The organism is Saccharothrix australiensis, from assembly GCF_003634935.1.
Lineage (GTDB): Bacteria > Actinomycetota > Actinomycetes > Mycobacteriales > Pseudonocardiaceae > Actinosynnema > Actinosynnema australiense.
Genome location: NZ_RBXO01000001.1, coordinates 1613727 through 1670676 on the forward strand (window position 1 = coordinate 1613727; position 56950 = coordinate 1670676).

Genomic DNA, 56950 nt, shown 5'->3' on the forward strand with positions numbered 1-56950 from the left:
CCCGTCCCGGTGGGAGGCGGACCTCCTCGCGGGTGTCCGCGTCGACCGGGAGCTTCAGGTGCCAGCCCGCGTCGTCGCCGCCGGTGCGCCTGCGCAGCGTCAGCCCGGCGCGGGCGAGGCGCAGGTCGGCGGTGTCGTAGTAGACGGCTTCCAGCCGCAGCTCCTCCGGGCCCGCCGCGGCGGCGACGCCGGGGAGGTCGGCCAGGTCCGGCAGCGCCGCACCGGTGGGCGCCTCGTACTTGCGTTCCGTCTCGTGCACCGATGTCGACATGTATCAGGCATACACCGTTGGGTCGATGTTTATCCTTGGTCACTTTCGGTGATGCTCCGTTGACCTGCACGGGGGTTTGTGCCGGACCGTCCGCGTGGTTTTCCCGGCACGCGGCCGACCGCGGCCGGCACCCGGGGTTGGCTGGGCCCCGTGCCCACCGAGAAGGAGCGGCTCGACGCGGTCGAGCCCACGGTCGCCGAACTCGTCACGCAGGTCCAGCTGCTGACCGCCGAGCTGGGGCGGGTCGGCGCGCGGCTGCACGTGCTCGAACGGCGGCTGGCCGGCGCCGGTTCCGGGCCGGACGAGGACTTCGACGCCGTGACCGACGAGATCGCCGACGTCGTGGCGGCGCTGCGCGCGGCGTGGGAGGCCGAGCAGGAGGTGCTCGCCGACTCGGTGCGCGCCGAGCTGCGGCAGGAGGTCGCCGAGTACGACGAGCTGAAGCAGCGGCGCGACGCCGGGCGCGCCCGGTTGGCCGCCGGGCGGATGCCGCGGTTCGAGCGGGACGCGCTGGAGCACGAGGTGCACCAGCTGGACTGGCAGATCGACGCGCGGGAGGGCGGCGCGCAGGAGGCCGCCGCCCGGTTGGACGCGGACACCGCCGCCGCCGAGGACCCCCGGCGGCAGGACGCGGTGCTCGCCGGGGAGAAGGCCCGCGAGGAGGTCTGGGACATCGCCGCCCGGCGGCTGGAGCGCGCGCTGGCCGCCGACACCCGGCTGCCGGTCTGGTTCCGGGTCGGGCTGGGCGAGATCACCGCGCCGGACCCCGCGCCGTGGGTCCGGGCGGCCACCGGCCTGATCGCCTACCGGCTGGAGTACGGGGTGACGACGGCGGTCGACCCGCTGGGCGAGCCGCCGTCGGCCGGGTCCGGCTCGGCGGCCTGGGTGCGCCGGACCGAGGCGCACACCGACCTGGTCGACCAGCTCCAGTCGTTGCGGCCCTGAGCGCTCACGCCGGGCAGCGCGCGATCATCGCGGCCAGCGCGTCGTGCTCCGCCTGGTCGACGGTCAGCCCGTAGGCGGTCTTCACCGAGATCCAGTTGTCCGCGTAGGTGCACCAGTACGACTCCAGCGGCGGCTTCCACTTGGCGGGGTCCTGGTCGCCCTTCGCCCGGTTGCTGGTGGCCGAGACGGCGACCAGCTGCGCGCCGCCGAGGTCGTTGGCGAACTTCTGGCGCTGCTCGTCGGTCCACTTGTCCGCGCCGGAGCGCCACGCCTCCGCCAGCGCGACGGTGTGGTCGATGTCGAGCTTGCCCGCCTCGGTGATCGTCACGCCGTCGTACGCGCTGACCCACGTGCCCGAGGTGGCTTTGCACGCCGCGTCCCGGCGCACGTCGGTCCCCTGGCGTTGCAGCACGACCTCCCGCGTGTCGCAGGAGTCGCCCTGGGCGCTCCAGTGCGGGAAGCGGTCCCGGCTGTAACCGGTCATGCGGCCCTCGGGCGCGATGGTGAGCGCCGCCAGCCGCGCCGCCGCGTCCCGTCCCGGCGGCAGCCCCGTCGCCGACGGCGCCTGGCCCGGAGGGGTCGACTCCTGGTGCCGGGTCAGGTAGTAGCCGATCGCCACCAGCAGGATCAGCACCGCCACGCTTGCCCAGGTCGTCGACCGCTTCCGGCTCATGGCACCCATGATCAGCGATCGCGGTCACGGCGGGACCACCGCCCCGGTGACGGTCAGGGTCGGCTGGTGAGGTACCCGCCCATGTGCGTGAAGTACTCCGCGGCGGGCAGCTCCCGGCCGTCCTCGGTGCGGACGCGCTTCACCAGCAGCGCGTGGTTGCGGCCCCGGCGGGCCTCCGCGCCGGCGACGATCGCCACGCCGTCGCCCTCCCGGTAGAAGATGCGGCCCGGCGTGCCGCCGTAGCGGGCCTGCGACACCTCGGCCTCGACGATCTCCAGGCGCTTGCCCTTGTGGAACGCGAACGCGCTGGGGTACGGGGCGCACTGGGCGCGGACCAGGCGGTCCAGCTCCTCGGCTTCCCACGTCCAGTCGATGCGCAGGTCCTCCTCGGCGCGCTTGTGGAAGAAGCTGGCCTTCGAGCGGTCCTGCTTGGTGAAGTCCGTGCGCCCCTTGGCGATCTCGGCCAGGCCGTCGACGGTGATCGGGCCGAACAGCTCCAGCGTCTTGTGGAACAGGTCGGCGGTGGTGTCGCGCGGCCCGACCGGCACGGCGCGCTGGAGCACGATGTCGCCCGCGTCGAGGGTCTCGTCCATCATGTGCGCGGTGACGCCGACCTCCTTCTCGTCGTTGATCAACGCCCAGATCAGCGGCGAGAAGCCCGCGTAGGCGGGCAGCAGCGAGTCGTGCACGTTCAGCGTGCCGCGCGGTGGCAGGGAGAAGATGTGCGGCGGGATCCAGGTGCGCCAGTTGGTGGCCACGATGACGTCCGGCGCGACCTCCTTGAGCTTGTGGAACAGCTCGTCGTCGTCCGGGCGGTTGCGGATGACGACCTCGACGCCGTGCTCGGTGGCGAGGTCGGCGACCGAGTCGCTCCAGATCCGCTCGTAGGCGTGGTCGCTCTTGGGGTGGGTGACGACCAGCGCCACCTCGTGCTCGGAGTCCAGGAGCGCCTGGAGAGTGCGGTGCCCCCAGGTCTGGTAGCCGAACATGACGACCCGCATGGGGAGTCCTCCTCGTTTAGGCGCGCCTAAGTTACCCGAACCTAACCTAACCGGTGCTGGGTAGCCTGCACGAGTGATCCTCGACGTGAAGTTGGTCGGCGGTCGGTTCCTGACCCTGGACGCCACGCGTCCCGCCGCGTCGACCGCGGGCGTGTGGGGTGGTCGGGTCGTCGGCCTGGACGACGTGGCGGACCTGCCCGCGCGGCAGGTCGTCGACCTGGGCGGCGCGGTGGTGCTGCCCGGTTTCGTCGACGCGCACAACCACCTGGCGTGGGCCGGGCGCGCCTCGCGGACGACGGACGTCACCGGGTGCGCGACCGTCGCGCAGGTGCTGGACCGGCTTCGGGAAGCCGAGCGCGCGAAGTGGCTGGAGGTCGCCGGCTACGACCACCGCGTCCTGGACCGGCCGCTGACGGCCCGCGACCTGGACGCGGTGGGACCGCGCGTGTACGTGCAGGACCTGTCCGGGCACGCGTGCGTGGTGAGCAGCGACGTGGTCGGGCTGCTGCCGGACGCCGTGCTGCGCGACGTCGAGCGGGACGACGAGGGCGTGCCGACCGGCTTCCTGGCGGAGGGCGCGCAGTCGGCGGTGCGGGCGCTGATGCTGCCGTACTCGTTGGCCGACATCGCCTCGGACGTCCGGCTGGGCGCGGAGCAGTGCCTGCGCGAGGGCGTCGTGTTCGCCGCCGAGGCCGGGGTCGGGACGGGGCTGATCGGCAGCAGCCCGCTGGAAGTCGCGGCGTACCAACGGGAACCGCTGCCGATCCGGGTGCAGCTGATGGTGTCGGCCGGCGAGCTGCGCGAGGTGCGGGCGCACGAGACCGACGGGGTGCGCCGTGCCCTGCCGCTGGGCCTGCGCACCGGCCTGGGCGACGACTGGCTGTCCATCGGCGCGCTGAAGCTGTGGACCGACGGCGGCATGATCGCCCGGACGGCGGCGCTGACCGAGCCGTACCTGGGCGTCGGCGGCGTCGGGCAGTGGCAGGACGACCCGGAGGTGATGCGGGCGGCCATCCTCGACGGCCACGCGGCGGGCTGGCAGTTGGCGGTGCACGCCATCGGCGACCGGGCCGTGGACTTCGCCCTGGACGCGCTGGCGGAGGCGCGGAGGGCCGTGCCGCGACCCGACGCGCGGCACCGCGTGGAGCACTGCGGGCTGGTGCGGCCGGACCAGCTCGACCGGATCGCGGCGCTGGGCGTGACGCCGGTCGTGCAGCCGACGTTCCTGTGGGCCTACGGCGACGACTACTCGGCGATCATGGGGCCGGACCGCGCGCCGTGGCTGTACCGGGGTCGGGCGTTCCTCGACCGGGGCGTGGTGGTGGCGGGCAGCTCGGACCGGCCGGTGGCGGACGGGAACCCCTTGCGCGCCATCCAGTTCATGGTGGAGCGGCGCTCCCGGAGCGGCCTGCCGGTCGGCCCGGACGAGGCGGTGGGCGTGCTGGAGGCCATCACGGCCTACACGCTCGGGGCGGCCTACGCGTGCCGGCGCGAGGGTTCGCTCGGCTCGATCACGCCCGGCAAGCTGGCCGACTTCGTGGTGCTGGACGACGACCCGCGCACCTGCGAGGTGTCGGCGATCGGCGACATCGGCGTGCTGGCGACCGTGGTGGGCGGTGAGTTCCGGCACGACCCCGCGGGTTTCACCGGCTGAACCCCGCCGGACGGGCGCCGCACTTCGCGGCACACCCGCCGGCGCTCGGCCGCGCGCCTGCCGCGGGCAGTCGCCGGCCCTCCGGAGCGGTACCGCGCGGTGCGGCCGGCCTCCGGGGCGGTACCGCGCGGTGCGGCCGGTCGGCCGGGCGGTGCCGGACGGCGGCGCGCCCACCCGCGTGCCGCCGCCGTCGGGCGCGGAACCTCTCCGCCCGGCGCGGAACCCCTCCGCCCGGCGCGGAACCCCTCCGCCCGGCGCGGTGCCCGACCGCGCTACGCGCTCATGCGCCAGTGCACGACGTACCCGGCGGCCTCGGCGGCGATCAGCGCGTCCAGCTTCGCCAGGTTCGTCCGCTTGGCCATCCGGAACGCCCGCCCCCGCCGCGCGTCCAGCACCAGCGGTGTCGCGCCGGGCAGGGTGTCCGCCACCGTGCGCTGGAGGATGCGCAGGCCCACGTTCGCCGACTCCTGCGTCATCTCCCGCTCCTTGAGGTACACCAGCACGGCCGCCGTCGAGCCGTCCGGCATCCGCAGGCCCAGGTGCGGGCGCACCCGCAGCGACAGCTCGCCCGCCGACCACCGCGTGGCCGACACCGGCACGCCGGTCGCCCGCGTCGCCTTCAGCCAGGGCAGGAAACCCGCCCGGACCTCCTCGAACGCCCGCAGCTGCCCGTTGCGCGACGCCGAACGCACCGCGCGGTCCAGCTCGGCGTCCGGGTCGGGCGAGTTCGCCGCGCGGCGCATCGCGTCCCGCACGGGGTTGTAGAACCCGCACACCCACGGGTCCGACCCCAGGTACACGTCCCGTTGCTCGGAGACGATGCTGATCCGGCCGCGCTGGCCGCTCATGACGTACTCGGTGAACGACAACGCGGTGACGCTGACCGGTTCCACGACCACGACGGGCTCCCCTCGCAGATCGAACTTACGTTCGAATTCTACCCGTCGGGTACGACAATCCGGGGTGGCGAACGGGTGCTAGGCGAGGACCTTCGACAGCAGCGGCCCGAGGTCGGGATCGGCCGAGACCTCCTCGAAGACCGCCTCCAGCGTCTCCTCGAAGAAGGGCCCCGCGCTGCGGTAGACCGCCCGCCCCTCGCCGGTGATGCGGCTGTAGACACCGCGCCGGTCGGTCTCGCAGACGTACCGCGTGGTCAGGCCGGACCGCTCCAGCCGGGCGACCAGCCGGCTCACCGAACTCTGGTTCAACCCCACGACCCCGGTCAGCTCCTGCATCCGCAGCTCGCCGCCGGGCGCCTCGTGCAGCGCGCCCAGCGCCGTGAACTCCGACATCCCGAAGTGGAACCGGCGCTGCAACGCGCGCTCCAGGCTCGCGTCGACCCGGTTGTGCAACGCGCGGAGGTCGGACCACGTGGCGCGGACGGACACCTCGACCCCTCCCCGGAGTTGCGGGTACGGGTCCGCATACTACGTCGAACAGCCGACGACCAGGGCGGACCGCCCCGGCGGGCCCCCGCACCGCGGGCCCCGGCCCGGACCCCGGCCGCGGCCACCTGGCACGCCGGTCGACGCCCGCGCCGCACGCCCGCCTCGACGGCCGCCCGGCGCACTGACGTACCGTCGCGTCCGACCCACCCGGCCCGGCCCCCCGCACGGCCGGCCGGGTGCGCCCGAACGATCGCGCGGGCGTGGGGGTACCCGCCACCCACGACCGGCCGGCACGAAAGGTGTGCTCATGGGGGAGCGCCCGGACATCGACCTGACCAGGCCGAGCGCGGCTCGGGTCTACGACTACTACCTCGGCGGCGCGCACAACTTCGCGGTCGACCGCGAGATGGCGCGCAAGGCCGTCGAGCTGTGGCCGGACCTGCCGCTGATCATGCAGGCCAACCGGGCCTTCCTGCGCCGGGCCGTGGAGTACTGCGTCGCGCGCGGGGTGCGGCAGTTCCTCGACCTCGGCTCGGGCATCCCGACCGTCGGCAACGTCCACGAGGTGGCCCGCAGGGTGGCGCCGGACGCGCGCGTGGTCTACGTCGACCACGACCCGATCGCCGTCACCTACAGCCGGAACATCCTCGGCGACGACCGGCGGACCGCCGTGGTGCAGGAGGACCTGCGCCGCGCGTGCGACGTCCTCGCCGCGCCGGAGGTGCGCGGCCTGCTCGACTTCGACGAGCCGATCGCCGTGATGATGGTGGCGGTGCTGCACTTCGTGCCGGACGAGGACCGGCCGGCCGACGTCGTCGCCGCCTACCGCGACGCCGTGCCGCCGGGCAGCCACCTCGTGGTCTCGCACGCCACCCACGAGGGCCAGGACGCCGAGGCGGCCGACAGCCACCAGGACCTCTACCGCAAGCGCACGGCGACCCCGATGACGATGCGCTCGACGGAGGAGGTCCGCGCGCTGCTCGCCGGCTGGGAACCGGTCGAGCCGGGCGTCGTGCACCTGCCGCTGTGGCGGCCGGCGTCCCACGAGGACGTGACCGACCGCCCCGAGCGGTTCGCCGGGCTGGCCGTGGTGGGCCGCAAGGGCTGAGCGGACCCGCTCAGCCCGCCCAGATCCCCGCGACGAAGAACAGGAACACCGCCGCCTGCACCAGCGTCGTCGTGTACAGCCAGCCGTACAGCACCGGCCGCAGCGCGCGACGGCGCTGCGCGGCCAGCACCATCGCCACGTAGATCACCAGGCACGGCAACAGGTACCGGTGCACCGAGACCACGTTGCTGTTCAGCGTGAACATGACGAACGACGCCAGCCCGAACGCGGCCAGCGGGATGCCGTCCTTGCGCAGCGCCACGAACACGTACACCGACGACGCGAGCAGCACCACGAGCCCGACCAGCGGCAGCAGGTGGCTGAGCACCTGCCAGTTGTTCGGCCGCCCGCTCGCCAGCGCCTCCCACGAGGCCGACACCTCGGTCGCCAGCGTGCCGGGGATGTTGAAGTTCGTGACGTGGTAGCCCCACGTCGACACGGTGTCGTAGGCGTGGAACATCGCCAGCGGGTCACCGGTGACGACTTGGAGCACCACCGCGTACGCCACGACGCCCAGGCCCGCCGCCGGGAACCACAGCAGGTGCCACGACAGCAGGCCGCGGAGCTTCCAGTCCCTGGACCGGAAGAACTCCAGGAAGCACAGCCCCACGAACAGCACGGCGGTGATGCGCGTGGCGGTCAGCGGGATCAGGCACAGCCCCATCCACACCCACTGCCTGCGCAGCGCGAACAGGAACGCCCAGAACCCGAGCGCGCAGAACACCGCCTCGCTGTAGAAGCCGTGCAGGAAGAACGCCGTCGGCGCGGTCAGGAACGCCGCCACGGTCAGCCAGGCAGCCCGCTCGCCGGTCACGAAGTGCCGGGCGATCTTGAGCAGCGCGGTCGCCGCGCACCACGACGCGATCCCGTTGACGATCATGCCGACGGCCAGGAAGCCCAGCTTGCCGAAGGTGATCGTCTCCAGCAGCCACACGCAGAACGGGAAGAACGGGTAGAACGCGTGCACCCACGGCGTGGCCTCGTTGGCGTAGCCGCCGTTGGCGATCTGGTGGAAGTTCTCGGAGTCCCACCGGTAGGTGTGCGACAGCAGGGTCGCGTCCGGCCCGAGCACCTTCACCGGGTAGCCCTCGCCGATCGGCAGGGTGCCCTGGAACAGCACGGCCACCGCCGTCAGCACCGCGTGCCAGGCGAACACCAGGGCGAACGCGCGGGCCCAGTCCGAGGTCAGCGGCGAGCGCCGCCGGGCCGGCCCCGCGCTCGGCGCGGTGGTGGCGGTCGGCGTGATCAAGTCCGTCATCAGGCGGTTTCCTTCTGTCTGAACACCAGCCTGTTGTAGAGGGTGTAGTTCCACACCAGGTTGAAGACGAGCGCGGCCAGCTTCGGCCCGACCAGGGCGACGAGCTCGTGCGTGCCCGCGAACGCGCCGCTGGTCAGGCTGATCAGGATCGGCTGCACCACCCACAGGCCGAACGCCGTGACCAGCACGAACAGCACCACCTGGGTGCGCACGTCACCGGTCCGGGCGCGGAACGTGAAGGAGCGGTTCAGCGTGAAGCTGCACGCCATGCCCGCGGTGGTGGACAGCAGGTTCGCCACGAACATCGGCAGGCCCGCGAGCGACAGCAGCGTGTACGACACCACGTCGACCAGCGTGTTCGCGACGCCCACCAGTCCGAACCGGACCTTGGTGGCCAGGGCGGGCCTCACCGCGCCGCGCCCGTCGTCGCGGGCAGCGGTTTCGCGGCGGTCCGCACCGCCGCCACGGTGTACAGCGGGCGGCCCTGCGCCTGCGCGTAGGTGCGGCCGATGTAGCTGCCCAGCACGCCCAGCATGGTGATCTGGATGCCGCCCAGGAAGAACATGCCGATGGTGATGAACGCCCAGCCGGGCACGGCCGTCTCCGGGGCGAGCAGCTTCACGCCCGCCACGTAGAGGATGCCGAGGAAGCTCAGGAACGAGATGAAGTAGCCGAGCCTGCTGATCAGCCGCAGCGGCGCGACGGAGAAGCCCAGGACGCCGTCCGCCGCGAACCGGAGCATCTTGCTCAGCGGGTAGCCGGTGACGCCCGCGTGCCGCTCGTCCCGGTCGAACAGCACGCCGGTCTGCCGGAAGCCGATGTAGCTGACCAGGCCGCGCAGGAAGCGGTCGCGCTCGCGGAACTTGCGCAGCTCGTCGACCACCTTGCGGTCGATCAGCCGGAAGTCGCCGGTGTTGCGCGGGATGTCGATCGAGGCGACCTTGCGCAGGAACCAGTAGAACGCGCTCGCGGTGAGCTTCTTGAACGCCGTGTCCCGCCGGGACCGCCGCTGCGCGTACACGACCTCGTAGCCCTGCTCCCACTTCTCGACCAGCTCCAGGCTGACGCGGGGCGGGTCCTGCATGTCGCTGTCCATGATGATCACGGCGTCCGCGTCGGCCAGGTCCAGGCCGGCGGTGACCGCCATCTGGTGGCCGAAGTTGCGGGCCAGCTCGATCACGGTGACCCGGTCGTCGGCGTCGGCCAGCGCCTGGAGGTGGACCAGCGAGTCGTCCTTGCTGCCGTCGTCGACGTAGATGAAGCCGACGTCGTAGCGGTCGGCCAGCTCCTCGGCGACCTTGGACACGGTCTCGTGCAGCAGCGCGATGTTCCCGGCCTCGTTGTAGATCGGGAAGACGTACGTGATCGTCTGCCGCGCCTGACCGGCGCGCGGTGCCTCGGCGGTCACAGGCCAACCGTCCTTCGTGTTCGTGGCAGGGGACACCCGGCCACCAGAGGCGAGCGGAATCGGCCCGAACTATACTTCCCCGGCCCAACCGGAGGCTTCCTCGGGTACGGTGTGCCGGCTTATGCCGCGTCACGTCGAAAGGGCTGTCCGGGTGCTCACCCACGCCGAGTTCATGGCCATGCGCCGGTTCCCCGCCCTCGACGGCCTGCGCGCGATCGCCGCGGTGATCGTCGTGGTGTCCCACTTCGCCGGCCCGGAGTGGACGTGGGTGTCCGGCTGGGTGGGCGTCTACGTGTTCTTCGTGCTCTCCGGCTTCCTCATCACGACCCTGCTGCTGCGCGAGCAGTCGACCAATGGCCGGATTTCGCTGAAAGCGTTCTACCTGCGCCGGGTGTTCCGCATCCTGCCGCCGTACCTGGTGATCCTCGGGTTCATCGTGCTGTTCTGCTGGTTGCGCGGGGAGTTCCACAGCCGGGCGTTCCCCACGGCGTTGCCGTACTACCTGACGTTCTTCAACGAGTTCCTGCCCGCGGTGAACTCGGGCGGTCCCGACAACTTCTTCAGCGGGTCGTGGACGCTGGGCGTCGAGGAGAAGTTCTACCTGTTCTGGCCTGCGCTGATGGTGGTCGTCGGGGTGGCGGCGGTGAAGCGGCGGATCGCCGTCGCGGTGGCCGCGCTGGCGGCGATGGTGCTGTTCATCCCGTTCACCGGCGGCTGGATCATGGACTACTCGCAGACGTTGCTCTACGAGTCGACCGTGCACTACGCGATCCTGCTGATCGGCGCGTTGCTGGCGATCCTCATGCACAACGAGCGCTCGTTCGCGTTCATCGCGCCGCTGACGCACCCGCTCGCCGCGATTCCGGTCGCGATCGGGTTCGTCGCCCTGCACGTGAACATGACGGATTTGTGGGCGAGCACGCGGAACAACCTGTGGCTGCTGCTCGGGTACGCCCTGCTGGTGGCGATGCTGCTGGTCGTGCTGGTGTCGCGCGGTCCGCTGCGGTGGCTGCTGTCGACCGCGCCGATGCGGTTCGTGGGCGACCGGTCGTACTCGCTGTACCTGATCCAGGGCGTCGCGCACTTCATCGTCGTGCTGACGATCCCGAGGTTCGCGATCAACGGCACCGCGACGGGCGTCGTGGTGATCCTGGTCTCACTGCTGATGGCCGACCTGGTCTACCGGTGGTGCGAGAAGCCCGCGATCGCGTGGGGCCGCGCCATCATCAACCGCCGCGGGCAGCGCCGCGCCGCGCGGCCGGAACCGCTGCCACCGGCCGCCGAGCCCGTTCCGGTGGCCGCGGGCTGACCGGGGGCCGGTACCGCACCGGGAGCGCGGTACCGGCCCGTCCGGGCCCGCTCGGCCTACGGGTTGGCCGGCCGGTTGTCGATCAGGCTCGCGATCTCCCGGTTCACCAGGCTGATCCGGGTACCCCAGTTCGGGCACCCGCCGAGGTGGTGCAGGGCGATCACCTTGTGCGACGAGGCGGCCAGCACCGGTGACCCGGAGTTGCCGCCGGAGGAGTCGCACCGGTAGCCGGTGTTCACGCCGGACGACACCACGTCGATCTTGCAGTACGCGCCGCCGTCGCGCTCCTCGTACAGGGACAGGCGCTTGGGCCTGGTGTCGCCGTGGCCGGGGATGTAGATGCGCTCGCCCGCCGTGGGTTCCCGCACGTCCAGGTACAGCGTGCCGTACTGCTGGATGGACGCGAAGTTGTTCACCGAGAACAGCGCGTAGTCCAACGCGCTCAGCGGACTGGACTTGATCAGCTCCAGGCCGCTGACCTTGGTGCCCGGCTTCGGGTTGGAACCGCCGCAGGTGGCGCACTGGTAGTCGAACTGGAACTCGCTGGCGCGCAGGTCGGCCGCGCTCTCCATGCAGTGGTAATTGGTGAGCATCCGGTTGGTGTTGCCGACCCGCCACGCCGTGCAGTGGCCGAGGCCGTTGAGCAGCTGCCGCGCGACCGCGCCGGACCGGGCGAACTCGGTGGGGTGGTTGTTCTGGTAGCAGACCACGTCGCGGCGGGCGTCCGTGCCGCAGACGCTGAGCGGCGCCGGGTTGGCGGCGGCGCGCTCGGGCTCGGTGAAGCCCCGGTAGTAGGAGTCGACGCGGGCGCCGAGCCCGCGCCTGCCGAGGGCGGCGGCGTCCGGCCGCTCCACCGCGGCGTGCAGGGTGACCACGGCGGTGTCGCCGTCGATCGACATCGCGGCGAACCCGCGCTTGCCGTGCACGGTGTGCGGTGAGTCGCCGGGGAACGCGCGCCGGGTCGGGTCGCCGTGGTAGGTGTGCACCTCGCGGCCCGTCGGGTCGGCCACGGTCACCCGGTCGCCGGGCGCCAGTTCGAGTGACGAGAAGTGCACCTTGAGGTAGGACGAGCCGGGCTCGGTGAGCACCACCTGCCAGGAGCGGCCGGTGGGCGCGTAGCGCAGGGACACGTCGGTGGTCTTCAGCTCACCCGCCGCGGCCACTGCGGCGGCGCGGGTGGGCGAGGGCGGTTCGGCCTGCGCCGGCGGGACGGTCGTCACGGGTAATGCCAGTGCCAGAGCGGCCACCACAGGCAGGGTTCGTGACCGGAACGACATGGCGCACCTCCTTGGAAAGGTCGTTTCCGTGCAGGGCGGCGGTGCCCGGCCCGATCCGGTGGGGGATCAGGCCGGACACGTACCGTCGCACGGCCGGAGGTCGCGGTTCCATCCGTCGAAGGGCCTGTTGTGCGGTGGGCCCGTCGGGCGGCGGCCGATCTCCGGGTGGTCGGGTCAGGGCACGAACCGGAACGGCGCGCGGGCGGGCACGTCGAACAGCGGCGTCGGGCGGTGGCGCAGGTGCGCGTCCAGGAACGCCGTGAGGTAGGTGCGCTGCACGCGCAGCGACCGCGCCGGGTCGACGGTGCCGATCGCCTCCACGCGCAGGTCATCGGGCAGCGCGGCCCCGAGCTGCGGCAGCACCGACTGGAGGTCGGAGTAGCCCAGGTGGCCGCCGTCGACCAGGGCGAGGTCGCGCTTCCAGCCGCGCTGGGCGGCCCAGAACTCCTGCCAGCTCCGGTCCACCGAGTCCGGCCCGTGCGTGTGGTCCTCCTTCGCCGAGGTCGTGCCCATGAGCAGGAACGGGCGGTCGACGCTGCGGGTCGTGCTCTCACCGGGTCGATACGGGTCGTCGAAGGTGGCGAACGAACCGTCCATGTTCACGCCCGCCTTGACGCGCGGGTCGAGCAGCATCACCTCGGCCGCCGTGAAGCCGCCGATCGAGTGCCCGACCATGCCCACGCGCCGCGGGTCGGGTGCGCGGAGGAGGCCGGCGGGCAGGCGGCGGCCCCCGGCGTCGGGGTTGCGGCCCGCCGCGAGGTCGGTGATCCGGTCCAGCACGAACCGCGTGTCGGCGATCCGGGCGTCGAGCACGGTGCGGGCGGTCTCCGGCACCCACGGCTGGTCGTCGGGCACGGCCACGCGGCCGTCGGGGAACCGGACCGCGCCGGACTCGTGGGTGTGCGACACGGAGACCACCAGGTAGCCGCGGCCGGCCAGGTCGTCGGTCAGCGTCGCGAAGACCTCGCGGGGCAGCCCGCCGCCGGGCGAGAACAGCACCACGGGCAGCGGGCCGCGCCGGCGGTCGACGGGCGCGTCGACGCGGGCCTGCCTGCGCACGCCCGCCACGTCGAGGGTCAGGCCCGGCAGCGACCGCAGGTCCCGGAACAGCGGCGTGTGGTCGGCGACCTCGGCGCTCACCCAGGGTGCGCGGGCGGCGTCGGAGGGCAGCGCCGGGTAGCTGACGGTCACCATCAGCTCGCGCCCGCGTTCGGGGTGCCAGGGGTCCGGGCGGCCGGCGTCGACCAGGTGCAGGTCGGTGGTGCCGACCGACGCCGCGCCGGACGGCGGCGGCAGTCGCGGTCGCACGGGCGCGGCGTGCGCCGTCCCGGTGAGCGTCCCCGCGAGAGCGGCGCACACACCCAGCGCCGCGAGGCGGACGAGCGTTCTGGACAAGGTGGTCCTCCCGGTCACGCGGACCGGCCGTGCGCCGGTCCGCGGTCATGATCACCAGCGGACCGGTGCGCGGTCGTCATCCCGTGGCCGCCTCGTCGTCGCCCTGCGGCACGACGGCGACCGCGACCAAAGGATGATCACGGCGTCGTCGTCGGCGACGCGGGCCCGCTCGGCGTCACCTCGGGCGTCGGCCCGGTGCGTCGGATCACCCCTGCGATCGCCCCGGCGCGGCGAGCCGCTTAGGCTCGCCGGTAAACCGAACACCGGTCACGTTCCTGGAAGGCCCAACACCGTGTCCTCCCCGTCTTACGAGCCGCGCAGCGACGTCGACCTCAGCGTGCCGTCGGCCGCCCGCGCCTACGACTACTTCCTCGACGGCGCGCACAACTTCGCCGTCGACCGCGCGTTCGCCGACCAGGTGCTCGACATCGCGCCCTCGGTGCCCGCCGTCGCCAAGCTCAACCGGTCGTTCCTGCGCCGGGTCGTGAAGTTCTGCCTCGACCAGGGCATCCGCCAGTTCCTCGACCTCGGCTCGGGCATCCCGACCGTCGGCAACGTGCACGAGATCGCCCAGCAGGTCGACCCGGCGTCCCGCGTGGTGTACGTGGACTACGAGCCGGTGGCCTACGCCCACGCCCGGCAGCTGCTGTCGGGCAACCCGTTCGCGACCATCGTCCAGGCGGACATCCGCGACCCCGGCACGATCCTCGACCACCCCGAGACGCGGCGGTTGATCGACTTCTCCGAGCCGGTCGCGCTGCTGATGGTGGGCGTGCTGCTGTTCATCTCCGACGAGGACCGGCCGGGCGAGCTGGTCGGGCGGTACCGGGAGCTGCTGGCGCCCGGCAGCTTCCTCGCGATCTCGCACATCGCGAGCGAGGAGGCGGGTCCCGAGCTCCAGGCGGAGGTGGCCCGGCTGGTGGGCGCCTACGCCGCCGCCGACGAGCACGTGTACGTGCGCACCCGGGAGGAGATCCTCGGCTGGTTCGACGAGCGGACCAGCCTGGTGGAACCCGGCCTGGTGTGCCTGCCGGACTGGCGTCCGGACAACCCGTCGGAGGCGTCGAGCCCGGCCCGGCTGCTCGGGTACGGCGGCGTGGCGCGGGTCGACTGAGACCGCGGCGACGGGCCGGGCGCGGCGGGGTTGCCGTCGGTGCTCGCCGCGCCCGAGGCGTCCGCGAGCGGCGCGGGACGGCCTCGGGCGCGGTGTCGTCAGCCGCCGAAGGCCGCGGCGTTCTCCCGCACCCACTGCTCGAAGGTGCGCGCCGGTGCGCCGGTCACCTCCTCCACGGTGGGCAGCACGGTGTAGCCGGCCTCCGGCGGGTCGGTCCGCATGGCGAGGAAGAACTCGATGTCCGCGGCGGAGTGGCCGGCCCGCCGCCACCGGGCGACGACCTCGTCCACGCCCAGCTCGACGTACCGCACCTCCCGGCCGAGGACCGCGCCGATCGTGCGCACCATCTCCGGCGGCGTCAGCACCTCCGGCCCGGTCAGCCAGTACTCCTGTCCCGCGTGGCCGTCGGCGGTCAGCGCGGTGGCCGCGACCGCCGCGATGTCCGCCTCGTGGACCAGGGCGCTGCGGGCGTCGGCGAACCCCTCGCGGACCACGCCCTCGGTGCGCACGGACTCCGCCCACTCCAACGCGTTGGCCATGAACTCCACCGGCGCCAGGTGCGTCCACTCCAGACCGCTCGCCTCGACGGCCTCCTCCAGCGGGCCCTTCGTCACGTCACCCCTGAGCACGGTGACCCGGCGCACGCCGGCGCCCTTCGCCACGTCCGCGATCTCCGCGCCGTTGGTGAGCGGTGCGAAGTCGGCCCCGTCGAAGCCGATCAGGTGCACGGCGTCGACACCGGAGAACGCCGCGGCCAGGCTCGCGGTGTCGGCGAGGTTGCCGGCCACCGCCTCCGCGCCCGCCGGGAGGTTCGCCTTCGCCGGGTCGCGGGTGAGGGCGCGGACCCGGTGCCCGGCCGCCAGCAGTTGCGCCACCAGCGGGCGGCCGACGGTGCCGGTCGCGCCGGTCACGAGCACGGTCATGGGGTTGGCTTTCGTCATGGGCCCGACGCTAGGGGCATTCGCGGTCACCCCCTGCCCTCGATCGGTGCGAGGACAGGGGATGGCGGTGCGCGGGGGCGGGCCGCTACGGCCGTTCCGCGCCACGGGACGGTGGCGGTGTGCGGCCGACGAAGAAGGTGAAGTCCGCGCGGACCTTGGCGTCGACGCCCGTGGGCAGGTGGAAGAGGCCGGCGTCGACCATGCCCCGCACGGCGGACCGGCTCAGGCCAAACCCGGCCGTGAGCAGCTTCCCGACCCGGATGGGCGCGGGCAGCTCGAACCTGACGACGACCGCGAGGGGCGTCGGGTCCGCGCGGTCGAGCTCGTGGAACGGCAGGTCGGTCTCCAGCTCCCACGTGCCGCTCCAGTCGAGCCGGTACGCGGCCCGGCCGGCGAGCGCCGCGTCCGTGGCGAGGCTCCGCACCAGCGCCGGGTCGTTGGCCTCGAACCGCACCAGCCGCTCGTCGTCGAGCGCCTGCACGTGGATCCGTTCGTGGACGGGGATCTTCGCCGTCCGGCCGCACCGCTCGCAGCCGATGAGCATCCAGACGTCGAGCAGCTTTCCGTTCGCGTTGACCCGGAACTTCCCGGTGGGGTGGTGGCGCGTGGACCTGCACGACGCGCAAGTGCGGACGATGGCGGGCAGTCCCAGCTCCCGGACCACCCAGAGAGCTTTTCGGTCGACGTCGAGTCCGTGGTCGTCTGCGGGCACACGGGTACCGCGGGGATCACTCATGGCTTCGGCCATCCCAAGCATGTGGAGAGGCGTCAGGCAGCGTTTTTCCGCGCCGTGGACTGCCTCTCGGAACCAGTGGCGTAAGGCCGGGTGAACGCAGCACTCCGGCCGGCACGACGTGCACAGCACGTCGTGTGAAGGAAACCCACACCGATCACGGGGTGCGGGATTCGGGTGAAACGCCGGACCAGGACGGGGAGCAACTCGACCCGTCTTCATCCCGCGTGTGCGCCACTGATCAGATTTCCATGTCCGCCATGGTGGTCAGCCGGTGGATCGCGCGGCAACCCGTTTTTCGGGGCGGAGCCGACGGTGTCCCCGCCGCCCCTGACCGACGCGTGCGGGGTCAGGGGCGGCAGGGACACCGGTGTTCGGGGTACGGCTATGCGAAGTGAAGGCTCACAGCATGCCCGCCGCGCGGAACAGGCGGTCGTAGATGTCGCGGATCACGCCCTCCTTGCGCCGGTTGTAGTCCATCACGGTGCCGCCACCGGGCACGGCCGATCGCTTCGCGTTCTCGTAGAGCGCGCGGTCCTCGGGGTGGGTCCGCAGCCAGTCGCGGAACATGCGGTGGCGGATGACCTCCGGGCAGTCCGGGCCGAACACGTGCAGGTTGACCCTGGGGTCGGAGAGGCGCAGGGCGCGGTGCTCGTGGAACGACGGTTCGCGGATCACCAGGACGTAGCCGAGGGGTTCGAGCAGCGGCACGTAGGCGTCCTCGTCGCGGGGATCGGCCACGACGAGGTCGATGTCGATGACGTCCTTGGCCGTCAGCCCCTCGACGGACGTCGAGCCGACGTGGTCGACCTCCAGCGCCGCGTCGCCGAGCGCCGACCGGATGTCCGCCGCCAAGGCTTGGTAGCGGGCGGGCCACTCCGGGTCGTACGGGACGAGGACGACCGTTTCGGGTGCGGGAGGGCCCTGCACCCACGGGTCCTCGTCCGGGTCGATGTCGTGGTGGCGGGTGATCTCCTCGAAAGCAGGCACCCGACGAAATTAGTGACGCGCGCCGAAGCCGTCGACTCCATTTGCCCCCGGCGCGGCCCGGACGCGGAAGTACCTAAGCGTGACTGATTCCCGGTCGTCCGCGGTTCTCTAACTTCGTTCGTGACAGGAGAGCACGACCACTGAGGAGAGAGCCATGAGCGACGTGAACGAGCTGGTCCAGCGCTACCTCGCCGCCTGGAACGAGACGGACGCCGCCGCGCGGCAGGCGGTCCTGGCGGAGGTCTTCGGCGAGGACGCGGTCTACACCGACCCGCTGATCTCGGTCCGGGGCAGGGACGGGCTCGACGCCGCCATCGCGGGGGTCCAGGCGCAGTTCGGGGGGTTGGTCTTCAGCCTCGGTGGCGCCGTGGACGCCCACCACGACGTCGCGCGGTTCACCTGGCACCTGGGGCCTGCCGGCGGGGAGCCGATCGTCATCGGGTTCGACGTCGTCGTGATCGGCGACGACGGTCGGATCAGCCAGGTGCTCGGTTTCCTCGACCGGGTGCCGGCCGGGGTCTGAGCGTGTTCCGGGCGGACCGCTCGGCCGGTCCGCCCCGGCTGTCCGTCGACATGGAGGAGGAACCATGACCGCTTATGTGATCGCGCACCTTCGCGACCCGGAGGAATTCCACCCGGAGGTGCTGGAGTACATGGAACGCATCCAGGCGACGATGGACCCGTTCGCCGGGCGCTTCGTCGTCCACGGTGGAGCGGTGGACGTCCGCGAGGGCGAGTGGCCCGGAAGCGTCGTCATGCTCCGGTTCCCGTCGGTGGAGGACGCGCGGAACTGGTACGAGTCGGCCGCGTACCAGGCGATCCTGCCGCTGCGGGCGGACCACCTGGAGGGTGAGGTGATCATCGTCGAAGGCGTCGGGCCCGACCACGACGCGGCGGCGAAGGCCGCCGGGATCAGGGCTTCGCTGCCCGTCCGGGGGTGACGCGGCGGGGAGCCGAGGGCACGCGTCCGGGCAGCGCCTGTTCCGGGGCGGTGTCTCACCGCCCCAGTCGATCGGCGAGGTCCTTCAGCTCGCTCCGGGAGGCGACACCGAGCTTGGGGTACGCCTTGTAGAGGTGGTAGCCGACGGTCCGGTGGCTGAGGAAGAGCTGCGCGGCGATGTCGCGGTTGGACAGTCCCCGCGCGGCGAGCCGGGCGATCTGGAGTTCCTGCGGGGTGAGGCCGGCGGCCACCCCCTCGGCGGGCCGAGGTCCCCGCTCCGGCGCGCCGGTCGCGGTGAGTTCGCCGCGGGCGCGCTCGGCCCACGGCCGCATCCCGAGCCGCTCGAAGACCTCCAGGGCGTCCTGCAGCGAGCCGCGCGCCTCGGCCTTCCGCCGGGCCCTCCGCAGCCACTCGCCGTAGAGCAGCGCGGTCCTGGCGTGCTCCAGCACGCGGCCGTCCCGGTCGTGCAGCTCCAGGGCGGCGGCGTACAGCTCCTCGGTCCGGTCGTCGTCGGCGAGCAGCGCGCGGCAGCGCAGCACGAGCGCGTCGGCCCACGGCTGCCGCACCGACCCGGCCCACCGCTCGAAGCGCGCCAGGGGCTCGGCGGCGCGTTCCGGGGCCCCGACCCGCACGGCCGACTCCACCAGGTCGGGTGTCGAGCGGGTGGCGCAGATGTGGTGGCGCATCGGCTCGCGGGTCAGGCGCTCGAAGCGGGCGAGCGCCGACTCGACGCGGCCGAGGCCGAGGTCGAGCAGCCCGAGCGACCAGTGCGCCCACGGCGCGCCGGGGGCGGCGGCACCGGCGGTGGTGCCCGCCAGGCCCGCCTCGGCGTTGCGCCGGCAGGCCGCCTCGTCGCCCTTGGCGGCGTCGAGGTGGGCGAGCACGCTGCTGAACTGGCTGACCCACTGCTGCTGGCCGGTGTCGCGGGCGAGCCCGAGGGCCTCGGTCGCCGTGGCGAGCGCGTCCAGGTGCCGCCCGGTGAACACCTCGCCCTCGGCCATGAAGAACAAGGCCGTCGGCAGCCGCCCGGCGCCGCCCCTGGCGCGGTGCTCGGCGGCGAGCGCGGTCGCCAGCTCGTGGGCGTCGGCGTCCTGGCCCAGCGCGAGCGCCGCGCCGCAGAGGATCAGCAGCGCCTGGTCGGGCGCGCGGCCCCGCCGCCGCACCGCCGCGAGGGTGTCGGCCAGCGGCGGCGGTGGCCCGGCCCGGCCCTGGTCGAGGTGGGTGAGGTGGGCGCCGACCGGCGCGAGCGGGTCCGCGTCGTCCAGCGGCAGCGCGGCCAGCCGGTCCAGCGTCGCCGCGAGCTGCCGCTCACCCAGGTACCACGCGGTGTGGACGGCCTGGAGCACCAACGCGGCGGCCTGGCCGGGATCGGTGTCGCGGACGAGCGCGGCCCCGTCGAGCAGCGACCGGTGGGCGGAGGAGTAGGAGCCCTGCCAGAAGTCGGCGAGCGCGCGCACCTGGGTGATCCGCGCGTGCATCGCCGGGTCCTCGCCCAGCCGCCGTCCCGCGCGATCACCCAGGGCCCTGGCGCGCGCCAGGTCGCCCGCCTCCAGCGCGGCCTCCGCCGCCAGGGCCTCGCGGCGGGCGCGGTCGGCGGGCTCGGCGCTCAGGTGGGCGGCCCGCTCGTACGCCGCCGCGGCCGCCTCGTGGCCGCGGCGCTCGCGGGCGCGGGCGGCGGTCCGCTCCAGCGCGGCGGCGACCTCCTCGTCGACCCCGGTGGCGGCGGTCGCCAGGTGCCAGGCCCGGCGGTCGGCGTGCTCGGGCGAGTCCAGGGCGGCGGCGAGCGCGCGGTGGACGGCGAGCCGCCGCGCGAGCGGCGCGCGCTGGTGGACGGCGGCGCGGAGCAGGGGGTGGCGGAAGCGGATCGCGGCGCCGTCGGTGTCGTCGCGGCGCACCAGGCCCGCCCGTTCGGCGGGGGCCAGGTCCTCGACGGTCGCGCCCAGCGCGGCGGCGGCGCGCAGGACCACGGCCAGCTCGCCGGTCTCCTCGGCCGCCGCCGTCAGGAGCAGGCTCTGGCAGGTCTCCGGCAACCGGCTGACCTGGCCGTGGAAGGCCAGCAGGAGGCGGCTGGTGAGGGGGAGCGCGCCCGGCGAGAACGCGCTGCCGCGCTCGGCGGCCAGGGCGACCGGCAGCTCCAGCAGGGCCAGCGGGTTGCCGCCCGCCTCGGCGAGCAGGCGGTAGCGCAGGGCGGGCGCGAGCGGGTGCCGGTCGAGCAGGGCGGCGGCGGCCTCGGGGGCCAGCCCGGACAGGTGCAGCTCCGGCAGGCCGGCGGCGGGGAAGGCCCCCTCGCCGTCGCGGGCGGCGAAGATCAGGACCACGCCCTCGGCGTGCAGGCGTCGGGCGGCGAACAGCAGGGCGTCCCGCGAAGCCCGGTCGAGCCACTGCGCGTCATCGACGAGGCACACCAGCCCCGTCCCGTCCGCGTGCTCGGCCAGCAGGGAGAGCACCGCGAGCCCCACCAGCAGCGGCTCGGAGCCGGGGGCGGGCCCGAGCCCGAACGCCGCCTCCAGGGCCGCGCGCTGCGGGGCGGGCAGCGCGGGGAGGGACCCGAGCGCCTGGCGCAGCAGCAGTTGAAGTCCCGAGTACGGCAACTCCGCCTCGAACTCGACACCGGTGCCGCGGAGCAGCCGCAAGCCGCCCGCCGCCGCGGCGGCGTGGTCGAGCAAGGCCGTCTTGCCGATACCCGGCTCACCCCGAACCACAAGCGCCGAACTGCGCCCCGTCCGGGCTCCCGCCAGCAGCCCGGCGATCGCGTCCACCTCGGCCTGTCTCCCGCACAACTCCCCCATGATCACCATCCTGACACCTGCCCGGCGTAGCACGGCTCTCGTCACGCGACCCGAGAGGTCACCGGTCCGACCTCGACCATGATCCATCGCCGGGATGTCGACTGACCTGCCTCGGCGTGATCAACGCATCTTTCATCGTGCTTCGGTGAACGAGGGCATGGCAAAACCGCTGAAGGTTCGCGACGCCGGCCAGGTGGCGGAACATCCGAAGGAGCTGAGGTGGAACGTCCACAGGAAGCGCAGCGAATGGGTAGAGGTCGACCTCGTCGAGGTCGAACCGCCAGGTGTTGATCGTTTCGAGCACCAGTATTGAGACTCCACCAGGTGGCAGTCGCCCTGCTCCTGAACGCGCGTGAAGAGGTGCTGACACTGTGGCGCTACCGGTTCGCCGTTGATCAGTGGGGCTACGAACTCATAGGTGGCCTGGTGGAGGAGGGTGAAGATCCGGCTACTACGGCTGCGCGGGAGGCCGTGGAGGAGACCGGTTGGCGGCCGGTTGGCGAACCGGAGCATGTGGCAACCTTCCAGCCGCTGCCCGGCATGGTGGATGCTCCAGTGAATGCTTACATCTGGCGGCACGCCGATAAGGTCGGTGAGCCGACCGACGCAGAAGAGGCCGCGCGGATCGAGTGGATACCGATTGATCGGATGGGGGAACTCATCAAGCGCGGTGAAGTGCTCGGCTCGGGTGCGATCGTGCCGGTGTTGTTCTACCTGGCTTCCCGCAGTACCTGAGCTGCCGACGTCGAGGAGTTCCAGTCTGCGAGCGCTCGAACGGACCGACTGAGGTCTCGGCGCACAGCGGTCGGTCGATCTGCGAGCGCCCCCGGATGTGTCGTGGTCGAGCATGTCCGGGTGGTTCGACGTCGCGGCTTCACCCTCAGGCCGACCCCCGCCGCAAGGCCACCCGCGAAGCCTTGCCCGTGCTCAGGGAGCCAGCGTGGGACTCCGTCGGCTCCAGCATGAACGATCGAAGATCGACCCGCTTGTCCCCCTGACCGGTACGTGCAGGCCAGGGGGCCTGCTGATCCAGCGCCCCCGGCAGGATTCGAACCTGCGGCCTCGGGATTAGAGCGAGACACCTGTCATCGTCCGCTGTGATCGCAGGACACCGCTCCTCACCTGCGCTGATGGTCTCCGCTGGTTAAGTGTCGTTAAGCGTCCACAGCGGTCATCTGCCGTCGTTTCGCAGGGGTAAGGCATGGAGGCCATCTTGGTCCCTGTCCATGACCTGACAGATTGTTGGCGGAGGTCTTCATGATCTGCCGATCTCTGCCAGGGCCTACCGCCAGCAGCACTCTTAGCATTCGCGAATGACCACTGTGGATCGTCCTTCGCAGTCGCTTGTCATGGTTTTGTGGGGCAAAAGCAGAGAGTTGATCTTGTCCCGGCTCGCGTGGGTAAGACGTCGGGCAGGTAGGACAGCACGTTCTGGTCGCTGGAACCACCCCCGCTCGCGCGGGGAAGACACGGAGGATGCCGTGCCGATGAGCACCTTGGCCGGACCACCCCAGCTCGCGCGGGGAAGACGGCGCGGTGTCGGCGGCCGACCGCGGCGGCTGGGGACCACCCCCGCTCGCGCGGGGAAGACAGGTTACCGGGGCGTTAACTGTCGCACGCGTCGGGACCACCCCCGCTCGCGCGGGGAAGACGCGCGCGGACGACGATCCGTACGCCGCCTACCGCGGACCACCCCCGCTCGCGCGGGGAAGACCGGCGTCCAACTCGACAGGTCCTTGCCAGACGCGGACCACCCCCGCTCGCGCGGGGAAGACACTTCGTGACCTGGGACTATACCCACGCTTGCCCTGGTTTTCATTCGGTTCAGCCCAGTCTCGTAACGGGCCGTTGCCCGCTTCGGACACGCACCCGACGGCGCCCGGCAGACCACCGCTGATCTTCGTCATACGAGGGGCTTTGTGTCATCCCGTCGACCTGGCGCAGCCCTGTCACGCGAGCTGGGGGCCTGCGACATGCCCGATCGACCGGCGAGTGCGGTGCCAGGCTCGCAGGCCCCAGCTCGCGTGATAGCCCTTCGGGAGGTCGTCGGGATGACACGTTGCCCCGGTCCCCGCCGGGTCCGGAAGCAGCCGCGGACACCGGTCATCCTGTTGGCCTGCCGCGCGGCGAGCGCATCTTTTGATCTTTGAACCTGCGGCGGCTGCCGGGGCCGCGCGTGTCTCCGGCCGTCGGCGGGCGTGGGTGCCGGAGGCGGGCCCCGCGCCCTTGCCGAGCGGCCTCGGGCGGAGCGGCGCGAGCGGCCCCGGCAGGGGCCGCCTTGATGAAGAAAAGGAACTCTGAACACGAGCGCCGCGACGGTTCGCGGACGGGGCGAGCGATCGACTACGGAGTAGTGGATGCTGGAAGCTCGCCGTGTTCGAGGTAGACGGTCTGGCTGGACCGGTAGGCGTCGTAGGCGTGCCGGATGCGTCGGGCGAGCCTGGGGATGGCGTGGTCGGCAACGGCGTCGATCGGCACCCAAGCCCAGTGATCAAGCTCGGCGGGATCAAGGCGGATGTGTTGAGCGTCCTCGCCCAGCGGGCCGCAGTCGAAGATCCAAAGAATTTTGTCGCCTTCGGAGTCCCAGGGTGCCCAGTCGATCACCAGCGGCTTGACGACCTGGCGGTCGAGGCCAAGTTCTTCGGCGATCTCGCGCCTGCACGCTGCGGCTGGCGACTCGCCGCTGTCGACGTAGCCCCCTGGGAGATCCCATCGCTCGCCGTAGGTCTTGCGAACCATCAGGACACGGTCGCCGTCGACAAACAGAGCGCCAGCGGCCATGCGAGGCGTAGCGAACCTGTCTGCTGGGTTGCCCACGCCGAAGACCCTACGCGATCAACCCAGCTTCATCCGGTTGACGAGTCCCGTGAGCAACGAGTTAGGCGCGGTGTGCTGGGTTCGCATCCACGTGAGGACGAGCTGGCGGCTGACGAAGTGGTGCCGCACCTGCTCGGGCGCGATCTGCTCGCGTTCAGCACTACGGCGAGGGCGTCGTCCACCCGGTTCCGCTGGTTGTACGCGCGAGCGAGATCCAGCGCGTGGCGAACCTGGCGCTCGGCTGGGAGTCCAGAGGCGTCGAGCGTCGGGCCCACATGGGAACGATCATGATCGATGCCATGAGCCCCTGCCTCGCCTTGATCCTCCCCTGACGGGTGGAAGTTCGTTGGATTGCCTATCCGAAAGATCATTTCAGGTAGGTTTCGCTTGTATGTCTAACGCGGTGGAGCTGAAGTTGGCAGGACCGAGATGCCCATACTATTTTACTGACCTTTCTTTGTTGGGTTGACGGGTGTGAGGCCGGTGTGGGCGAGGAAGCCGGTGAGCAGGTGGAGGTGGCGTTGGACGTGGCGTAGTGCGCTGCGGACGGCGTGGTCGAGTTCGGTGCGTGGCGTTCGATGAGTCAGAATTGTAGTATCAAGACGTGACTGATTACCCCGAGGCCCTACGGTGGACGGTGCACGGCAAACGAGCCGTCTATGACAACGAGTGGATCAAGCTCGACCTAGTAGACGTCGAGCCTCCCGACGGTAATCGATTCGAACATCATGTGGTCAAGCTGCATGAAGTCGCTGTTGCACTCCTCCTGAACGATCATGAAGAGGTGCTAACGCTATGGCGGTATCGGTTCGCTGTTGACCAGTGGGGTTATGAATTGATTGGCGGACTCGTTGAAGAAGGTGAAAGTCCGGCCACTACCGCTGCGCGGGAAGCTGAAGAAGAGACCGGGTGGCGGCCGATTGGCGAGCCAGAACATATTGCAACGTTCCAGCCATTGCCCGGCATGGTGGATGCTCCGGTGAATGCCTACATCTGGCGGAAGGCCGAGAAGGTCGGTGAGTCTACCGACGCCGAAGAGGCCGCGCGGATCGAGTGGATTCCGATTGATCGGATGTTGGAACTCGTCAAGCGCGGCGAAGTGCTTGGCTCGGGTGCGATCGTGCCGCTGTTGTTCTACCTAGCTTCGCGCAATACCTGAGCCGCGCGCGTCAGGTAGCTCCAAGTTCGCGAGACGCTGCCGTTGGCGGTCGGAGCCGATTTGAGCCGCGAGGCGACGGGCCTTGCGGGCGTACTCGACGGCCATCCTGCTATCGCCGGCGGCAGCGTAAGCAAAGGCTAGGTCAACGAACATTCCGGTCTGCCCGCGGATTGCCGAGGCCGGCGTTGACTCCAGCTTCTGGGCTGCTGCTTCCAGCTCGTTGATCGCGTCATGGTCGCCTAACCTTAGAAGAGCGCTGCCACGCCACCGAGTCAGATGTCCGTCGTTGAGAAGCAGGAACGGCATTTCGGGGTCCAGCGGGTCGTTGGGCATCGGCGTATGAGCATCATCGAACGCACGAAGCGCCTCATCGTGCCTACCGACGGCAGCGAGACCTTCGCCGTATGCCGCTGTGAGCCAGGTGCGGAGTAGCGCGGGGGCCCGATTGCCGACCACCTGGCGTGCGTATTCCAGTAGTTCGACGGCTGCGGCGGATTCGCCCATGTCCAGGAGGATCACGGCTTGCTGCGCTGTGGCGTGCGCCAGCAGGTTGGGAGAATCTGCTTCTCGGGCCGAGACCTTGGCATCCTCATGGTATTGCCATGCCTGCAATTGCGATCCGCGGTCCAGTGCTGTCCAGCCTGCCAACGTCCGCGCGTCGGTGAGCGTGGCCGCCAACCGCTTTCGATGCTCTGTACTGACGCTGAACTTTTGAATGCCCTCAATCTGACTGACCAGCTTGTTCAGTTGGTCGAGTATTACCAGGGCGCCGAACCTCTTGTCCGAACCGCGTACGGCGTTCACTTGGCTTTGGAACAGGTCGAGGGTTTCACGGTCGATGCTACGTGCAAGTGTCAGCCGGTCGCGAAGTTCTTGTGCGGATTCGTTCAACGGCTCGGGAGGGAAGCCGAGTTCTTCGTTGGTGCGGCCGTAGAACTCTCGGAAGAGGCGTTGATAGCCCGTGTCGGTCACTTCCACGTGGCCGTTCTCCCAGCGTGACAGCATGACGAGCAACGCTGACTCACTGGCTACCGGTATGCCGAGGGCCTTGCCTCGCTCAAGGAGGTAGCGCACCACCTGCCCCTGCGTGCGGCCTGCTTCCCTGCGGATGCCCTGTAGTCGGGTGGCCGGCTGACCACCACGCCCCGATCGCGCCACGCTCTCCCCGTCCCCTGAGGCCGTGACCTGCGGACTTAACAACACCTAACAGGTGGTGCGTTAGTCCCTGGCAATTATCTCGTCCCCCTGTCTCGCGGTCTGCTGTTGCCATGACAGCGATGCAGGCGCCGCCGAATAGCTACCGCGAACTAGTCCTTTCTTCGCGGCTCGTCGTCAAGTCGATTGGTGAGCGTTCCGAGCTGGGCACGCAGTCCGCGGATCTCCCGGATGATGGTGTTCAACAGCGGGATCACCGGGTTGTCGACCGGTGCCGAGGCGGGATCTGCCTCCGGTGGGCTCTGACCCTTGAGAACCGCCGTCAGGTGCTGCGGGTGCCAGTCGAGCGCGATCGACAGCGCTTCCAAGGTTCGCGGGTTGCGGCGACGTTCGATTCGACCTTGCTGGATCTCGCGCACGATCGCGAGCGAGACGCCCGACTTCTCGGCGAGTTCCCGCTGCTTCAAAGCCAGTTCGGCCGCGCGGGCGTTCACTGCCTCCGCGACTGCCGACCAATTCTCGTTCACGTACGCCTCCGTGCTCCGCCCTTAGCGCCGACGTTAGCGCGCGGCTCAGGTCAAAACTGGAGCTTTCGCTGACACCAGCGCTTAGACGGTGATAATCAACGCCTATGTCAGCGCTCCGGACGGTGAAATCAGTCTTTCGGAGGCATGGCGAATGAGTACGACAACTGGCGTGGGCGCTGGTTCGCCCACCTTCTACACGGTGCGTGAGGCCGCGCGCCTCATGCGCATCGCACCCTCCACGTTGTACCGGGCGATCAGGGAAGACGCCTTTCCGGCGGTCTGCGTCCGGACTCGATATGTCGTCCCCGCGCAGGCCGTCGAGGAGATGGTGCGGCGGACGGTGGACTCCGGTGGTGTGGTCGACGTCGCCGGTATGGCCGCTGAGCGGAGGACTGCGCGCGAGGTGGCGCGAGTGACCGGGGGTGCCCGGTGGTGAAGCCGAAGGAGTACTACGAGGCGATCGCCGCGGATCTTGACCAGCTCGCGGCAGTGCCGGACGAGGTGTTGTCGGACATCGTCGCGCGGGACGGTCGGTGTTTGTAGCCGGCGGCGGCCGACGAGGTGCCCGAGTGGGACGACCAGGACCTGAGCGATCAGGAGCTGGCGGCGCGCCTGTGCGCGGAGTGCGAGGTTCGGCGTGCGTGCTTGGAACTGGACCTGCGCACGGTCGGTGCTGACGCGTTCGGGGTGTGGGGTGGTCTGTCCGACGAGGACCGGCGTGCCCTGCACCCGGTGTGGCGGGCGCGGCGCAACGGGAGGGGTGGGCAGTCATGACGATCAACTTGACGGTCACCCAAGTCCTCGCGGGCCTGGGCGTGCTGCTGGCCCTGGTGACGGTATGGCGGGCCGGCTCACGTAAGGCGAAGGCTGCGGCGAACACAGCGCGTGTCGGTGCCCGGTTGCTGTCGCTCACGGGCCGGGTAGTCGTGACCGCTGGCGCGATCGTGGGTGTTCAGTGGTTGGTGATCACGCACGGTCGGGACTCCACGCTGCTGTGGGCGGTGCTGGGTCTGCCCGCGCTGTTCTCCGCGTACACGCTCACCAAGGCGCTGACGGTGACCGCCGTGGACGGCCCTCGTCGTCGGGGTGACCGGCGGTGAGCACCGTGAAGGGTGTGGGAAGGGTGGTCGCCTTCGGGCGGCCACCCGCCGCGCCGGACGAGAGCACAGCGGCGAGGCTCGCGAGGGAGGCCGCTGGGGCGGCCGAGCTGCGAGCGCACCAGGCGCGGCCCGACGTGGTCGCGTGGCGAGTCGAACGCGTGCGGGCGCAGGTGGACCGGCTGTGTTGGGTTGGGATCGTGCTCGGGCTGGGGTTCACGATGACCAACGTCCAGCACTTCGCGGCGGGTACGGCGTCGGCCTGGTCGCTGCCGTGGTGGGCCGCGTGGTTGCTGGACCCGACCGTGTCGTTGGTGCTGCTGGCGATCCTGCGCGCGGAGCAGGTGACGGCTCGCTACCAGGTGCGGACAGGGCCTTGGGTGCGTCGGGCGAAGTGGTTCACCTTGGCGGCCACGTACGTGATGAACACCTGGGCGTCGTACACGGCCGGGTCGCTGTCCGGAATCGTGCTGCACTCCGTGCCTCCGCTGGTGGTGTTCGTGGCTGCGGAGGCGGTCACGGATCTACGCGACAAGTTGACGGAAGCGGTGTCGGCAGCGTTCACGGAAGCGGCTCAGCCTTCGACAACCGTTGCGGCCACGTCAACGGCTGGCGTTCGTGAACGAGGGTCTGCGGAGTCCGCCAAGCGCACGGCGTCAGGTGGACGGACGTCGTTCGGTGACATCCGGGCGTTGACGTTGTTCCGCTGGAAGGTCACTGGTGCCGTTGGTGGTGGTGTCGCTGTGGCGGTCGCGGTGCTCGACCTCCTGCACGGGCACCGGGTGTTGTGGATTGGTGGTGGTGTCGTGGCGGTCGGGTTGGCTGTCCTGGGTCGTAAGGACGGCTCGCCGGGTCGTAAGGCGGTGTTGTCCGGTCCGCGCACGTTGACGTGGACGATGGACAGTCGGGCGCTCGTGGACGCGTTCCGGGACGCGAAGCTCATCGGCAAGGACGAGACGCTACGACTCGTGGAACGCGCCACCAGGCAGGGCGACGGCTGGGCCGTCACGGTCGACCTGCCTGCTACGCGCAAGGCGGCCGACGTGGTGAAGAACCGTGAGGCGTTGGCGTCCGCGCTGGCGGTGGACGAGGTCCAGCTCGTCGCCGAACGCGTGCGCGGCAACGGTGGCCATGCCGGGCGCGTGGCGCTGTGGGTGGCGGACAAGGACCCTTACAGCGGTGCTCCGCAGCGGACGCCGATGCTCGATGTTCAACGGTGGGATGCGTGGCAGCCGGTGCCGTTCGGGAAGGATGCGCGGCAGCGGAGGGTGGACCTGCCGTTGGTGTGGACGTCGTTGCTCGTGGGCGCGATCCCGAGGCAGGGCAAGACGTTTGCGACACGACTGGCGGCGGCCGGGTTGATCCTCGACCCGCACACGCGGCTCTACGTGGCCGACTTCAAGGCAGGCAAGGACTGGTATGTGGCGGGACTGGTAGCCCACCGGTTCTTGTCCGGCGACGAACCGGGTGACGTGCTCACCCTCGTGGACTGGCTCGTGGAACTCGTCCGTGAAGTCCAAGGCCGCTACCGCAGGATGCAGGAGCTTGACGACGAGGTGTGCCCCGAATCGAAGATCACGCCTGCCATGTCCCGCGATCCGCACCTGAACATGCCGGTTACCTCGATCATCATCGATGAGGTGCAGGTGCCGTTGGAGGATCGGACACCGCTGGAGGTGCAGGAGAAGAAGCTCACCGCCGGTGAGTACGTGGGTGAGCTGTTGACGTGGCTCGCCCGTAAGGGACCGGCCGCGGGCATTGTGCTCGTGCTGGCGACGCAGCGTCCGGACAGCAAGACCATCCCCAGCAACCTCCGCGCGGTGATGGGCTCGCGGTTCGCGCTGCGGGTGATGGACTGGCGGGACAGCAACATCGTCCTGGGTGAACAGATGAACACGCGAGGCTACGACAGCAGTCGCCTCCTGGCCTCGCACAAGGGCGTCGGAATCCTCCGTCCGGACGGAGGGACTACCGGCGGTGCCGACGTGCTTGCCATCACGGTCCGCACCTTCTACATGCCCAACGAGGACTGGCGCACCATCTGTCGACGCGGCCGGGTGCTCCGGGAAGCGGAAGGGACGCTCAGCGGACACGCGGCGGGTGAGGACACCGGATTGGCACCCGACCGGATGGTGTTCGCCATCGGCACCGTGACCGGACATGCAGAGGAAGAGGAACTGCCCGAACCACTCGCGTCCGTTGTGGACTACCTCGGAGACGATCTCGGGGAGCGGGACTTCGTACCCACCGCCGAACTCGTCGCGGCGCTGGACGTGGAGCCGACGGCGTTCGGCTTGCAGATGGGCGAACTGGGGTGCAGGCCCAAGCGTGACCGGATCACCACCCACGACGGTGTGCGTCAGGTGCGCGGCTACCTCACCGCCGAGATCCGGGAGGCGATCACCCGACACAGCACGTCGTAACGTCGGGACGGCCGCAGACCCGTCCCGGCAGGCCGAACCTGTCCCAGCGGGTGTGACACCCTCGAAACCAGCTCCCACCAGCCCTAACAGCCCACTGTGACGGGTGGGACAGGGGAGGGCAACCCGTCCCGAACCTCCGAAAACGGCTGTGGGCGCGCCCCTGGAGAGGAGCGCGCCCACAGCCGATGCCCGTCACAGGGGCTTGGAGACGACCTCGAACAGATCACCGAAGTCCATCGGCTTGAGCACCATCAACGCACCACCGATGAACGCGGGTCCGGGACGCTGCTCCCCGTTCAACACCCGGTGCACCGTCGACCGCTCGACCCTCATCGCCTGTGCCAGCGCGTAGACCGACGGGAACCCCGCGAGCAGCGCGGCCCGGTTGAAAGCCTGCGTACGCAGCCTGACAGTCCACGACATCGTCACCCCTCCTCCAGGCGGATCGAGCTACTTCAACAGCAACGCCAACTGCTCTCCGGCCATCAACGACTCGCACTCGGTCATCGGCCACAACCACCGCACCGGGCGACCCTCGACCACCGCAGAGGGCATCGGGATGGTCGCGCTCACCGGAGCGACACTCTCGCCCGCGAGCCCCCGCGAGGAGGAGAGCAGGAACATCGCCTCCTCCTCCCGGTCCCACGTGGCGACCAGCACTGCCGGCGTCGGATTCGCACGGAACGCCTCCGACCCGACCACCCGCCTGGCGCGGTCCGCCTCGACCACCACCGCCACCAGGTTCGGCTGGGTCACCACCAACACCGAACGCTCCAACCGACTCGCCAGCACCGGCCACCACCGCCGAACCAAGTCCTCGTCCGTGGTCGCCATGTCCGGAGGGCACAGCGACAACGCATCACGCTCATGACCCAGCACCGGGTCCACGTAAGCGCCGTCAAGCCACGAGGCACCCGGTATCACCGGCCACCCACGCTCGGCACACTCCAACGCGAACAGGAAACCGCCGCTCATCCCGCCGACTCCCGGTCCACCGCGCCCGTCTTGTCCACCCACACCACCCGTGCTCTGACACCCGGCGACTCGAACATCCGCAACGCGCCCTCCGGGGACTGGGCACCCATCCGGAACGTGCCCTCGACCGACACCACCTCCGCCCGCTCCGGGAACGCCAAGCCCCAAGCACCCACCCGCGCGTCCTCGCGTTCGCCGTACTCCTGCACCACCGCGAACACCCGAGGCGCGTTGTCGTTGACCATCGCCCAGATCAAGGCACCGAACTCGCCCTCCGGGAACGAGGGGGACGCATCGGTCTCCTGGGCCTCCTCCGAATCATCCAGCAGTACCGCGGTCATGATCATGGTTCCTTCCGTCGTTGTCCGACTCGGAGCCACCTGTGAGTGTGCGGAGGTGCATGAGCAGCACCTCTTCGGACTCGATCCATCCCCGGTCGACAACTGCCGGTCCCTCAACCAAGGCCATCACCATCCTGGATGCCTCTTGCGCCGAAGTCAGCTTGTCAGTCGATCTCCGGTAGGTGAATGACCTGGTGGTTGCCCACTTCAGACCTGCTATGCCCTATGCTGATCAGCGCTGGCATCATGAAGTGTAGAGGCCAGCCGATGAGGCCGAACCACGAGCGACCACGGACGCTGTTCGGGGAGCTGCTGAAGCAACGCGGGCAAACCGCGGAGGACTTCAGCGAGGAGGCGACGCGGTACGCGTGGGAGCGTGGCATCAACGCCACGCTCAGCCCGCGACACGTGCACAGAGTCGCTACCGGTCGCCGGGCGGACGACCGGCCTCTGGGACCGGTTCGACCGGGTACCCGGAAGCTCCTCGAAGAGATGCTGAGCATTCCGCTTGAACAACTGCTGACACCTGTGTCCGCCGACGTTCCCGCACCGGAGGAATGGTCCTGCGAGGCGTTGGAACTCAAGGCGCGGATCGCGTCCGGACGTGCTGTCGACCAGCAGACCGTGTCACTGCTTCAGCAGAAGCTCGATCTCACGCGGGTGATCGACCGACGCCTTGGAGCCTCCACGTTGCTCGGGGAGGTTCGTGCTCAGATCAACCAGATGTGGCGACTACTGGGAGATGTTCTCGACCACCGGACGCGCGTCGGCTTGGCACGAGTGCTGGCGGACGCCTCTACGCTCGCCGGCTGGCAGTCACTCGACCAAGGCTTCATCCGTGAGGCGTGGGAGCACTACGACCAAGCACGCAGTGCCGCACGTGTCGCGGAATCCCGCGCCCTTGAGGCGTATGCGTGTGCCGGACAAGCCGTAGTCCTGCTCGATATCAGTGATACCGTATCCGCGGTCGAACTAACTGAGTACGCTTGTAGAATCTCGGAGGGAGAAGCCCCCGAGCTGCTTGAGGCGTGGCTATTGGCTGGTCACGGCGAGGCGCTCGCCGCAAACGGCGACCAGGCAGCCAGTGCGCAGGCTTTCGACGACGCGTCCCGCTCGATGCCCACGGATTCCGAAGGTGAAGCCGCGTCATTCCTCGTGTTCGATCGAACCCATCTCACGCGATGGCGAGGTAGCGCGCTCGCACGACTCGGTGATGTGGAAGCAATCGACGTGCTTTCCGACGTGCTCGATCGCCTCGACCCGACCTTCGCACGAGCGGAAACCGCACTTCGGGTCGACCTCGTGCAGGTCTTCACCGCGCAAGGTGAACACAGGGAAGCGTCGACACACGCCGAGCGAGCGAGGTTCCTCGCGGCACAAGTCGGGTCGAAGCGGCAGCTACGACGGCTTGCGGCGTTGACCGGCTGAGGTCCTACCGCACAGGGGGTGGGCGGTTGATCGCGACAACGTCACTGGCCTGTGGGTGCTTGGCATCGGGACCGACAACAACGGCGCGCTTGCCGCGACTGGCGGTCACCAGACCACACGCCTTCAGTTCCGCTACGGCGCGGTTCCCAGTGCCGGCGGAGACGCCGTAGCGCCTGCGGATCTCGGCGACGGTCGGCAGCGTGTCCCCTGGGCGGAGGATGCCGCAGGCGATCGCCCTCGGAAGTCGGAGGCGATCCGGTGGTACGGGCCGGTGATCCTGGGCTCCAGCGTGGTCACCGGGCTGCCCGTAACGTCCAAGGCGAGGGGTGCGGCCGGCATCCTGCCGGTCAGTCCGACAGCGCTCGACACTTGTGGCGTCGGCACTTGTCGGTGCACTCGTGTTCGCCGGCCTTGCGGTGCTCGATGAAGTCGCCCTTGCCTCCGCAGCGCTGGGAGCACTGCTTCAGGATCGCGTCAAAGGAGTCGAAGGTCTCCCCGGTGAGACGCTTGCCGATCTGCAAGTGGCCCAACACGGGCCGGGTGTGGAGCCGGATGTTCCGGCGGTACCCGATGGCGGTGGTCCGCTCGACTCCGTGATCAAGGGTCTCCTCGTACCTGTCGAGGAGCATGTTCATCGTGGCCTTCGTGCGTGGCGCACGCTGCTCGTCCACCTGGTTGAGCAGCTTGGTCCGGACCTGCTGGCTCCACGCGAGCCCTCAAAGATCGACTCTCCAGCTCCCCCTGACCGATCCTTGCAGGTCAGGGGGCTTTCGATCCAGCGCCCCCGGCAGGATTCGAACCTGCGACCTCGGGATTAGAAGTCCCTCGCTCTCTCCACTGAGCTACGGAGGCTGGAGGGGCTGTCGACCACGCGCTGTAGCAACGTAGCCGCCCCACCGGACACATCGTCCGGAAGACGTGGACCGTTTCGTCCAGGCGCCGGAAGGGTGATCAAGAAGCCCTAAAAGTGAGGTGGATCACGCTGGAGGCGCTGTCGAGTCGCGCTCGACGAGACGAACGGCCAGTCTAGTCGGTTCCCCCGGTCTGCCTCCGTCGAGCAGCCGCAGCGCCAACTCGCCCGCCCGTCGCCCTTTTTCGGCCAAGGGCTGACGCACCGTAGTCAACGGGGGATCGGCGTGGGCCGCCGCCGGCACGTCGTCGAACCCCACCACCGACAAGTCGGCGGGCACCCGCAAGCCCAGGTCGCGCGCCGCGCGCAGCGCCCCGAACGCCAGCTCGTCGGAAGCGCACAGCAGCGCCGTGGGTCGCGGTGCCAGGGCGAGCAGGGCCCTGGCGCCCGTGCGGCCCAGTTCACGGCTGCTGCCCGCGCACTCCCAGACCGGCGCGTCGCGGCCGACGACGTCGAGGTACCCGGCCAGGCGGTCGCGGGTCACGCGGAACGCACCGCCCGCCAGGCGCGCCGGCGGCACGAGACCCGTCCAGCCGTCCGGGAGCAGGCTGAACGTCAGCACACCGATCCGCGTGTGGCCCAGCGCGCGCAGGTGGGACGCCGCCAACCGCGCACCGCCCGCGTCGTCCACCTCGACCCGCGCGGTGCCGGGCAGCACGGGCTGGTCGATGACCACCATCGGCAGCCCGCGCGCCCGCACGGCGTTCAGCGCGGGCGCCCGGTCGGGCAGCGAGTACGCCACGACGACGTCCGCCTGCGCCCTGGCCACGGTCTCCGGGCGCGGGCCGCCGTCGACGCCACCGGGCATCAGCACGAGGCAGTGGTCGTGCCCGTCGACGGTCGACGCCAGGCCGTCGAGCACGATCGACGCCGCCGGGTCGGAGAAGGCGGCCGACAGCCCCTGGCCGAGCATGAAGCCGACGGCCGCGCTGTGCCGGGTCGCGAGGCTGCGCGCGACCGGGTCCGGGCCGCCGTAGCCGAGGGTCGCCGCCGTTTCCAGGATGCGTTCGCGCAGGGCAGCCGATAGCTGGTCCGGGCGGTTGTAGGCGTTGGAGACCGTGGCGCGCGACACACCCACCGCACTGGCGACGGTGTCGAGGGTGGGCTTGCGCGGTCGGTCCACGTGACGAGATTAACCAGGGATCCGGATGGCGGTACTGAAGCGCTTCAGTCACACTCGGGCCATGCGCCTCGCCGTGTTCGCAGTGTTCCTGTTCAACGGCGCCCTGTACTTGTCGTGGGCGGCACGCTTGCCGACGCTCGCCGCACAGGTGGGCGCGACCGAGGCGACGCTGGGGCTGGCGCTGCTCGGCGCGAGCGTCGGCCTCGCGCTCACCGCACCGTTCGCCGCGCGCCTGTGCGCGTCGGTCGGCGCGCGGAAGCTGGTCGTGCTCGGCGCGTCGGTCACGGTGCTGGCCGTGCCCGCCCTCTCGTTCGCCGGCTCGCCGCTGCACTTGGGCCTGAACCTGTTCGTCCTCGGCTCCTGCGGCGCGACCCTGGACGTCGGCATGAACGTCGCCGCCGTCGCCGTCACCCGTGCCCTGGACCGGCCCCTGATGCCGCAGTTCCACGCCGGGTTCAGCATCGGCACGCTCACGGGCTCCCTCGGCGCGGCCGGCGCGGCGGCGGCCGGCTGGGACCTGCGCACCCACCTCGTGGCGGTCTCCGCCCTCGGCGCGGTCGCGATGGCGGTCGCGATCCGCCACGTGCCCGGCGAGACCGGCGACCGGGCCGGCGCCGACGGCCGGTCCGCGGTGCGCCGTCCGCTGCTGTGGCTGCTGGCCGGCATCACGGTGTGCGCCGCGGTCGCCGAGGGCGCGACGGCCGACTGGTCGGCGCTGTTCTTCGTCGAGGAGCGGCACCTGAGCGAAGCCGCCGCCGCGATGCCTTACGCGGGCTTCTCCATCGCGATGGCCCTGGCGCGGCTGGTCGGCGAACCCGTGCAGCGCAGGCTGGGCCCGTACCGCCTGCTCGGCGCGGGCGCGGTGGTGGCCGCCGCCGGTCTCGCGCTGGCCGTGCTGGTGGCCGCGCCCGTCGCGGGCTTCACCGGGTTCGCGCTGGCGGGCGTGGGCCTGGCGTTCTGCTTCCCGGTGGTCATGGACCTCGCGGGCGACGCGGGCCGGCGCGCCGACGGCACCGGCGGCGAACGGGAGATCGGCCTGGTGACGACCCTCGCCTACACGGGCTTCCTGGTCGGTCCCCCGATGGTCGGCGGCCTCGCGCACGCCAGTTCGCTGACCGTCTCGCTGGGCGTCATCGCGGTCGTCATCGCGCTGATCGTCCCGACGGCCTGGTGGGCGCGCCGAGCCCGCGCCCGCGAGCTCACGCCGGCGGGAGCCGGTTCATCGCGGCCTTGATCATCGGCTGCATGGTCGCGAGCATCTGCTCGGACTTGCCGCCGTTCAACGTCATCGCGACCAGGATGCTCCGGTTCGGGTTCACGGCCGTAGTGGTGGTGCACACCATCGCGGTGCCGTCGAGGTCGCACGAGACCCACGAGGAGTGGCCCTCCACGACCGTCTCGTGCCCCTTCGGCTGGCGCTGCCGCACGTGCTCGTACTTCTGGTACAGCGCGGTCACGACGCTCGCGCCGTCGAACACGAACTGGCACGACTCCTGGATCACGTCGTCCTTGCGGCTCGGCTCGCGGGTCAGCGCGCCCACCGGCTTGAGGTCGTCGGCGCTGAGCAGCTTGCACGGGTCGACGCCCGCGACGGAGCGCTGCTTGGCGATCTTCGGCGCGCCGCCGCCCGAAGCGGTGGTGGAGGCGGCGGTGGTCGGCGGGGTGAAACCGGACTCGGGCAACGCGTCGCCGTTGATGGTGTAGCTGCACCCGCTGAGGGTGAGTGCGGTCACGGCCACCACGAGCCACGTGCGAGAGCTGGTCACGTCCAGCAACGGTAGTCGGTGTGATCGACGTTCGTTCGGCGGTTGGTGGTGGTGAGGTGGGGCGGCCTACGCTCGACCCGTGCCCATCGACGCGCCCTCCCGAACCCAGCGCACCGGCCTGGTCCCCCTGCTGGTCGTCGGCACGGCCATGGCCGCGGTGCTCGCGGCCGTCCTGGCCAGTGCGACCGGCGGCGACGCCTCGGGGCTGATCGTCGTGCGCGTGCTGACCGAGTCCGCCGCCGTGGTGACCATCGGCTCGCTGCTGCTGGCCGCGTTCCTGGTGCCGCCGCAGGAGAACGGCACGCTCGCCGCGGACGGCTACGCGGCACTGCGCACCGCCGCCTGGGGCGCTCTGGTGTGGACGCTGGGCGCGGTGGCGGCCGTGCCGTTCACCGCCGCCGACGCGCTCGGCCAGCCGGTCACCGCCCTGCTGGACCCGTCGGTGCTGTTCCCGCTGGTCGGCTTCCTGGAGCAGGCCAAGGCGTGGATGATCACGGCGGTGATCGTGGCGCTGCTGGCGCTGGGCTGCCGGCTGGTGCTGTCCTGGGGCTGGACCGCGGCGCTGTTCTTCCTGTCCGTGTTCGCCCTGGTGCCGGTGGCGGTGACCGGGCACTCGTCCGGCGGCGGCTCGCACGACCTGGCGACGAACAGCCTGCTGTACCACCTGGTCGGGGCGGCGCTGTGGGTCGGCGGGCTGATCGCGCTGCTCGCGCACGGCCGCCGGCGCGGCGCGCACCTGGACGTGGCGACGACGCGGTTCTCCCGGCTCGCGCTGGTGTGCTGGATCGTGATGGCCGTCTCGGGCGTGCTCAACGCGTGGGTGCGGCTGCCGGTCAGCCAGCTGTTCTCCAGCGAGTACGGGCTGCTCGTGGTCGGCAAGACGGTCGCGCTGGTCGCGCTGGGCGTGTTCGGGTACTTCCAGCGGCAGAAGGGCGTCCGCGAGGTCGTGGAGGCCGGCACGGGGCGCGCGCTGCTCAAGCTCGCGGGCGTCGAGGTGCTGCTGATGTTCCTGACCATCGGGCTGGCCGCCGCGCTGAGCCGCACACCGCCGCCGCCGGAGGGCCGGGTGTTCCCGAGCACGGTCGAGCTGCGCATCGGCTACGACCTGTTCGGCGCGCCCACGCTGACGCGGTTGCTGTTCGACTGGCGGTTCGACCTGGTCTTCGGCACGGCCGCGATCGCGCTGGCCGTGGTGTACCTGCTGGGCGTGCGGCGGCTGCGGCGGAGGGGCGACGCGTGGCCGGTGGGTCGGACGATCGCGTGGGTTGCCGGCTGCCTGACCGTGCTGCTCGCCACGTCGTCCGGCCTGGGGCGGTACGCGCCGGCGATGTTCAGCATCCACATGGAGAGCCACATGCTGCTCTCCATGCTCGCGCCGATCCTGCTCGTGCTCGGCGGTCCGGTGACGCTGGCGCTGCGGGCACTGCCCACCGCGGGCAAGGGGAACCCGCCGGGCGCGCGCGAGTGGATCGTGGCGTTCGTGCACTCGCCGGTGGCCCGAGTGCTGACGAACCCGTTCGTGGCGCTGGCGTTGTTCGTCGGGTCGTTCTACGGGCTGTACTTCTCCGGCCTGTTCGACGCGGCGCTGGACTACCACTGGGCGCACCTGGCGATGAACGCGCACTTCATCCTGGTCGGGTACGTGTTCTACTGGCCGGTGATCGGCATCGATCCCGCGCCGAACCGGCTGCCGCCGCTGGGACGGTTGGGGTTGCTGTTCGCGTCCATCCCGTTCCACGCGTTCTTCGGCATCGTGCTGATGAGTTCGCAGACCGTGATCGGGGAGAACTTCTACCGCGGGCTGGCGCTGCCGTGGGTCACGTCACAGCTGGAGGACCAGCGGCTGGGCGGCGGCATCGCGTGGGCGGCGGGTGAGATCCCGCTGGTCGTGGTGATGGTGGCGCTGCTCGTGCAGTGGGCGCGGTCCGACGACCGCGACGCGCGGCGGTCCGACCGGAAGGCGGACGCCGACGGGGACGCGGACCTGGCCGCCTACAACGCGATGCTGCGCAAGCTGTCCGAACGGGAGTAGCGGCGCGCGTTCGAAAGGCCGAGGTCCGGGCGCTCGGATCTCGCGGATTCGAGCGCCCGGACCGGAGCGGTCGGTCCCTAGAGCGGACGGCGGAAGCCGCGCACCGCGAACGCCCAGCCGACGGCCGCGAGCGCCGCGCTCGTCACCAGCGCGCCCACCACGCCGGTCACCGGGAGCGCCAGGGCCAGCGCGCGGGCCGCGTCGACGGCGTGGGTCAGCGGGTTGACGTTCGCGACGGCCTGGAGCCAGCCCGGCAGGCCGGACACCGGCACGTAGGCGCTGGACGCGAACATCAGCGGGAACATCGCCAGGAAGCCGACCGTCTGCATCAGCTCGGCGTTGCGCAGCCAGGCGGCGATGGCGAGGAAGACCCAGCTCAGCCCCCAGCCGACGGCCAGCGCCAGGGCCAGCGCGGCGGCGATCCCGGTGATGCCGCCCGCCGGCGTGAAGCCGAAGATCGTGACGGCGAACAGCAGCATCAGCACCAGTTGCGCGGCGGTGCGGGCGAGGTCGGACAGGCTGCGCGCGACCAGCACCGAGCCGAGTTGGATGGGCAGCGAGCGGAACCGGGCCAGGACGCCGTTCTTCATGTCCGTGACGAGGCCGACGCCCGCCTGGAGCGCGGCCTGCATCGCGGTGTTCACCAGGATCGCGGGCATCAGGTAGTCGATGTACGAGACGCCTCGCGGGAAGCCCGGCGTGTCGGCGATGCTGGCGAAGATCTGGCTGAACAGCGTGAGCATGATCAGCGGCTGGAGGACGCTGAACACGACCATCCGCGGGTCGCGGACCAGGGTGCGCAGCGACCGCTGCGTCAGGACGAGCACCTGGGTGGCGAAGTCCGTGCCGCGCCAGCGGGTCGGCGGCGCGGTGGTGAGGGTGGCGGTCATCCGGGTGTTCCTTTCAGGCCGCGTGTGCCGCGAGGGTCAGGTAGACGTCGTCGAGGGTCGGTTCGCCCAGCGCCAGCTCGGTGGCCTCCAGTCCGACCTCGTCCAGGGCGCGGACGACGACGGCGAGTTCGCGGGACGACGACACGGGCGCGGTCACGGTGTTCGCCGACGCCACGGGCTGCATCCCGGCGCGCTCCAGGGCCTCCCGCGCGCGGGGCGCGTCGGCGGCGTCGTCCAGGGTGACCGTCACGGAGCGCTGGCCCACCTGGGCCTTCAGCTCCGCGCTCGTGCCGGAGGCGACCACCTTGCCCCGCGCGAGCACGGTGATCGAGTCGGCCAACCGGTCGGCCTCGTCGAGGTACTGGGTGGTCAGCAGGACCGTGGTGCCGTCGGTGACCAGGCCCTCGACGATCTCCCAGAGCCCGAGCCTGCTCGCCGGGTCCAGCCCCGTGGTCGGTTCGTCCAGGAAGATCACCTCGGGGTGGCCGACGAGGCTCGCCGCCAGGTCCAGCCGGCGGCGCATGCCGCCCGAGTAGGTGCGGGAGGGCCGTTTCGCGGCGTCGGCGAGGTCGAACAGCTCCAGCAGCTCGGCGCCGCGCGTGCGGGCCTCGCGGGGGCTCGCGCCCAGCAGGCGGGCGATGAGGACCAGGTTGTCCAGCCCCGACAGACCTTCGTCGACGGCGGCGAACTGCCCGGTCAGGCCGATCCGCCTGCGCACCTGGTGCGCCTCGCGGACGACGTCGTGGCCCGCGACGCGGGCGGTGCCCTTGTCCGGCGGGAGCATCGTGGTGAGCACGTTGACCAACGTGGTCTTGCCCGCGCCGTTGTGGCCGAGGAGGCCGAGCACCGTGCCCTTGGGCACGGCGATGTCGACCCCGTCCAGGGCTTGTTGCGCGCCGAACGCCTTGCCGACGTCCGACGCCTCGATCATCAGGTCGTTCACTGGTCTCCCCTCAGAACCCCGTGCAGGTACAGCTCGACGAGCTGGTTCGTCTCGGCCGTGGAGTCGCCGAACCCGTCGCCGTGCATCCGGTTGGTGAACACGAGCCCGAGCAGCAGCCGGGCGGCCAGCTGCGGGTCGACGCGCAGCCGGTCGGCGTCGGGGCCGAACAGCTCGGCGATGCGCTCGGTGATGCGCTGCATCTCGACGGGCGGTCGCTTGTGCTCGCCGTCCGCGTGGTGCGGGTGGTAACCGGAGTCGCGGAGGACGCCGACCAGCTTCCAGGTCCGGTCCATGTAGCCGGAGACGGCGCTGATGGCCCAGGAGAGGCGGTCGGCGAGCGCGTCCACCTGCCCGGCCTCCGCGATCAGGTCGAGTTCGGCCTCGACGTCGAGGACGGATCGGACGCACGTGGCGATCAGTTCCTGCTTGTCCTTGAACGCCCGGAAGACGGTGCCCTCCGCGATGCCGGCGGCGTTGGCGATCTGGCTGGTCGTCACGTTCGCGCCGTGCTGGAACAGCAGGGGGACGGTTGCGGCGACGATCGCCTCGCGGCGGTCCTCGGGACTCATCGCGGGAGCGCGCTTCCGACGCGGGGTCGTGTCTCCGGGCATGGCGACGAGCGTATGAGTGAGTTCTCACTCATGTCAAGGAGTGAGAACTCACTCATTAGTTGTCCACAGCCCGATCAGCTGTCCACAGATCCCGGATCGACCCTGTCCTCCCAGCTCCCGGCCCTGCAACCTGGAAGCCCGAACCCCAGGAGGAACCCATGGCCTACAACGAAACCCGCATCACGCTCACCGGCATCGTGGCGAGCCAGGTCACCTGCACCACGGTCGGCACGGGCGATGTCCGCGCGAAGTTCCGCCTGCTCAGCACCGAACGCCGGTTCGACCCGGAGCGGCAGGCGTGGGTGAGCGGCGCGCACATGTTCCTGTCGGTCACGTGCTGGCGGTCGCTCGCCGAGAACGTGCACCTGTCGCTGAGCAAGAACGACCCCGTCGTCGTGCACGGCAAGATGACGATCAAGGAACTGCCCGACGGCGACAGCACCCGTCAGTTCGTCGACATCGACGCGCACGCCGTCGGTCCGAACCTCGCCACGTGCACGGCGGCCGTCACGCGGGTGCGCAGGGACGGGGATGCGCCCGCCACCGCGCCGCGCGGTGAACCGAGGGTGCAGGTCGGGGGTGAGCCGCCGGGGTTGTCCGCCAAGCCGACCGCCCGTGCCCCGGCTGGGGCCGATGGCGCTGCCGGTGCGGGTACCGGTGGCGCGGCAGGCGGCGGTTCCGACGTCGCACCCGACGGCGCTGGTGATGCCGTTGCCTCCGGGCCGCCGACCCGTCGTCGGCGATCGGGCGTCGTCGCGCCGCGCAAGGAGGGCGAGGTGACCACGCTCTTCGGCGGGGTGGGCGAGTCGGCGGTCGGGGAGGGGGAGGAGGTGGTCAAGATCCCGTTCTGAGCGGGCGCGGTGGTCGAGCGCGCCGCCCGCCGCGAGCAGGCCGGCCGGAGCCGTCCGCACGCGCGGAGCCCCGTACTCGTCGGCGTCCGGGTCCGGCGACCGGCGGCGTGGCGGTGTGCTGTCGGAGTCGATCCCGAGGGGCACGGTGACGGTGTTCACGCTGGTCAACGGTGTGATTGCTGAGCCGCCGGCGAAGTCCACAGCGTGCGGCCCGCCGGCACCCCGATGTCGAGCACCGACCGCGCCGCCGCGTGGTCCCGCACGCACACCACGACCAGGGAACTCGTCACGGCGGCCGTGTCCGCGACGGCTAGGGCACGGCCCTCGGACCGAGTCCGGAAACGGACCCCGAGCTGGTCGTGCCCGGCACGTCCGAGCTGGAATGGCCACGCCCTTGGGGCAGGCGTACCGCGCCGACCGGCGCGAGGCGAGGTCGTGATCGAGGTCGGTCCCGTAGCTGACTGCTCCGAGCCGGCTACCCCGTGGAACGCGGCCGGCCATGACGGTGTCCGGGTTCGGTGTCGGTGGGCAGGCCGGCTGTGGCGTGGCCCCTGGTCGCGCTCCGGCAGGGCTGTCACACGGTCGTGTGCCCCTGTCAGTCGGTCGCCGCGTTCTCTAAGCGATTGGAGTAGTCGTCACATTCGTGCCCGGTGACGCTGAGCAGCCGAAGGAGGCAACCGAAGTTCTGTCCTGAGCCGTTCGGGGTACGCGTGTGGGAAACCGGTTCCCTCGCGGGCGCGGCACGGACAATGCGCGTCGAGGGTCGCCATCACGAGCATCGGGGAAGGAGGCCGTAGGAAGGCGCCGAGGCGGTTCCCGCGCCGGCACGAGGGCTTGACACCGCAACGAGTTCACGCATCCGGCAGGACCCGCTGGTCACAGCGTCGCCCGCGAGTGGGCCCGGCACCGTGTGACAGCTGTGGGTGACCCACGATCGCGTTAACTCCGCGTTGAGCCCGAGCCCGTTGCCGGCGTCCGAGGTACTTGCCCGATCGGCACCGCTCTACGATCGCGGGCATGGCCGAGTTCATCTACACCATGAAGAAGGTGCGCAAGGCGCACGGGGACAAGGTCATCCTCGATGACGTCACGATCATGTTCTACCCCGGTGCGAAGATCGGCGTGGTCGGCCCGAACGGCGCCGGCAAGTCGAGCGTGCTGAAGATCATGGCCGGCCTGGACACACCGGGCAACGGCGAGGCTTACCTCTCGCCGGGCTACACGGTGGGCATCCTCCAGCAGGAGCCGCCGCTCAACGAGGAGAAGACCGTCCTGGGCAACGTTCAGGAGGGACTCGGCGAGATCAAGGTGAAGCTGGACCGCTTCAACGAGATCGCCGAGAAGATGGCCGTCGACTACTCCGACGAGCTGATGGAGGAGATGGGGCAGCTCCAGGAGGAGCTGGACCACGCGAACGCGTGGGACCTCGACTCCCAGCTGGAGCAGGCGATGGACGCCCTGCGCTGCCCGCCGCCCGACGCCGACGTGAAGGTGCTGTCCGGTGGCGAGCGCCGCCGGGTCGCGCTGTGCAAGCTGCTGTTGAGCAAGCCCGACCTGCTGCTGCTCGACGAGCCGACCAACCACCTGGACGCGGAGAGCGTCCTGTGGCTCGAGCAGCACCTCGCCCAGTACGCCGGCGCCGTGCTGGCGGTCACCCACGACCGGTACTTCCTGGACAACCTGTCCCAGTGGATCCTGGAGCTGGACCGCGGTCGGGCCCACGCCTACGAGGGCAACTACTCCAGCTACCTGGAGAAGAAGGCCGAGCGGCTGGCCGTCCAGGGCAAGAAGGACCAGAAGCTCCAGAAGCGGCTGAAGGACGAGCTGGAGTGGGTGCGGTCGGGCGCCAAGGCGCGCCAGGCCAAGTCCAAGGCGCGTCTCGGCCGCTACGAGGAGATGGCCGCCGAGGCGGAGAAGACCCGCAAGCTCGACTTCGAGGAGATCCAGATCCCGCCGGGCCCGCGCCTGGGCAACGTCGTGGTCGAGGTGGACGACCTCAAGAAGGGGTTCGGCGACCGGGTGCTGATCGACGGCCTGTCGTTCAGCCTGCCGCGCAACGGCATCGTCGGCGTGATCGGCCCGAACGGCGTCGGCAAGACGACGCTGTTCAAGACGATCGTGGGGCTGGAGCAGCCCGACGGCGGCACCGTGAAGGTCGGCGAGACGGTCAAGCTGTCCTACGTCGACCAGAACCGCGGCGGCATCGACCCGAAGAAGAACGTGTGGGAGGTCGTCTCCGACGGTCTCGACTACATCCACGTCGGCAACGTCGAGATGCCGTCGCGGGCGTACGTCAGCGCGTTCGGCTTCAAGGGCCCGGACCAGCAGAAGCCCGCCGGCGTGCTGTCCGGCGGTGAGCGGAACCGGCTCAACCTCGCGCTCACCCTCAAGCAGGGCGGCAACCTGATCCTGCTCGACGAGCCGACGAACGACCTGGACGTGGAGACCCTGGGTTCGCTGGAGAACGCGCTGGAGCAGTTCCCCGGCTGCGCCGTGGTCATCTCGCACGACCGGTGGTTCCTCGACCGCGTCGCCACCCACATCCTCGCGTGGGAGGGCACGGACGAGAACCCGTCGCAGTGGTACTGGTTCGAGGGCAACTTCGAGGGCTACGAGAAGAACAAGGTGGAGCGTCTGGGCGCGGAGGCCGCGAGGCCGCACCGGGTCACCTACCGCAAGCTCACACGAGACTGATCAGGATCGGACACCGTGGCGGCGAGGGGCGAAGCGCAGCAGGCGGACGTCGAGGTGAGCACGCTGGTCGTGCCCGCCTGGCGGCTGCGTTGGCGGGCGCCGGAGCTGGCTCTGGTGCTGGGCGAGCGCGCGGTGGCGCTCGCCTCCGCCCGTCGTGACGAGGTCGACCGGTTGCGCGCGGAGTCCCTGGTGGTCTTCGCGAGCAACCGGATGGGCCGCGGTGTCCGGGTCGCCGACCGGGCGCTCGACGCCCTGAAGGCGGCCGAGGCGGCGGCCGAGCGCGAGACCGCGTGGCAGCTGCGCGTGGAGCTGGCCGACACCGCTCGGTCGGTGGGCGCTCCGCTGACGGGGTTCGCCGCCGTCCGCCCGGTGCTGGAAGCCGAGGGGGTCCCGGAGTCGCTGCGGGCCTCGGCGCTGGTGCAGGCGGGTGAGTGCCTGGTGTCCGTGGGGCGTGGCGCGGTCCTCGCCCAAGCGTTGGAGGAGGCCGACCAGCTCTACGCGGCCGACCCGGCCCTCGACCACGACACGGAGCTGCTGCTGCGCGGTTTGCTGCGCGCGGCGGCGGCGGGCCAGCACCGGCGCTGGGGCGACCTGGACGCGGCGATCGCGGCCGGGCGTGAAGGTCTCGACCTGCTGGACCGGCTGGCGGACCCGGAGTCCGACAGCGGTCAGGTGCGCGGCGGCCTCACCGTCGAGCTGGTGTGCGCGTTGATGGACGCCAACCGGCACGCGGAGGCGTCCGAGACCGGGACGCCGCTGCTGGAACTGCCGGTCCGCGCGCCGTTGGCGGCGTCCGCGGGCTGGTTGCGCCTGGCTCTCGCGACGCGGGTGCACCTGCCCGCCGGCCGCGTGGACCAAGCGCGCGACCTGCTGCGCGACGTCGCGGACAACGCCGAACGCCACCAGTTGGACACCCTCCTCGCCGAGAGCCTGTTGGCCCTCGCGCACGTCCACGAGGTGTCCGGCGACCTGACGGAGGCGCTGGCCAACCTCCGCTCGGCGCACGCGGCGGAGCGCCGCCGGGCGCGTGCCGTGTACGCGGTGCGGGCCAGGCTGGCCGCCGAGTTCTCGGGCGTGCACCGCCAGCCCGCCGGTCTGCACGACCAGTTGGCGGCGCTGCTCCGTCAGTCGCCACGCGCGACCGCTCCGTCGGACCCGCACCTGACGCCGGAGGCCAAGCAACAACTGCGCCAGTGGCGGCCGGTCCAGGTCCACCGGGCGGAGGGGCTGCGCGTCAAGCGGACCCGCCGGGCGGCCGAGGACATGACGGTGGAGGGCATCTCCGCGGCCCGCGCCCACGCGGCCGACCGCTGGCGGCTGGTCCAGCCCTTCGGTGACACGGCAGCCGCGGCCGAGCCGCCCACCGCGTCCGGCGGCCGACGCCGAGCACCGGACACGGGCCCGCTGGCGCAGGCGACGGCCACGCCGGCCGCAGCGACCCAAGCATCGGCGATGGAAGCCGCAGCGACGCAGGCAGCGGTGACCCAGGCGGCAGCGACGCAGGCCGCAGCGACGCAGGCCGCAGCGACCCAGGCGGCAGCAACGCACGTAGCGGCGACGCCGGTGGTCCAGCCACCCGCCACGGCTCTCCCGCCCGTCACCACTCAGCCGCCTGCCGCGTCGCAGCGATCCTCCGCCACCCCGCCGAGTTCCCCCACCGACCCCGCCGTGACCTCGGCGGCCGGCGCGCCACCTGTCGGCGGCGGTACGCCCGCGGCCGCTCCGACGAGTCCGGCGACGCCCGCGACTGCTGCGGTGCCGACCGGTGCCGAGCACGTCACCCACGGTCGCCCGGAACACGCGAGGAGCGGCGAGGCCCGCCCCATCCCGCACCGGTCTCACGCGCAGACCTACCTGGAGCGGACGTTCGCCGCCCACGCCGCCGCGGACACGTCCCAACCCACGCCGCCCGTCGAGCAAGTGCCGCCATCGCCGGTGCCGTCTCCGACTCCGCCGCCGGCGACCGGCGTGGCGGATGCGGAGACGACCCATGTGTTCGCGGTGCCGCCCAGTCCCGCCGCCGGGCCTGATTTTGCGACTTTTGTCACAGAGTCGCCCGCGTCGTCGACCGCTGCTCCACCCGCAGCGGGCGCCGGGCTGCCGGAGTCGCTGCCCACCTCGGCGTACTTCCACAGCGGTTACGCGGAGCCCGCCTCGCACTCGGCCGCGAGTGGCAGTTCCACGTCCTCCGGGATTGTCGGTCGTCCCGGTCCGGAAATTCCCGGTGAAGATCTCGCGGCAGGCCCACCGCCCACCGGTGATCAAAGAATTGACGAACCGCCGGCAGGCGATTCCGCAGGTGCGGCGGCCGGTGCGGCTCGGACTGATTCCGAACGTGTCGACGATGGCCCGGAGTGGTCCGGTCCCTCCACCGCGAGCGTGCCCGCCGCCGGGTTGATCGCGGCGGCCGGTGCCGTGCGCAGCGGGCGGCGGCGTGCTGCCCGCGAGGCGGCCGGGGACGGCGGCGATGGGGCGGACGAGGGCGCCGTCGTGCCCAGGGGTTCCGACGGCGGCAGTGTGCTGGAGACGCTGAAGGCCGCCGGGCTGATCGACTCCCAGCGGGCCGGTGGGCGTCGGCGTGCTCCGGAGGCCGATGACGACGGTGCTCCGGGGAAGGGCAGCGTTCCGGTGAAGCGTGACGAGCCGGTGACCGGCGAAACCGCGGTATCGGGGGAGTTCCCGGTGTCGCGCGAGACTTCGGCAACGGGCGAGGCTCCGGTGAAGGGTGACTCTTCGGGACTGAGCGTCGATGCGGCCCGGAACGCCGATGCGGCCCGGAGCGCCGGTATCGCCGATGCGGCGCAGGGCGAGGTGGTGGAGAAGCCCGTCGAGCCCGTCCAGTGGCGGGTCGAGGCTCCGCCGCGGTTGCGCGAGGTGACGCCCGCCACCCCGGTCGACATGTTCGACTCGCCGACGATGGTGCAGCCCGCCGTCCGGGACGACGACGTTCCGCCGGTCGGCCTGGGCGCCGCGTTCGTGAAGGGGCCCGTGATCCCCACCGCGCGGACGCCCGAGCCGCCCGCCGCACCCCAGCCGCCAATCGCACCCCAACCGCCCGCCACACCCGAACCGGCCGCCGCGCGGGCACCCGAACCTGCCGTCGCGCCCGAGCCGTCGTTCATCGCGGAGCCGCCGACCGTGCCGCACGAGTCGGTCGCACCACCGCCCCCGGTCGCTCCCGCGCCGCCGGCCACGCCCCCGCAGCCCGCGCGCGAGTCGTCGACGGGTGAGCGTTCGGTGGTCCAACCGCCGGTGGCCGAGCGGCCGGTCGTCGCCGAGTCGCCGATGGTCGCCGAGTCGCCGGTCGTGGGCGAGCGCCCTGAGGTGCCCGAACGGCCGGTTGTGCCCGAGCCGCCGGTCGTGCCCGAACGGCCTGCGGTGCCCGAGCGGCCGGTCGTGCCGGAACGGCCGGTGGTGCCGGAATCGCCCGTCGTGCCCGAGCCACCCGACGAACCCGACCGGCCCGGTGTGCCGGAGCCCCACGAACCGCCGGTACCCGTGCCCGACCCGGTCCCCGGCGTGCCCGAACCCGACCAGGTGCCGCCGGTCCCGGTGCCGGACCCGGTGCCGCCGAGCCCGTTCGGGCCGTCCAGCTTCCTCGGGCACGCCGACGTCGAGGACGAGCCCGAGCACCTCGCCGCCCCGGCTCCCGCCCGTCCCGCGAGCCCCGCCCACGTGCCGGGAAGCAGCGGCCCGGACACCGGCGGCCCGGACACCAGCGCCCCGGAGACGGGCACCCCGGACACCGGCGGTCGGGACTTCGGCATCACGTACACCGGTGGACCGGACGTCGGTGCCGATGACGCGAGCGGTGCCCTGGACGCCGGCGGTAGCGACACCGGCGGCGTCGGGGGTGCGAGCGGTGCCGGGGGCGGGAGTGCTCCGGACCCCGAAGTGGAAGAGCCGTTCGTCACATCGGTCGTCGTCGGCGGCAAGGCCATCGAGCTGCCGTCGCTCGTCGAACCCACCACGCTGGCCTCCGACTCGCCGAGCGCGACGCGCGCCTCCCGCCGCCCCAAGAGCGACCTCAGCCTCGCGGAGCTGCTGGCGGAAGCCCTCGTCGCCTACGAGGCCGGCCGCCGGCAGGACGAGGCCGAGCAGGCCGACGGCCGCGACGACGCCGACCGGGCGGGCGCGGGTGAGGGGGTCGGGCCGACGGGTGCGGCGTCGGGTGGGCTCGGGCAGACTGGGCTGGCGGAGGCCGAGCGGACCGGGCCCATCGTGCCGGTGGGCGCGCCCGAGGCCGACGCCGAGACCACGGCGCCCATCCAGCGGGTGACCGGCGAGCCGCGGCGCTCGACGGGCGAGCCGCCGCGCTGGACGTTGCCCGAAAGCTGAGAATTCATTCCAGGTTTTAATGAGCCGGCCCGCGGGTAAGAAACGCGGGCCGCCAAAATAGCCGAGCGGCACGGATTTTTCCACTTTACCGCAAGTGGTTCGATTCAGTTTGCAGGGTTGCGCCGACCGGGTCGCGTTCGTCTGGTTTAGTGGTGCGCGGACCCGGCACACAGAGGTGCCGGATAGCGTGGAGTCGCCTGAACATGACCTCGACTGGAGTCCCGTCCCGATCGGAGCTCACCACCCGTCACGACGCCGGTACCGGCCGCACGGCCAGTCCCGAACAGGTCCGTGACGAATTGATCGAGCGGGCCGCCGCCAACGCCCCCGAGTTGGCCGACCTGATCCGCCTGTACTACCGCCACGTGCCCGCCGAGGAAGTCAACGAGGACGACCCGGTGGACCTGGTGGGCGCGGTGCGCTCGAACTACCAGCTCGCCGAGACCCGCGTGCCGGGCCGCGCGATGGTGCGCATCCTCAACCCGACCCGCGTGCACGACGGCTGGACCTGTCCCGCGACCGTCGTCCAGGTGGTCACCGACGACATGCCCTACCTGGTCGACTCGGTGGCCTCCGAGCTCACCCGCGGCGGCGTGCAGGTGCACCGCGTGGTCCACCCGATCGTCGTGGTGCGCCGCGACCCGGTGACCGGGGCGCTCAACGAGGTCCTCCCCACCGCGGACCCGGCCGAACCGCCGTCGGACGCGATGGCCGAGTCCTGGATGTACATCGAGGTCGACCTGCTCACCGACCCGGACCGGGCCCGTGAGCTGGAGACGAAGCTGTACACGGTCCTCAACGACGTCCGCGAGGTCGTCGAGGACACCAGCAGGATGACCGACACCGCCCTCCACCTGGCCGAACAGCTCCAGGAGTCGCCGCCGCCGCTGGACCCGGACGAGGTCGACGACGGCGCTCGGCTGCTGCGCTGGCTGGCCGCCGACCACTTCACGTTCCTCGGCTACCGCCGGTACGAGCTGGTCCGCGACGACCCGGCCACGGACGGCGAGCCTGCCCTGCGCGCGGTCCTCGCCAGCGGGCTGGGCGTGCTCAGACAGGACAGCCTCGCGGCGCGCAGCCTCACCGCGGGGCCGGACGCGGGCGCGCAGGCCCTCTCGCGCGAGCTGCTGGTGCTGACGCAGGCGAGCGCCCAGTCCAGCGTGCACCGCTCGGTCTACCCGTACTACGTGGGCGTCAAGACGTTCGACGCCGACGGCAACGTGACCGGCGAGCACCGGTTCCTCGGCGTGTTCTCCACGACCGCCCTGCACGAGGACGTGCTGGACATCCCGGCCGTCGAGCGCCGCGTCCGCGCCGTCATCCACCGCGCCGGCTTCCCGCTGCACTCCTACTCGGGGCAGCGGATGCTGGAGGTGATCCAGAACTACCCGCGCACCGAGCTGTTCTCCGTCGACACCGACACGCTGTACCAGACCGTGGCGGGCGTGATCGCGCTGGCCGAACGGCGCAGGCTGCGGCTGTTCCTGCGCCGCGACCCGTACGGGCGGTTCTACTCGTGCCTGGTCTACCTGCCGCGCGACCGCTACACCACGACCTCGCGGCTGGCCATGCAGGAGATCCTGATCGACCAGCTCGGCGGCGTGAATCTGGAGTACTCGGCGCGCGTGGGCGAGTCCGCGCTGGCCCGCGTGCACTTCACGGTGCACACCGACCCGCAGCGCCAGACCGAGCCGGACACCGCGCACATCCAGCTGCTGCTGGCCGAGGCGGTCCGCTCGTGGGACGACCGCATGGTCGAGGCCGTGCTGGACGGGCAGTCCGACGGCACCGGCGCGCTGGGCGCGGAGTCGGCCTCCGAGCAGGGCCAGCGGTTCGCCGCGGCGTTCCCGGAGGCGTACAAGGAGGACTTCACCGCCGCCGAGGGGCTGGCGGACTTCCGGCGCATCGAGGCGTTGGGCCAAGGCGACCTGGACATGGTGTTCTACGTGCCGCGCGACGCCGAGCCGGGTGAGCGGCGGTTCAAGCTGTTCCTCGTGGGCGCGCGGATCACGCTGTCCGACGTGCTGCCGATGCTCCAGCGCATGGGCGTGGTCGTGGTGGACGAGCGCCCGTACGAACTGGTCCGCGAGGACGGCGTGGAGTGCTGGATCTACGACTTCGGCCTGCGCATCGACCAGGTGACGCTGGACAAGCTGTCGGCGGAGGACCTGGAGTCGGTGCGCACCCGGTTCCAGGACGCGTTCGCCGCCGCGTGGCGCGGTGAGGCGGAGGTCGACGGGTTCAACACCCTGGTGCTCAAGGCGGGCGTCACGTGGCAGCAGGCCGCGATGCTGCGGGCCTACGCCAAGTACCTGCGCCAGGCGGGCACCCCGTACAGCCAGGACTACATCGAGGACGCCGTCCTCGGGCACACCGAGGTCGCCACGGCCCTGGTGCGCCTGTTCGAGGCCCGGTTCGACCCGGCGCTGGAGGAGGCGCAGCGCGCCACCCGGACCGAGATGCTGGCCGGCGAGATCACGGCCCTCATCGACGACGTCACGAGCCTGGACGCGGACCGCATCCTGCGCAGCCTGCTCACCCTGGTGCAGGCCACGCTGCGCACGAACTACTTCGTGCGCGACGCCGACGGCAGGCCGCGCCCGTACCTGGCGGTGAAGTTGGACCCGCGCGCGATCCCGGAGCTGCCGCAGCCCCGGCCGCGGTTCGAGATCTTCGTGTACTCGCCGCGCATCGAGGGCGTCCACCTGCGGTTCGGCCCGGTCGCGCGCGGCGGCCTGCGCTGGTCCGACCGCCGCGAGGACTTCCGCACCGAGATCCTGGGCCTGGTGAAGGCGCAGGCGGTGAAGAACGCGGTCATCGTGCCGGTGGGCGCCAAGGGCGGGTTCGTGGTGAAGCGACCGCCGTCGCCGACGGGCGACCCCGGCCTGGACCGCGAGGCGTTCCTCGCCGAGGGCGTCGCCTGCTACCGGCAGTTCATCTCGGGCCTGCTGGACCTGACCGACAACCTCAGCTCGGGCACGGTCATCCCCGCGCCGCAGGTCGTGCGGCACGACGGCGACGACACGTACCTGGTGGTCGCGGCGGACAAGGGCACGGCCGCGTTCTCCGACATCGCCAACGAGGTCTCCCGCTCCTACGGCTTCTGGCTCGGCGACGCCTTCGCGTCCGGCGGGTCGGTCGGCTACGACCACAAGGCGATGGGCATCACCGCCAAGGGCGCGTGGGAGAGCGTGAAGCGGCACTTCCGCGAGCTGGGCACCGACACCCAGACCGAGGAGTTCACCGTCGTCGGCGTCGGCGACATGTCCGGCGACGTGTTCGGCAACGGGATGTTGCTGTCCGAGCACATCCGCCTGGTCGCCGCGTTCGACCACCGGCACATCTTCATCGACCCGAACCCGGTGGCCGCCGCGTCCTACGCGGAGCGCAAGCGCCTGTTCGAGCTGCCCCGCTCGTCGTGGGACGACTACGACCGCACGCTGGTCAGCGCGGGCGGTGGTGTGTGGCCGCGCACGGCGAAGTCCATCCCGGTCAGCCCGGAGGCGCGCGCGGCGCTGGGCCTGCCCGAGGGCGTGGTGAAGCTGTCGCCGCAGGAGCTGATGAAGGCGATCCTGCTCGCGCCGGTGGACCTGCTGTGGAACGGCGGCATCGGCACCTACGTGAAGGCGTCCTCGGAGTCGCACGCCGAGGTGGGCGACAAGGCGAACGACGCCATCCGCGTCAACGGCGCGGACCTGCGGGTGAAGGTCGTCGGCGAGGGCGGCAACCTGGGCCTGACCCAGCGCGGCCGGATCGAGTTCGCCCGCGCGGGCGGCAAGGTCAACACCGACGCGCTGGACAACTCGGCGGGCGTGGACTGCTCCGACCACGAGGTGAACATCAAGATCCTGCTGGACGAGCTGGTCCGCGACGGCAGGCTCGACCAGGACCAGCGGAACGAGCTGCTCGGCCAGATGACCGACGAGGTCGGCGAGCTGGTGCTGGCCGACAACTACTCGCAGAACCTCGTGCTGGGCGTCTCGCGCGCCCACGCCGCGCCGATGCTGTCGGTGCACGCGCGCCTGGTGGCCGACCTCGAGCAGCGCGGCGTGCTGGACCGCTCGCTGGAGGCGCTGCCGTCGGCGGCCGAGTTCAAGGCGCGGGAGAAGGCGGGCGAGGGCCTGACCTCGCCGGAGCTGGCGACCATGCTGGCGCACGTGAAGCTGGCGCTGAAGGAGGAGGTGCTGGCGAGCGACCTGCCGACGATCGACGTCATGGCGCGCAAGCTGCCGGACTACTTCCCGAGCGAGCTGCGCGAGCGGTTCGGCGACGCGATCGGCAGCCACCCGCTCGCCCGCGAGATCATCACGACGGTGCTGGTCAACGAGGTCGTGGACGGCGGCGGCGTGTCGTACGCGTTCCGGCTGGCCGAGGAGATCAGCGCGTCGGCGACCGACGCCGTGCGCGCCTACACGATCGTGACGGCGATCTTCGACCTGCCGTCGCTGTGGCGGGACATCCGCGCGCTGGACAACGTCATCCCGACCGACGTGCAGGACGACATGCTGCTGGAGACGCGCCGCCTGCTGGACCGGGCGTCGCGGTGGCTGCTGACCAACCGCCCGCAGCCGCTGGCCGTCGGCTCGACCATCAGCCGGTTCGCGGGCGTGGTCGGCGAACTCGCGCCGAAGGTCCTGGACCTGCTCCAGGGCCGGGAGAAGGAGTCGGTGGTCGCGCACGTCGAGCGGCTGGTCGCGGCCGGTGTGCCGGTGGAGCTGGCGCGTCGCGTCGCGGCGCTGCTGTTCACCTACGGGCTGCTGGACGTGACCGAGGTCGCCGAGCTGGCGGAGCGCGAGGAGGGCCTGGGCGCGGGTCCGGAGCGCTCGCACCTGGAGACGGCCGAGCTGTACTTCGCGCTGTCGGACCACCTGGACGTGGACCGGATGCTCAGCTCGGTCAGCGGCCTGGAGCGCCTGAACCGCTGGCACGCGCTGGCGCGGCTGGCGCTGCGGGACGACTTCTACTCGTCGCTGCGGGCCATCACGATCGATGTGCTGCGGTCGAGCGAGCCGGGTGACCCGGCGGCCGAGAAGATCGCGGTGTGGGAGCAGGCCAACGCCTCCCGGCTGGGCCGGGCGCGTGCGGCGCTCGCGGAGATCAACCGGGTCAACCGGCTGGACCTGGCGACGCTGTCGGTGGCGGCGCGGCAGGTGCGCAGCCTGATCCGCTAGTGGTCGCGTCGAGGGGCCGGGTCCCGCGGGGCCCGGCCCCTCGACGCGTCCGGGGTGGCCACGGGGCGCGTTCACCCGCGCGGCCGACCTCGGCGTCGACCCGGTGCGCCTGCCGGCCCCCGGAGCGCGGCGAGGTCGTCGGTGACGCCCTGGTGCCTCCGGACACGACCGCGTGGTGGCGCCGGCCGTAGAGTCATCCGATGTGACAGCACGTTCGGGTGACTCCGCAGGCCGGGCGGGGCCGCGGTGACGGTCCTCGCGCAGCGGATGCGCGCCCAGCGCCTCTCGTGGCGCGCGAGCACCCTGGACGAGCTGCTGGACTCCGTGCTCGCCCTCCAGGCGCAGGACGTGCCGGCGCTGCGGCTGGCCGCGCGGGCGCGCGGCGTCGAGTCGCTGGACGGCGACGTCGTGCGGACCTGGGCCATGCGGGGGACGCTGCACCTGCTGCGCCGCGAGGACCTCTGGGTCGTCGGCCTGCTGGGACCGGTGTTCGCCGCGGCGGGCCGCCGCCGTCGGGAGCAGCTGGGCCTGACCGACGACCTGTGCGCGCGGGCGCTGCCCGCGCTCCGCGAGGTGCTCACCGGACCGCTGGACCGGGCCGCCGTCGTGGCGCGGCTGGCCGAGGTCGGCGTCGTGCTCGACCCGAAGTCGCAGGCGCCCGCGCACCTGCTGGCGTTCGCGGCGCACCACGGCGTGCTGTGCCGGGGGCTGGACGACACCTACCGGCTGCTCGGCGACGTGCCCGAGCCGGGCACCGCGGACCGGCTCTGGCGGCGCTACCGGCGTGCGTACGGACCGGCCGGCGTCGACGACTTCGCGGCCTGGAGCGGCCTGCCCAAGCGCCTCCTCCGCGACCTGCCGGAGGTCGCCCACGACCCCGCCGAGCCCGTGGGCGCGGTCCGGATGCTCGGGCACTTCGACACCTACCTGCTCGGCTACCGCGACCGGTCGCTCGCGCTCGAACCAGGGTTCGCGCCGCTCGTCCAGACCGGCGGCGGCTTCCTCACCCCGCACGTCGTGGTCGACGGCCGGGTCGTCGCGACCTGGCGGCGCGCCGGCGACGGGTTCGAGGTGCGCCCCTTCGGCGACCGCCCGGACCTCCGGCGGGAGGCCGCCGACCTGGGCCGGTTCCTCGGCGTGGGTGCCGACTTAACCTGGCGGTAGCACGCCGATAGGGTCATCGCCACTCGGGACAACGGCAGGAGGCGCGTTCAAGTTGGGTGTGTTCGTCACGGGTGTGCGTCCGCGCTGGTCGGACATGGACGCGTTCGGCCACGTCAACCACGCCAACACGGTGACCCTCCTGGAAGAGGCCCGGATAGACCTGCTGTTCACGGAGGCCGCCCGGCACGGCGTGCCGGAGATGGCGCACGGCGTGGTGGTGGCCCGCCTGGTCGTGGACTACCTGGCGCCGCTGGTGTTCACCGGCGACGAGATCGTGGTCGAGATGTCCGTGCGGGAACTGAAGTCGGCCTCGTTCACGTTGGACTACTCGGTGCGCAACGGGCGGCGCGAGGGCAGCCCGGTCGTGGCCACCGCGGAGACCCTCATGGTCCCCTACAACCTGACGGCCGGGCGTCCGCGCCGTCTCCTCGAAGCCGAGCGCGATTTCCTCGCGGGCTGGAGAGCCGGAGGTAACGGTGCCTGAACTGGTCCTCGCCGACCCCGCCGAGCGGGACGACCTCGGCGCGTTCGTCGCGCGCGCGGTGCGCCTGGACGCGCAGACCGTGGTGCGGCTGCGCAACCGGCCGGCCGGCGACCTGCTGGACGCCTGGGTGGCCACGCCCTTCGACGCCCTGGCCACCCGGACCGTGGCCGGCCGCGTCACGCCCGGCGACGTCACGGTCTCCGGGAGCGACCTGCTCACCGGCCTGGCCGTGGTGCGCAGCGCGACCGTCGACCCCGGTCCGGCCCGCGACCTGATGTGGCGCTCGGCGCTGCCGCCCGCGGACGGCTGGCTGCCGGTCGACCGCCTGCCCGGCGCCGTGGTCTCCGAACTCGCCGAGCAGGGCGTCACGGTGGCCCGCGAGAACACCGGCCCGCACGGCACCCCGCCGGCGTCGCTGCTGGACCAGACGGTGCTCACGGTCAGCGGGTCGGGGCTCGACGTGAAGGTGCCGCTGCGCTGCCTGTTCGCGCTGTCCGGCATGGGCTTCCTGGGCGGCGACGACGTGCGCGTCACGGCGACGGACTCGTGGCTGCGCATCGACGCCCGGTTCGGCGCGGTGGTCCGCCGCCGCCACTCCATGCTGCCCCTGCTGGTCTGACCACGAGACCGCGAACGGACGAGGCCCCGACCGGGCGCACCGGTCGGGGCCTCGTCCGCGTCGCGGCTCAGACCAGCCAGACGGCCGTGTCCGGCGGGAGCTGGTCGCCGTCCATCGGCCCGCTGGACAGCAGCACCTCACCCGGCGGCAGCGGCACCGGCGCACCCGAGGTGTTCAGCGCGCAGATCAGGCCACCGCCCTTGCGGCGGAAGGCGAAGCACCCGGCGGGCGCGCCGTA

51 protein-coding genes, 1 tRNA gene, 2 pseudogenes and 1 CRISPR repeat array (2 of these 55 only partly in view) are annotated in these 56950 nt (G+C 71.5%); of the genes and pseudogenes, 24 read left to right on the forward strand and 30 right to left on the reverse strand.

The genetic code is table 11. The features are described from left to right. On the reverse strand, positions 1 to 271 hold the 5' end (the start) of the coding sequence (locus tag C8E97_RS07610; RefSeq protein WP_121002939.1) for a CYTH and CHAD domain-containing protein. It extends 1211 nt beyond the left edge of the window; 271 of the gene's 1482 nt are visible here — the first part of the coding sequence; its start codon is at positions 269 to 271; the stop codon falls past the left edge of the window. A 150-nt stretch (positions 272 to 421) separates the two neighbouring features. Between C8E97_RS07610 and C8E97_RS07615 the strand changes: the two genes are divergently transcribed. Continuing rightward, positions 422 to 1216 (forward strand): hypothetical protein, encoded by a 795-nt coding sequence (locus tag C8E97_RS07615; protein WP_121002942.1) that lies wholly within the window; start codon positions 422 to 424, stop codon positions 1214 to 1216. Between the two features lie 4 nt (positions 1217 to 1220). On the opposite strand, the gene C8E97_RS07620 is transcribed toward C8E97_RS07615, so the two are convergent. Further along, complete coding sequence (locus tag C8E97_RS07620) at positions 1221 to 1889, reverse strand: HNH endonuclease family protein (protein WP_121002944.1); 669 nt, start codon at positions 1887 to 1889, stop codon at positions 1221 to 1223. A 53-nt stretch (positions 1890 to 1942) separates the two neighbouring features. Beyond that, a complete protein-coding gene (locus C8E97_RS07625; protein WP_121002947.1) occupies positions 1943 to 2890 on the reverse strand; it encodes a methionyl-tRNA formyltransferase in 948 nt (315 codons plus the stop codon). Between the two features lie 73 nt (positions 2891 to 2963). Between C8E97_RS07625 and C8E97_RS07630 the strand changes: the two genes are divergently transcribed. After that, the gene (locus tag C8E97_RS07630; RefSeq protein ID WP_121002949.1) at positions 2964 to 4544 is read left to right on the forward strand and encodes an amidohydrolase; all 1581 of its coding nucleotides are present in this window, start codon (positions 2964 to 2966) and stop codon (positions 4542 to 4544) included. 272 nt (positions 4545 to 4816) lie between these two features. Here the strand turns inward: C8E97_RS07630 and C8E97_RS07635 are convergent, their stop codons facing one another. Together C8E97_RS07635 and C8E97_RS07640 are read right to left on the reverse strand one after the other, a co-directional pair. Continuing rightward, positions 4817 to 5443, reverse strand: coding sequence for a hypothetical protein (locus C8E97_RS07635; RefSeq protein WP_121002951.1), 627 nt, complete (start codon positions 5441 to 5443; stop codon positions 4817 to 4819). A gap of 78 nt (positions 5444 to 5521) precedes the next feature. Beyond that, positions 5522 to 5932, reverse strand: coding sequence for a MarR family winged helix-turn-helix transcriptional regulator (locus C8E97_RS07640; RefSeq protein ID WP_121002954.1), 411 nt, complete (start codon positions 5930 to 5932; stop codon positions 5522 to 5524). Positions 5933 to 6239: 307 nt separating this feature from the next. Here C8E97_RS07640 and C8E97_RS07645 point away from each other — a divergent pair, with 307 nt between their 5' ends. Then, positions 6240 to 7040, forward strand: a complete 801-nt coding sequence (locus C8E97_RS07645; protein ID WP_121002956.1) for an SAM-dependent methyltransferase — start codon at positions 6240 to 6242, stop codon at positions 7038 to 7040. Positions 7041 to 7050: 10 nt separating this feature from the next. On the opposite strand, the gene C8E97_RS07650 is transcribed toward C8E97_RS07645, so the two are convergent. From C8E97_RS07650 to C8E97_RS07660, 3 genes are read right to left on the reverse strand one after another with little or no spacing between them, the layout of a single operon-like run. Continuing rightward, positions 7051 to 8298 carry a mannosyltransferase family protein gene (locus C8E97_RS07650; RefSeq protein ID WP_121002958.1) on the reverse strand — a complete coding sequence of 416 codons (1248 nt, stop codon included), beginning with the start codon at positions 8296 to 8298 and terminating at the stop codon, positions 7051 to 7053. Next, positions 8298 to 8708 carry a GtrA family protein gene (locus C8E97_RS07655; protein ID WP_121002960.1) on the reverse strand — a complete coding sequence of 137 codons (411 nt, stop codon included), beginning with the start codon at positions 8706 to 8708 and terminating at the stop codon, positions 8298 to 8300. The genes C8E97_RS07650 and C8E97_RS07655 overlap by 1 nt, the downstream gene beginning before the upstream one ends. Further along, positions 8705 to 9706, reverse strand: a complete 1002-nt coding sequence (locus C8E97_RS07660; protein WP_121002962.1) for a glycosyltransferase family 2 protein — start codon at positions 9704 to 9706, stop codon at positions 8705 to 8707. Before C8E97_RS07660 ends, C8E97_RS07655 begins: the two co-directional genes overlap by 4 nt. Before the next feature lie 151 nt (positions 9707 to 9857). Here C8E97_RS07660 and C8E97_RS07665 point away from each other — a divergent pair, with 151 nt between their 5' ends. Further along, the gene (locus C8E97_RS07665; RefSeq protein WP_246018733.1) at positions 9858 to 11015 is read left to right on the forward strand and encodes an acyltransferase family protein; all 1158 of its coding nucleotides are present in this window, start codon (positions 9858 to 9860) and stop codon (positions 11013 to 11015) included. Positions 11016 to 11071: 56 nt separating this feature from the next. Here the strand turns inward: C8E97_RS07665 and C8E97_RS07670 are convergent, their stop codons facing one another. Together C8E97_RS07670 and C8E97_RS07675 are read right to left on the reverse strand one after the other, a co-directional pair. Further along, positions 11072 to 12262, reverse strand: a complete 1191-nt coding sequence (locus C8E97_RS07670; RefSeq protein ID WP_246018735.1) for a trypsin-like serine peptidase — start codon at positions 12260 to 12262, stop codon at positions 11072 to 11074. Positions 12263 to 12466: 204 nt separating this feature from the next. Then, on the reverse strand, positions 12467 to 13687 hold the full coding sequence (locus C8E97_RS07675) for an alpha/beta hydrolase family protein (RefSeq protein WP_121002964.1): 1221 nt from the start codon (positions 13685 to 13687) through the stop codon (positions 12467 to 12469). 292 nt (positions 13688 to 13979) lie between these two features. On the opposite strand from C8E97_RS07675, the gene C8E97_RS07680 reads away from it, so the two are divergent. After that, positions 13980 to 14801: an SAM-dependent methyltransferase gene (locus tag C8E97_RS07680; RefSeq protein WP_170211685.1), complete on the forward strand. Its 822-nt coding sequence runs from the start codon at positions 13980 to 13982 to the stop codon at positions 14799 to 14801. A gap of 98 nt (positions 14802 to 14899) precedes the next feature. On the opposite strand, the gene C8E97_RS07685 is transcribed toward C8E97_RS07680, so the two are convergent. The 3 genes from C8E97_RS07685 to C8E97_RS07695 all read right to left on the reverse strand — a co-directional run bounded on the left by C8E97_RS07685 (position 14900) and on the right by C8E97_RS07695 (position 17465). After that, a complete protein-coding gene (locus tag C8E97_RS07685; protein WP_246018737.1) occupies positions 14900 to 15742 on the reverse strand; it encodes an SDR family oxidoreductase in 843 nt (280 codons plus the stop codon). Positions 15743 to 15827: 85 nt separating this feature from the next. After that, on the reverse strand, positions 15828 to 16406 hold the full coding sequence (locus C8E97_RS07690; protein WP_246018739.1) for a DUF1062 domain-containing protein: 579 nt from the start codon (positions 16404 to 16406) through the stop codon (positions 15828 to 15830). Positions 16407 to 16877: 471 nt separating this feature from the next. Continuing rightward, a complete protein-coding gene (locus C8E97_RS07695; RefSeq protein ID WP_121002968.1) occupies positions 16878 to 17465 on the reverse strand; it encodes a GrpB family protein in 588 nt (195 codons plus the stop codon). Between the two features lie 154 nt (positions 17466 to 17619). Between C8E97_RS07695 and C8E97_RS07700 the strand changes: the two genes are divergently transcribed. Further along, the gene (locus tag C8E97_RS07700) at positions 17620 to 17988 is read left to right on the forward strand and encodes a nuclear transport factor 2 family protein (RefSeq protein ID WP_121002970.1); all 369 of its coding nucleotides are present in this window, start codon (positions 17620 to 17622) and stop codon (positions 17986 to 17988) included. Positions 17989 to 18052: 64 nt separating this feature from the next. Further along, a complete protein-coding gene (locus C8E97_RS07705) occupies positions 18053 to 18406 on the forward strand; it encodes a DUF1330 domain-containing protein (RefSeq protein WP_121002972.1) in 354 nt (117 codons plus the stop codon). Positions 18407 to 18461: 55 nt separating this feature from the next. Here the strand turns inward: C8E97_RS07705 and C8E97_RS07710 are convergent, their stop codons facing one another. Next, entirely contained in the window at positions 18462 to 21194 is a 2733-nt protein-coding gene (locus C8E97_RS07710) for a helix-turn-helix transcriptional regulator (RefSeq protein ID WP_211346940.1), read from the reverse strand. Between the two features lie 145 nt (positions 21195 to 21339). Here C8E97_RS07710 and C8E97_RS36675 point away from each other — a divergent pair, with 145 nt between their 5' ends. After that, a complete protein-coding gene (locus C8E97_RS36675; RefSeq protein WP_342776198.1) occupies positions 21340 to 21507 on the forward strand; it encodes a hypothetical protein in 168 nt (55 codons plus the stop codon). A gap of 11 nt (positions 21508 to 21518) precedes the next feature. Further along, the gene (locus tag C8E97_RS07715) at positions 21519 to 21929 is read left to right on the forward strand and encodes an NUDIX hydrolase (protein ID WP_342776199.1); all 411 of its coding nucleotides are present in this window, start codon (positions 21519 to 21521) and stop codon (positions 21927 to 21929) included. A 706-nt stretch (positions 21930 to 22635) separates the two neighbouring features. Continuing rightward, a CRISPR array of direct repeats spans positions 22636 to 22969; the repeat unit is 28 nt; unit sequence GGACCACCCCCGCTCGCGCGGGGAAGAC. A gap of 568 nt (positions 22970 to 23537) precedes the next feature. On the opposite strand, the gene C8E97_RS07720 is transcribed toward C8E97_RS07715, so the two are convergent. After that, positions 23538 to 23975, reverse strand: a complete 438-nt coding sequence (locus tag C8E97_RS07720; protein ID WP_121002974.1) for an NUDIX domain-containing protein — start codon at positions 23973 to 23975, stop codon at positions 23538 to 23540. Positions 23976 to 24615: 640 nt separating this feature from the next. Here C8E97_RS07720 and C8E97_RS07725 point away from each other — a divergent pair. Continuing rightward, entirely contained in the window at positions 24616 to 25170 is a 555-nt protein-coding gene (locus C8E97_RS07725) for an NUDIX hydrolase (protein ID WP_246018743.1), read from the forward strand. Here C8E97_RS07725 and C8E97_RS07730 read toward each other — a convergent pair. Continuing rightward, positions 25150 to 26247, reverse strand: coding sequence for an NsdA family TPR-like regulatory protein (locus tag C8E97_RS07730; RefSeq protein ID WP_246018744.1), 1098 nt, complete (start codon positions 26245 to 26247; stop codon positions 25150 to 25152). The two genes, C8E97_RS07725 and C8E97_RS07730, sit on opposite strands and share 21 nt — an antisense overlap. Before the next feature lie 230 nt (positions 26248 to 26477). Beyond that, the gene (locus tag C8E97_RS07735; RefSeq protein WP_121002976.1) at positions 26478 to 26852 is read right to left on the reverse strand and encodes a helix-turn-helix domain-containing protein; all 375 of its coding nucleotides are present in this window, start codon (positions 26850 to 26852) and stop codon (positions 26478 to 26480) included. A gap of 151 nt (positions 26853 to 27003) precedes the next feature. On the opposite strand from C8E97_RS07735, the gene C8E97_RS07740 reads away from it, so the two are divergent. The 4 genes from C8E97_RS07740 to C8E97_RS07760 all read left to right on the forward strand — a co-directional run bounded on the left by C8E97_RS07740 (position 27004) and on the right by C8E97_RS07760 (position 30372). Further along, complete coding sequence (locus C8E97_RS07740) at positions 27004 to 27288, forward strand: helix-turn-helix domain-containing protein (protein WP_121002978.1); 285 nt, start codon at positions 27004 to 27006, stop codon at positions 27286 to 27288. A 125-nt stretch (positions 27289 to 27413) separates the two neighbouring features. Next, positions 27414 to 27626, forward strand: coding sequence for a WhiB family transcriptional regulator (locus C8E97_RS36680; RefSeq protein WP_342776200.1), 213 nt, complete (start codon positions 27414 to 27416; stop codon positions 27624 to 27626). Next, the gene (locus tag C8E97_RS07750; RefSeq protein WP_121011043.1) at positions 27623 to 27952 is read left to right on the forward strand and encodes a hypothetical protein; all 330 of its coding nucleotides are present in this window, start codon (positions 27623 to 27625) and stop codon (positions 27950 to 27952) included. Before C8E97_RS36680 ends, C8E97_RS07750 begins: the two co-directional genes overlap by 4 nt. Then, the gene (locus C8E97_RS07760) at positions 27949 to 30372 is read left to right on the forward strand and encodes a P-loop NTPase family protein (RefSeq protein WP_246018745.1); all 2424 of its coding nucleotides are present in this window, start codon (positions 27949 to 27951) and stop codon (positions 30370 to 30372) included. The genes C8E97_RS07750 and C8E97_RS07760 overlap by 4 nt, the downstream gene beginning before the upstream one ends. A 192-nt stretch (positions 30373 to 30564) precedes the next feature. Here the strand turns inward: C8E97_RS07760 and C8E97_RS07765 are convergent, their stop codons facing one another. Genes C8E97_RS07765 through C8E97_RS07775 form a run of 3 tightly spaced genes read right to left on the reverse strand, consistent with a single transcriptional unit; the run spans position 30565 to position 31688 of the window. After that, positions 30565 to 30795 carry a helix-turn-helix domain-containing protein gene (locus C8E97_RS07765; protein WP_121011046.1) on the reverse strand — a complete coding sequence of 77 codons (231 nt, stop codon included), beginning with the start codon at positions 30793 to 30795 and terminating at the stop codon, positions 30565 to 30567. A 27-nt stretch (positions 30796 to 30822) separates the two neighbouring features. Continuing rightward, entirely contained in the window at positions 30823 to 31347 is a 525-nt protein-coding gene (locus C8E97_RS07770) for a bifunctional DNA primase/polymerase (protein WP_121002980.1), read from the reverse strand. Then, positions 31344 to 31688, reverse strand: coding sequence for a hypothetical protein (locus C8E97_RS07775; protein ID WP_246018746.1), 345 nt, complete (start codon positions 31686 to 31688; stop codon positions 31344 to 31346). Before C8E97_RS07775 ends, C8E97_RS07770 begins: the two co-directional genes overlap by 4 nt. 225 nt (positions 31689 to 31913) lie before the next feature. On the opposite strand from C8E97_RS07775, the gene C8E97_RS07780 reads away from it, so the two are divergent. Beyond that, on the forward strand, positions 31914 to 33116 hold the full coding sequence (locus C8E97_RS07780; protein WP_121002983.1) for an NsdA family TPR-like regulatory protein: 1203 nt from the start codon (positions 31914 to 31916) through the stop codon (positions 33114 to 33116). Positions 33117 to 33120: 4 nt separating this feature from the next. On the opposite strand, the pseudogene C8E97_RS36770 reads toward C8E97_RS07780, so the two are convergent. The 4 genes and pseudogenes from C8E97_RS36770 to C8E97_RS07800 form a co-directional block, all read right to left on the reverse strand. Further along, positions 33121 to 33351, reverse strand: a pseudogene (locus C8E97_RS36770) (GntR family transcriptional regulator); the annotation flags it as partial. 112 nt (positions 33352 to 33463) lie between these two features. After that, positions 33464 to 33787 (reverse strand): hypothetical protein, encoded by a 324-nt coding sequence (locus C8E97_RS07790; RefSeq protein WP_121002987.1) that lies wholly within the window; start codon positions 33785 to 33787, stop codon positions 33464 to 33466. A gap of 108 nt (positions 33788 to 33895) precedes the next feature. After that, positions 33896 to 33968, reverse strand: a tRNA-Arg gene (locus C8E97_RS07795). Positions 33969 to 34093: 125 nt separating this feature from the next. Further along, positions 34094 to 35149: a LacI family DNA-binding transcriptional regulator gene (locus C8E97_RS07800; protein ID WP_121002989.1), complete on the reverse strand. Its 1056-nt coding sequence runs from the start codon at positions 35147 to 35149 to the stop codon at positions 34094 to 34096. 61 nt (positions 35150 to 35210) lie between these two features. Between C8E97_RS07800 and C8E97_RS07805 the strand changes: the two genes are divergently transcribed. Next, complete coding sequence (locus tag C8E97_RS07805) at positions 35211 to 36383, forward strand: MFS transporter (protein ID WP_246018747.1); 1173 nt, start codon at positions 35211 to 35213, stop codon at positions 36381 to 36383. Here the strand turns inward: C8E97_RS07805 and C8E97_RS07810 are convergent. Further along, positions 36349 to 36915 (reverse strand): DUF3558 family protein, encoded by a 567-nt coding sequence (locus C8E97_RS07810; RefSeq protein WP_170211687.1) that lies wholly within the window; start codon positions 36913 to 36915, stop codon positions 36349 to 36351. The two genes, C8E97_RS07805 and C8E97_RS07810, sit on opposite strands and share 35 nt — an antisense overlap. 148 nt (positions 36916 to 37063) lie before the next feature. Here C8E97_RS07810 and C8E97_RS07815 point away from each other — a divergent pair, with 148 nt between their 5' ends. Continuing rightward, positions 37064 to 38947, forward strand: a complete 1884-nt coding sequence (locus C8E97_RS07815; RefSeq protein ID WP_121011052.1) for a bifunctional copper resistance protein CopD/cytochrome c oxidase assembly protein — start codon at positions 37064 to 37066, stop codon at positions 38945 to 38947. Positions 38948 to 39024: 77 nt separating this feature from the next. Here the strand turns inward: C8E97_RS07815 and C8E97_RS07820 are convergent, their stop codons facing one another. The 3 genes from C8E97_RS07820 to C8E97_RS07830 are packed head-to-tail and all read right to left on the reverse strand — an operon-like array spanning position 39025 to position 41391. Then, complete coding sequence (locus tag C8E97_RS07820; protein ID WP_121002995.1) at positions 39025 to 39837, reverse strand: ABC transporter permease; 813 nt, start codon at positions 39835 to 39837, stop codon at positions 39025 to 39027. 13 nt (positions 39838 to 39850) lie between these two features. Then, entirely contained in the window at positions 39851 to 40780 is a 930-nt protein-coding gene (locus C8E97_RS07825; RefSeq protein WP_211346942.1) for an ATP-binding cassette domain-containing protein, read from the reverse strand. Next, a complete protein-coding gene (locus tag C8E97_RS07830; protein ID WP_121002997.1) occupies positions 40777 to 41391 on the reverse strand; it encodes a TetR/AcrR family transcriptional regulator in 615 nt (204 codons plus the stop codon). Before C8E97_RS07830 ends, C8E97_RS07825 begins: the two co-directional genes overlap by 4 nt. A gap of 158 nt (positions 41392 to 41549) precedes the next feature. Between C8E97_RS07830 and C8E97_RS07835 the strand changes: the two genes are divergently transcribed. Further along, entirely contained in the window at positions 41550 to 42242 is a 693-nt protein-coding gene (locus C8E97_RS07835; protein ID WP_121002999.1) for a single-stranded DNA-binding protein, read from the forward strand. A 393-nt stretch (positions 42243 to 42635) separates the two neighbouring features. Here the strand turns inward: C8E97_RS07835 and C8E97_RS36685 are convergent. Then, positions 42636 to 42743 (reverse strand): annotated as a pseudogene (locus C8E97_RS36685) (RNA polymerase-binding protein RbpA); the annotation flags it as partial. 516 nt (positions 42744 to 43259) lie between these two features. On the opposite strand from C8E97_RS36685, the gene ettA reads away from it, so the two are divergent. The 6 genes from ettA to C8E97_RS07865 all read left to right on the forward strand — a co-directional run bounded on the left by ettA (position 43260) and on the right by C8E97_RS07865 (position 56712). Next, entirely contained in the window at positions 43260 to 44936 is a 1677-nt protein-coding gene (gene ettA, locus C8E97_RS07840; RefSeq protein ID WP_121003001.1) for an energy-dependent translational throttle protein EttA, read from the forward strand. 15 nt (positions 44937 to 44951) lie between these two features. After that, positions 44952 to 49274 (forward strand): ATP-binding protein, encoded by a 4323-nt coding sequence (locus tag C8E97_RS07845; RefSeq protein WP_121003003.1) that lies wholly within the window; start codon positions 44952 to 44954, stop codon positions 49272 to 49274. A gap of 203 nt (positions 49275 to 49477) precedes the next feature. Next, entirely contained in the window at positions 49478 to 54445 is a 4968-nt protein-coding gene (locus C8E97_RS07850) for an NAD-glutamate dehydrogenase (RefSeq protein WP_121003005.1), read from the forward strand. A 246-nt stretch (positions 54446 to 54691) separates the two neighbouring features. After that, complete coding sequence (locus C8E97_RS07855; RefSeq protein ID WP_121003007.1) at positions 54692 to 55609, forward strand: DNA glycosylase AlkZ-like family protein; 918 nt, start codon at positions 54692 to 54694, stop codon at positions 55607 to 55609. Positions 55610 to 55661: 52 nt separating this feature from the next. Continuing rightward, positions 55662 to 56093 carry an acyl-CoA thioesterase gene (locus tag C8E97_RS07860; RefSeq protein WP_121003010.1) on the forward strand — a complete coding sequence of 144 codons (432 nt, stop codon included), beginning with the start codon at positions 55662 to 55664 and terminating at the stop codon, positions 56091 to 56093. Beyond that, positions 56086 to 56712, forward strand: a complete 627-nt coding sequence (locus C8E97_RS07865) for a DUF8010 domain-containing protein (protein ID WP_121003012.1) — start codon at positions 56086 to 56088, stop codon at positions 56710 to 56712. Before C8E97_RS07860 ends, C8E97_RS07865 begins: the two co-directional genes overlap by 8 nt. A gap of 67 nt (positions 56713 to 56779) precedes the next feature. Here C8E97_RS07865 and C8E97_RS07870 read toward each other — a convergent pair whose 3' ends face one another. After that, on the reverse strand, positions 56780 to 56950 hold the 3' end of the coding sequence (locus C8E97_RS07870; protein ID WP_121003014.1) for a glycoside hydrolase family 13 protein. 1425 nt of this gene lie beyond the right edge of the window; only the last 171 of its 1596 coding nucleotides appear in the window; the start codon falls outside the window, past its right edge — the gene reads right to left on this strand; its stop codon occupies positions 56780 to 56782.

What these genes read in the sequence shown, in the direction of transcription:
- C8E97_RS07720 (WP_121002974.1), bottom strand. Translation starts at nt 23,975, where the DNA reads ATGGCCGCTGGCGCTCTGTTTGTCGACGGCGACCGTGTCCTGATGGTT.
- C8E97_RS07830 (WP_121002997.1), bottom strand. Translation starts at nt 41,391, where the DNA reads ATGCCCGGAGACACGACCCCGCGTCGGAAGCGCGCTCCCGCGATGAGT.
- C8E97_RS07835 (WP_121002999.1), top strand. Translation starts at nt 41,550, where the DNA reads ATGGCCTACAACGAAACCCGCATCACGCTCACCGGCATCGTGGCGAGC.
- C8E97_RS07780 (WP_121002983.1), top strand. Translation starts at nt 31,914, where the DNA reads ATGCTGATCAGCGCTGGCATCATGAAGTGTAGAGGCCAGCCGATGAGG.
- C8E97_RS07620 (WP_121002944.1), bottom strand. Translation starts at nt 1,889, where the DNA reads ATGAGCCGGAAGCGGTCGACGACCTGGGCAAGCGTGGCGGTGCTGATC.
- C8E97_RS07700 (WP_121002970.1), top strand. Translation starts at nt 17,620, where the DNA reads ATGAGCGACGTGAACGAGCTGGTCCAGCGCTACCTCGCCGCCTGGAAC.
- C8E97_RS07645 (WP_121002956.1), top strand. Translation starts at nt 6,240, where the DNA reads ATGGGGGAGCGCCCGGACATCGACCTGACCAGGCCGAGCGCGGCTCGG.
- ettA (WP_121003001.1), top strand. Translation starts at nt 43,260, where the DNA reads ATGGCCGAGTTCATCTACACCATGAAGAAGGTGCGCAAGGCGCACGGG.
- C8E97_RS07770 (WP_121002980.1), bottom strand. Translation starts at nt 31,347, where the DNA reads ATGAGCGGCGGTTTCCTGTTCGCGTTGGAGTGTGCCGAGCGTGGGTGG.
- C8E97_RS07805 (WP_246018747.1), top strand. Translation starts at nt 35,211, where the DNA reads ATGCGCCTCGCCGTGTTCGCAGTGTTCCTGTTCAACGGCGCCCTGTAC.
- C8E97_RS07625 (WP_121002947.1), bottom strand. Translation starts at nt 2,890, where the DNA reads ATGCGGGTCGTCATGTTCGGCTACCAGACCTGGGGGCACCGCACTCTC.
- C8E97_RS07815 (WP_121011052.1), top strand. Translation starts at nt 37,064, where the DNA reads ATGGCCGCGGTGCTCGCGGCCGTCCTGGCCAGTGCGACCGGCGGCGAC.
- C8E97_RS07705 (WP_121002972.1), top strand. Translation starts at nt 18,053, where the DNA reads ATGACCGCTTATGTGATCGCGCACCTTCGCGACCCGGAGGAATTCCAC.
- C8E97_RS07710 (WP_211346940.1), bottom strand. Translation starts at nt 21,194, where the DNA reads ATGGGGGAGTTGTGCGGGAGACAGGCCGAGGTGGACGCGATCGCCGGG.
- C8E97_RS07685 (WP_246018737.1), bottom strand. Translation starts at nt 15,742, where the DNA reads ATGACGAAAGCCAACCCCATGACCGTGCTCGTGACCGGCGCGACCGGC.
- C8E97_RS07765 (WP_121011046.1), bottom strand. Translation starts at nt 30,795, where the DNA reads ATGTCGTGGACTGTCAGGCTGCGTACGCAGGCTTTCAACCGGGCCGCG.
- C8E97_RS07740 (WP_121002978.1), top strand. Translation starts at nt 27,004, where the DNA reads ATGAGTACGACAACTGGCGTGGGCGCTGGTTCGCCCACCTTCTACACG.
- C8E97_RS07650 (WP_121002958.1), bottom strand. Translation starts at nt 8,298, where the DNA reads ATGACGGACTTGATCACGCCGACCGCCACCACCGCGCCGAGCGCGGGG.
- C8E97_RS07820 (WP_121002995.1), bottom strand. Translation starts at nt 39,837, where the DNA reads ATGACCGCCACCCTCACCACCGCGCCGCCGACCCGCTGGCGCGGCACG.
- C8E97_RS07850 (WP_121003005.1), top strand. Translation starts at nt 49,478, where the DNA reads ATGACCTCGACTGGAGTCCCGTCCCGATCGGAGCTCACCACCCGTCAC.
- C8E97_RS07750 (WP_121011043.1), top strand. Translation starts at nt 27,623, where the DNA reads ATGACGATCAACTTGACGGTCACCCAAGTCCTCGCGGGCCTGGGCGTG.
- C8E97_RS07775 (WP_246018746.1), bottom strand. Translation starts at nt 31,688, where the DNA reads ATGACCGCGGTACTGCTGGATGATTCGGAGGAGGCCCAGGAGACCGAT.